The following is a 55742-nucleotide window of genomic DNA, read 5'->3' as shown; positions in this document are numbered from 1 at the left end:
GCCTTCAAGACCTACATCGAGGTGGGGGGGAAAATCCAGCTGACGAATATACGTTTTCGCGACAACGCGCAGTTGATGAACATTTGCCAGAGAATCGTCTCGCAGGTCGGTCGTCGCGTCGATGACGCGTCCCCCATCTGCGATGCGCGCCTGCTCGATGGTTCACGCGTCAATGTCATCGCGCCTCCGCTCGCAATTGACGGCCCCGCGCTGACGATCCGCAAGTTCAAAAAAGACAAGCTTACGCTGGATCAGCTCATTCGCTTCGGCGCCATCTCGCCGGAGGGCGGCGAAGTGTTGAAGATCATCGGGCGCGTGCGGTGCAATGTGTTGATCTCCGGGGGCACGGGGTCGGGCAAGACGACGCTGCTGAATTGCCTGACAAACTACATCGATGGAGACGAGCGCGTCATCACCTGCGAAGACGCTGCAGAGCTTCAGCTTCAGCAGCCGCATGTCGTGCGGCTGGAGACTCGCCCGCCCAATCTTGAAGGGCAGGGCGCCGTATCGATGCGGGAACTCGTCAAGAACTGTCTGCGCATGCGTCCCGAGCGCATCATCGTCGGCGAGGTGCGCGGCCCGGAGGCGTTCGATCTTCTCCAGGCCATGAACACTGGCCATGACGGATCCATGGGAACGCTGCACGCGAATTCGCCGCGCGAAGCGCTCGGTCGCCTCGAGGCGATGATCACAATGGGCGGCTTTTCGTTGCCGTCGAAAACCATACGCGACATGATCGTGTCGTCCGTCGATATCGTGATCCAGGCCACGCGCCTGCGCGACGGTTCCCGTCGGGTGACGCACATCACCGAGATTCTGGGCGCCGAAGGCGACGTCGTAACGATGCAGGATCTGTTCGTTTATGAGAGTCTCGGCGAGAACGCCAATGGCAAGCTTATCGGTCGACATCGATCGACGGGGATCAGCAGGCCGAAATTTATCGAACGCGCGCGCTATTATGGCGAGGAACAGCGGCTGGTTGCAGCCCTCGACGCGGCGCGCCAGCCCGAAGACGTGTAGGACGCCATGTTGGACCGAAAGCTCGTAATCGCCGTCCTTTTCTTGGTCGCGGTTGGCGCCGCGCTGTACGGCCTTCTCTATCCCTACATCTCCGGCGGATTGAAAGCGCAGAAGCGGCAAGCCGCGCTGATCAGCGGCGGGGCCCGCGCGGAAAGTGGAAGCTCGGATTGATCCGGCGAAGCGCCGCAAGGCCATCAGTGAAAGCTTGAAGGAGATCGAGGATAAGAAGCGGAACAAGTCAGTTACCCTCGAGCAGAAGATCGAGCAGGCGGGATTGGGTTGGTCCGTGCAGGTCTTTTATCTAGGATCGGCGGTTGCTGGCCTCTTCTTCTGTTTGGTTGTCTACGTGGGCGGCGGCAACGAGATTTTTACTGTCGTATCGCTTCTTGCCGGCGGATTAGCGCTTCCCCGCTGGCTCCTTTCGTTCCTGGCCAAGCGGAGAACCGGGAAATTCATTGAGCTGTTCCCGGACGCGCTCGACGTGATCATTCGCGGAGTCAAAGCCGGATTGCCGGTCGCCGATTGTCTGCGTGTGATTGCGACGGAAGCACAGGAGCCGGTGCGCAGTGAATTCAGGCGAATTGTCGATGCGCAGACGATCGGCATGACGGTGAGCGAGGCCGTCGAGCGCTTGGCTGAGAGCGTCCCAGTATCAGAGACGGCCTTTTTCGCGGTCGTCATCAATATCCAGCAGAAGGCTGGCGGCAATCTTTCGGAAGCGCTTGGAAACCTGGCGCGGGTTCTGCGCGAGCGGAAAAAGATGAAAGGGAAGGTGAAAGCGATGTCTGCCGAAGCCAAGTCCTCCGCAGGCATCATTGGATCGCTGCCGTTTCTCGTCGGCGCCGCCGTAACTTTTACCAATCCCAGTTACATGGCTTTGCTCTACACGACGACGCTGGGCCAGATATGCCTCGCCGGCGGTTTGGTGTGGATGGGGATCGGCGTGGCGATCATGCATAAAATGATCAATTTCGACTTCTGACGGGCGAGCGCGGAGGGCGCCATGCGCTATGAACTATTCGACCCGTCGTTCTTGAAAAGCGTGCTGGCGGCGGTCGCGGTAAGCGCAATGTTTGCAATGGTAGGATTGTTTTTCGCGTCCAATGACGACTACGCCAAGCGTAGGAAAAGCGTCCTGAGCGAGCGCGAGAAGTTTCGCCAGGGCGGGCGAATGCAGAACGGGTCGCAGAAGGCGCTGCGTCAGGAGGCCAACGCCTATATGAAGGATGTGGTGGAGCGCTTTTCGCTTTCAACGTGGCTGAACACGGAGGACGCCAGAGACAGATTGGCCATGGCCGGCTATCGTGGGCCGCAAGCCGAAATCGCCTTCCTGTTTTTCAGAGCCGTTTCGCCAATCGCCTTTTTGATCGCTGCGATCCTGTACTTCTATGTTTTAGGCGATCCTGACACGGAGTTCATGACTGAGGCGGGGGCCTGCGTGGCGGCGTTATATGCCGGGATCAAGGCGCCCGAGCTCTTTTTGAGCAATGTGACCGCCAAGCGGCAACAATCGATGCGGAGAGCGTTTCCCGACGCCCTCGACCTGATGCTGATCTGCGTGGAAGCCGGGATGTCGATTGAAGCCGCCTTTCGAAAAGTCGGGCAGGAAGTTGGCTCTCAGTCCATTGAGCTCGCGCAGGAGTTTGCGCTGGCCACGGCGGAGTTGAGTTATTTGCCGGACCGGCGGACGGCTTACAATAATTTTGCGGCGCGAACCGGCCTTGCCGCGGCCAAGCAGGTCGTGACCGTGCTGATCCAGGCGGAAAAGTATGGAACGCCGCTCGGGCAGGCGCTCCGCGTAACCGCTCAGGAAAGCCGCGACGCCCGCTTGATGGAAGCCGAAAAGGCGGCGGCCGCTCTGCCGCCAAAACTGACGGTGCCGATGATCATCTTCTTTCTTCCCGTTCTGATGCTCGTGGTGCTGGCTCCCGCCGCCATTCAGATCGTTCACATGAATTGAGGCGCTGGCGCTCGACAATTTTACCGCCTTCGGCCATGAAAGGGCATGACCCCCACGATTGGCGATGACATACGCGCGTGCCTGCGATTTTATTCCCGTCTGCCTGTGAGCGCGGGAAAGGAAGGGCATGTCATGCCCGATTTCTCGCGCGTGAGCTGGGCCACGCCCTTGGCCGGCGCAGCGATCGGCGGGGTTGGCTCAGTCGTCGTTATTTCTGCGGCGCTCTTACATCTGCCGGCGACGGTTGCGGGGGTCGGCGCCGTCGGCGCTCTAGCTCTGGCGACGGGCGCGCTGCACGAAGACGGTCTGGCGGATGTCGCCGACGGCTTCGGCGGCGGCGCAACGCGGGATCAAAAGCTTGCGATCATGCGCGACAGCCGGCTGGGCTCATTTGGCGGCTTGGCCCTTTGCCTGGCGACCTTCGCCCGCGTCGCCGCGATTGGCGCGCTGTTCGAGCGGGGCGCCGTTCTCGCGGCGGTCTCGATCATTGCGGCGTCGGCGCTGTCGCGCGCCGTCGGTCTCATACCGCTCGTGACGATGCGCCCGGCCCGCGGAGACGGCGCCGGGGCTTCTGCGGCGACGCCGTCCCCCGCGGCGACGCGCGTCGCCCTTTATCTGGGCGCCGCGATCGCTGTGACGCCCGCGCTCGCCGGCGCGTCGCTCGCGCAGACCGTCGTGGCGATCATGGGCGCCTTCGGCGCCGCCGTCGTCGTGTCGAAACTCGCGCAGCGGCAGATTGGCGGTTATACGGGCGACGTTCTCGGCGCCGCGCAGCAGGTCGCGGAGATCGCCGTGCTAACGGCGCTGTCGGCCCGGTGAGCGTCACGCCGCATGAACGTCGCGAAGCCGGGCCATGGCGCGCGTCACTTCGCTGACCGCCCCAATGAGAACCTCCACGCCCGCGCCAGGCCGGACCGCGTCGAGGGCCAGCCGCCGACGGAAGCTGCGGGCGCCTGGCAGGCCCGCGAAGAGGCCAAGCATGTGGCGCGTGATATTGGAGAGTTTCTCGCCCTTGCCGAGTTCGCGCTCGACGTAGGGCAGAAAGGCGTCGACGGCGGCGAAGCCGTCCTTGACCGGTGCCGGCGCGCCAAAGAGCGCCTGGTCGATCTCGAGCAGGAGAGCGGGATCGTGATACGCGGCGCGTCCGACCATGACGCCATCCATCACTCGAAGCTGCTCCTGCATTTGTGCAATCGTCGCAATGCCGCCGTTGATGGCGATCGGCGTCGCCGGGAAGGCGGCCTTGAGGCGATGCACGAGCGGATAATCGAGGGGCGGAACGTCGCGGTTTTCCTTAGGTGACAGACCCTGCAGCCACGCCTTGCGCGCATGAACGACGAGGGCGTCGGCGCCGGCGGCCACGCAACGCGCCGCCATTTCAAATAGTGCTTGCTCGGGGTCCTGATCGTCGACGCCGATGCGGCACTTGACGGTGACTGGAAGAGCGACCGCGTCTTTCATCGCCTTCACACAATCGGCGACGAGGGTGGGACGCTGCATGAGGCAGGCGCCGAAGGCGCCGTTCTGGACCCGGTCCGAGGGACAGCCAACGTTGAGATTGACCTCGCAATAGCCGAAGGCTTCCACGACTTTCGCGGCGCGCGCGAGTTCGCCCGGATCCGAGCCGCCGAGTTGAAAGGCGACCGGCTGCTCGAACGCGTCGAAGCCCAGGAGCCTGTCGCGCTGGCCATGAATCACGGCCCCGGTCGTCAACATTTCCGTATAGAGACGCGCACGCCGGGTAAGGGTGCGATGGAAGAAGCGACAATGACGATCCGTCCACTCCATCATGGGGGCGACGGAGAAACGGATGTCGGCGGCTGTTAGAAGGCTAGCCATTTTTCGTCTCCGCCAGCGCCAGCGACTCATCGCGCAGCGTCAGCTCGGGCGGATAATACGGATCGTCGATGAGGGCGCGGCCCCAGCGTCGCACGAAGAGGCTGCGATCGAGAACCTCCCGCTCCCGTAGCGGGCGCGCCTGCCGCGTCGAGCCCTCCTTGTGCATGAGGGCCGGCTCTGCGGCGTAAACGACCGCGTAACCCGCCGCGCCGGCGCGCAGGCAATAATCGACATCGTTGAACTCGACGACAAAGGCCTCGTCGAAGCCTCCCAGCGCGTCGAAGACGTCGCGGCGGGTGAAAAGGCAAGCGCCTGTGACGGCCGAGACCCGCCGCGTCGTGGTCAACATGGCGTAGGGGCCCGGGTCGTCAGGGCCGCGCCCGCATCCGGCGTGGGCGACGAGCCCGCGGATGCCCAGCACAATGCCGGCGTGCTGGACGGTTCCGTCTTCATACAGCAATTTCGCGCCAACGACGCCGACGCGCGGGTCGATTGCGAGCCGAACGAGCGGCCCCAGCCAGTCGGGGTTGTCGGTTTCGACGTCATTGTTGAGCACGGCCAGCACGTCGCCACGCGCCGCACGCGCGCCTTCATTGACGAGGCGGGCAAAATTGAAGGGTTCGTCACGGCGCAGGATGGTGACGTTCGGCCGCGCGCGAAGCCGATCGAAAAGCGCCAGGGCGTCGGGCTCGACGGAGCCATTGTCGACGATGATGAGCTCCTTGTTCGGCCAGCGCGCATTCTCGAACAGCGTCTCTACGGCGCGGGCCAGAAGGGCCGCGCGATCGCGTGTCGGAATGACGATGCTGACGAGCGGCGTTTCCGACGACGTCGCCGTTCCCTCGGCCACGAACGGAGCGATGCGCGTGGGATCGGGCCTGGGCGGAGCGGGCTTTGTGCGGAAGTTGCCCAGGAAATGGGAAAGCTTGCGCCGAAACTGATAATAACTGTCGCAAGGCCGCACGCGCACCGAAATCCGCGCGTCGGCCTCGCCAGCGTCGACCTGCACGGACAGGCGCGGATCCATCATCACTTCGTTGAAATGAGTGACGCGGTCTTGCAGGCGATAGGGGAAGGCCAGGACGCACTCGCCCTCAGAATTGAAGAACCGAAAAAACGCCGTCATCGGCCGCTTCGGCGCGTGGCGGATCATCTCGATCTGGCAGGGTCTTTCGTTCGCCATTCAGCTGCGTCTTGAGGGTCCGGGTGGAGAGTTGACCGCTCTGCTGGCGGCTTGCCTAAGGCTGCGTTCATGCCTGCGCCCGGGCAAGATAATCCGTTTAGGCGCCGAGCGGCAAGCCACGTTCAGCAGGCGGGGGAGGGCGGCTTTTTGCTTCCCTTCGCAGTCGGCGTCGACTACTCATGCCGCCGCAACCTTGTGCGCTAGGAAAGATGTCGTACCTTGGCCGAAGAGCGCCGATCCAATGATGCGGAAAGGATTCGCGCCTACCTCGACGCTGTGGCGCAGCGAGAGGCGGCCGCGGTCGAGACCAAAGGTCTCGAAAGGTTTGTCCGGCTGAAGATCCAGGAGCTTTACTGGACCGCCTCCCGCCTGCTCGGTACGCTTCACGCCAAGCTGTTCCCGAACGCCAATGCGCCCGGCGGCCCGCCAAACTGGGCGCGCGCCGAAGCCGACGTTTTTCCCGAGACGTTGTTGACGAAGCGACCGCGGATGCTCTTCGACATGACGAGCGCCCTGCGCTCCGGCAAGAACACCGGCATTCAGCGCGTCGTCCGCGAGGTCGCGCGCCATGGCTTCGAGTTGGGGCTTTGCATTCCCGTCGCGATCCACGAGGGCGCGCTCCATGCCTATTACAGCCATCCGCGGGCGCCGGAAAAAGTCGCGATCGAAGACGGCGACGTCTTTGTCATGCTCGATGCGAGCTGGAACCACCTCGATGAATATCCGCCGATCGTCGAGCAGATAAAGGCGAAGGGCGGCGCGGCGATCGTCTGCCTTCATGACATTCTGCCGATCGTCTATCCTGCGGCTTTCAGCCCGCCCATCGCGCAGCGTTTCGAGGCGTGGATGCAGCAGATCGTGCTGCAAAGCGACGGCGTCATCGCGAATTCCCGCGCCACAGCCGAAAGCCTGCGCGACTATCTCGTTGCGAGCGGCCAGGGGCGAAAAGGATATCCCATCGGCTGGTGGCGTCTCGGCGATGACTTCTCCAGCTCGCAGACCGGCGAGGCCTCGCGGCTCGCACAACGGCTCGCGCACGGCCGGCCTTATTTCCTCAGCGTCGGCACCATCGAGCCGCGCAAAGGCCATCCCGTCGCGCTCGACGCCATGGAAAAGCTCTGGGCGCGCGGGCTCGACGCCGCTCTTGTCATCGTCGGCGCCAGGGGCTGGGGGATGCGGCATTTCGAGCGGCGCATGGTCCGGCATCCGGAATTTGGCAAGCGGCTGTTCTGGCTCACCGACGCCAGCGACGCCGATCTCGCCTTGCTCTACCGCCATGCGCGCGCCACGGTCCTTGCTTCGGCGGCGGAAGGGTTCGGTCTCCCGATCGTCGAAGCGGCGCGCTACGCTACGCCTGTGATCGCCAGCGATATCCCTGTTTTTCGTGAGACGGCTGGCGACAGCCCGACCTATTTCCGGCTTCTGGACAGCGACGCCCTCGCCCAAGCCCTCGACCAAGCCCTCGACCAGGCGCTCACCGAGAGGCCGCGACCGTCGACGCTCGCGCCGATGAGTTGGCGCGACTCGGCCGCGCAGCTGCTGACCATGGCGCGCGACGGCTCCTATCAGACGAAGCTCGATTGAAGCGTCGGCTCAGAACGGGTGATACTGGTAAAGCCAGTTCTCGGTCAGAATCGTGTCGCCGTTCTTGAGATAAACACGCATCTCGACCGGCTCTTTCCCCTCGACCGTGAGATCGAACTGGGCGCGCCAATGGCCCGGCACGCCGTCGAAGACCGCCTCCGTGAAGATATAGGAGAAGCTCCCGCGGGAGGCCCAGAGGACGGGCTCGGGCTTCACGCCGAAGGGGAGCTTGGCGAGCGGCTCGCCGAGGAATTCGACCATGAATTTGCGCACGCCCTTGGGACGCGGCCTGCCGGGCTGGCCGCCATTGCCGAGGCGCGTCGCCACGCAGCGCGCGAGCGGAGTCGGGTAGGGCTCGTCGGCGAGCCAGTGCAGGCGATAGGAGAAGTTGAAATTCGCGCCGGGAAGCGCCGGCTTTTCCGGCACCCACATGGCGACAATGTTGTCATGAATTTCGTCGTCGGTCGGGATTTCGATGAGATGGATCGATCCCGAGCCCCAATCGCCCTTGGGTTCGATCCACACGCTCGGGCGCCGGTCGTAAAACACGCCGTCGAGATAATGGTCGAAATTGCGGTCCCGCTGCATCAGGCCGAAGCCCTTCGGATTCGTGTCGCTGAACGCCGAAGCCATGACGCGGGGGGGATTGTTCAGCGGCCGCCAAAGCCGCTCGCCCGAGCCTGTCCACATGCTGAGCCCGTCTGAATCATGGACCTCGGGGCGCCAGTCGATGCCGGTCGGCTTCACCGTCTCTGAGAACCAATACATGGAGGTCAGCGGCGCGATGCCGAAACGGGTGAATTTGCCGCGCAGATAAAGCGAGCAGTCGATATCCATCACGACGCCCTTGCCGCGCGCCATCAAGAACTTGTAGGCGCCGACGATGGACGGGCCCTCGAGCAGCGCGTGCAGCACGACGCCGTCCTGAGTCTCGGGGCCGATATAGATGTGCGTGAAGTCGGGGAATTCCTCGGGCGCGCCGGCCTGCCAGGTGTCGAGCGCCACGCCGCGCGCCGAGAGCCCGTATTGACGGAGCTCGCCAATCGCCCGGAAATAGGAGGCCCCGAGAAAGGCGACCCAGTCGTTTTTCTTCCAGTCGAGCGCGCCGTCCTTCGCCTCCTGGATGCGGAAGCCGGCAAAGCCGGCCCCCGGCGGCAACTGCCGGGCGACGGAATCCTCCGGCATGTTGAAATAGCTGGTGTCGTACAGCACCTCGCGCGCCTCGCCGTTCTCGACGACATGCACGCGCACGGCCTTTCGGAAGAACATGCCGAGATGGAAGAACTCGACCGGAAAGCGCTCCTTCGTATCGGCGAAAAGCGCGTGGTCGGTGTTGTAGGTGATGTGGCCCCACTTCTCGTAGTCGATCTGCGAAGTGATCTCGGGCGAGGGGATGTTCGGATTGCGATAGGGCTCCTTCACGAGCCGCTGCGCTTCCTGCTTCAGCGCCTCGAAGGAGAAGGGCGCGGCCTCGCCCAGCTTGACGTTAGTGATCCGCGACGCGGCCGCTCCCGCCGGCGGCGCGCCGACGGCGCCGAGCGCGCCGGTCGCCGCAGCAGTCTTGAGGAAGGAACGGCGGTCCTGCTTATCCATCATCCCTGAATCACCCTTGAAAGCGACTGCTATGGCCACGCAATGAGGCGTCCTCTGGGCGAGGGCCTGAAAGATCAGCAATCAGGATTGGGCTTTCAGCCGTCAACCGCGGATGGGCTCATTGCGAATGGCGGTCTTCATGAAGAAGTAGAGACCGACGAAACCCAGCAGCGAGAAGGCGACTTCGATCGCTCGGCTGATTGTCGGGTCGAGCTGAAACAGGCCGCCGAGCGCCCAACCGGCCGCCCAGGACGCGCCGACAAGCTCCGTGCCCACCAGGATCGCGACCGCGACCAACGTGGAGAGGTGGGTGACGTTAATCGGCTTCTGACTCATGGCGCTTGCTCGCGCTTTCCTCTTCGTCGCGCGGATCGGGCCGCGCCTCGCTCAGGTTTTGCTATATCAACCGGCCCCACAAGGCAATACCGGCGCGGCGCCGCTGCGCTGCAAGGCGCATACGGCCCAAAGCGTAGCCGCTGGCGATCGCCTCACTTTAGAAGGGGATATCGTCGTCGAGCTGGTCCGAGAGCCGCCCGCCGCCCGCCGCCGGCGCCGGGCGCCGCTCCGCCGGGGCGCGCTCCATGGGGGAGCTTCGGCCAAAGGAGCCGCCGCCGCTCTGGCCATAGCCGCCGCCCTCGAAATCGCCTTCGCCGCGCCCGCCGCCCTTACTGTCGAGCAGGGTCATCTCGCCGCGGAAGCGCGGAACGACAACCTCCGTCACCTTGCGCTGATTGCCGTCCTTGTCGGTATATTCGCGCGTCTGAAGCTGGCCCTCGAGATAAATCTTCGAGCCCTTGCGGCAATATTGCTCGGCGATGCGGCCCAGGTTCTCGTTGAAAATCTGGATATTGTGCCACTCGGTGCGATCTTTCCGCTCGCCGGTGTTCTTGTCGCGCCACGACTCGGTCGTGGCCAGCGAAAAGGACACGACGCGGTCGCCGTTGGAAAAGGTTCGCACTTCCGGATCGCGCCCGAGATTGCCGACCAGAATGACCTTGTTGACGCTCCCCGCCATGTCTCTCTCCACATGCTAAACGCGCCGCACTTTAGTGCAATGTGGCTCCCATCTGGCGCACCCCGCCAGCTTGTCCACAGATCATCGCGGTCAGCGGGCTTCTGTTCGATATTTGTTCTATCACTCCAGGCGAACCTCGACAAGGGCGGCAAATCGTCGAATCGGCGCCGGCTTGCGCCCGCGCCTGACGCTTTGCATCCCAGATCGTCTCCCGGCGGAAGGCTCGTCGCGGTGACGGGCCCTCGTCTATCCGCCTTGCAGCGGTCCGCCCGCGCCCAACATAAAGGCAAGTATCGTTGGACGATTTCCAACGGAGCGCTCTGCAAGAGGCGACACGCCGTTGGAGCCATGCGCGTGACCTTTATGTTCGATGAAGACATGATGACCGATGCGCTCGAGGCGAACGGATGGCTCAATGTCTGGGATATTTATTGGGTGCAGGACGCGGGCGGATGGATCGGCCTGACCACCGAGGACGCCTTTGTTGTTCTGCTGCGGGAGAAGAACCTTCTGCCGCCCCGCGCCAGCACGCTGGACATGGGCGCGGATCACAAGGGGCGTTGATCTCGGCAGCGGGCGCGCAAGGGGATCATCGCAGGCTTCAGATCGTGACGCGTCTCGGCTCTCGGCAGGAGGTGCAACACGCGCGCAAAGTAGTATTCGGTCACGAAGGCCAGGCTGAAAAGCTGGAGGATGTTGGTCGCTTCGACGTTTTCGAGACCGAATTTTTCTGGCGCAAGCTCCTTGCGCGTGCCGAAGATCATGTCCCAGATCGCGAGGACGATCCCGTAATTGCTGTCATGCTCGATGCGCCGCGTCGAATGATGCACGCGGTGCAGACTGGGCGTGATCACCAGATAGGAGAGCCAGCGCTCGCCCGGCACGGCGACATTGGCGTGGTGGAAGAAGACGAAAAACATCCTGATAATCTCGCACACGACCACGACGTTCGCGGTTACGCCGATCGCCAGGACGCCGATGCACTTCACGCCCACTTCCAAAAGTTGGTCCAGCACGTGGAAGCGCAGGCCGGTCGAGACATGGATGTTCTTGTCGCTGTGATGCACCTTGTGGAGACGCCAAAGCCGCTCCGACTTGTGCCCCAGAAAGTGCCAGCAGTAGACGGCGAAGTCGAAGAATACGAAGGAAAGCGCCCATTTCAGCGGGCCATCCTCCAATCCATGCAGCAGGCCATGGGCGCCGTAGCGTTGGGCGACGACAAACAGGCTCGAAAGGGAGAGCGCGTTCAAGACGAGATTGTTGAAAAGAAAAGCCGAGGCGTTCGTCGTAAATGACTCGCGCAAACTTGACGTTGGAACGGGCTTGTAAGGGCGCATCTTTTCGGCAAGCAGCAGGATCACGAACAACCCCACCGCCATTACGAGAAGTCCGCCTTCGACGCCGGCGCTCATTTCTTTGCACTCCATCTGGCCTCGAAGCGAAACGTTGTTCGTTTTTCCGGGGAATCAAGTCGTACCCCTACTTAGGAGCAACAAAGCGAAATCCGCGCAGATCTTCGAAAGCGCCGGAAATAGGACTTGGGCTCGACAAGCGTCGTGTCGCCTGAAGCGTTGAATGTTGGGTTGCCGGTGACCAACTCATCTCTCAGATGAGCAGTCTTTCCGGAGTCGTTGCAATGCTAACCTCCAAGTCGGCGAGCGTGATCAGCGGAGCCGCCACGACCGTGGTCAAGCGCCCGCTCTGCGCGGTGTTCGATTTCGCGGGCCATGGGTTCTTCAGGAATTACACGCGCTGGTGCCCGCAGGTTGTGGAGTTCGAGCCTCTCGCCCAGGGCGCGGCAAAAGCCGGCATGAGGGCCCGGCAAACAACGCTCGATCGCGGCATTCGCACCGTGTCCACCTTCGAAATCCAATCTTTCGCCCCGCCGCGGGCGATCTCCCTCAAAGGGGTGACGGAGCCGTTCATCGCGCATTACGCGTTCGAAAAGCAGAACGACGAGTCGACGCTTGTCTCATTCAGCATTGAAGTGCAGGAGCGGCGGCTGTTCATGCGCCCGTTTCAGCAATTCCTGCGCAGGTCCCTCGAGGATGGCGCGCGGCGGACGGTTGAAAATCTCAAACAGGCGCTGGAGAGCGACCATGCCGCCGCGACGACGTCGGAGCCGCTGGCCCGCTTCATCTACGTCACGTCGCTCGATCTTCAGGAGCCGCTGCGCAGAATCGAGGCGTTTTCGGACTTGCTGGAGAACGCCTTGGCGTCCTCCAACAAGGCGGACATGCTATATGCGCAGGAAGCCATGCGCAGCTACGCGGCGACCGCGCGCAAGCTCGTCGACGATCTGCTGACCTATTCCAGCGCCGTCATGGGAGGACAACGTCTCGAGATGCTGGACATGCGCGAAGAAATAGATGCGCTCCTCCGCGACCTCGGCGGCGTCATCGCCGATGCGGGCGCGCATGTCTCGATCAAGCTTCCAGCGTTGCGGTTTGAAGCGGATCGGTCCCAGTTCGCCTGCTTGATGCGAAACATTTTGATGAACGCGATCAAATATCGAAAGGCCGGAGAGGCCCCCGAAATCCGAATTGAGGGCTCCGCAGAATGCGACGTCATTCGGCTGGAGATCGCCGACAGCGGCGTCGGGTTCGACGAGGAATTCGCGCAGGCTGTGTTCGAACCGTTTCGAACGATTTCCGCCAAGACGGAGTATCCCGGAACCGGCATCGAATTGGCGATCTGCAAATCGATCGCCGACCGCCACGGCTGGGGCATCGGCGTGAAAGCGAAGCCGGGGGAGGGCGCGGCCTTCTACTTCACAATTCCCGCGGTCGTGGAAAGCGCCGCGAACGAGCGTCAGCCCTGGCTGGCCGACTGAATGACGCGCGCGTCGCCGTCACGCGCCGTTGAACATTACGTTCCCCAACCCGGCGCAGTCATAGCCGCCGAAAGCCCTGGCGCGATCCTTGAAGGCGTCGCTTGAACAAAACAGCAGGAATTTTTGAAATGGCGGATCGAAATATGCTTTGCGCCAAACCAGGAGATCGAAGCGCTCCACCACGAGCGGCGTGAACTCGAGCTGAAACTGCCGCGCGACAGCCTCGATTCCCAGTCCGACATCCGCGCGCCCGGCCGCCACCGCCATGGCGAGATCGGTTTCGGAGCGCTCGATGGCGTTGCTGATCTTCAAGCTCGATCTATCCAATCCCTCCTTTGCGAGCAGCGCTGAGAGGATCAACTCGCTGCCCGCCTCCGGTTGGCGTGGCTGGAACCGCAGGGCGCCGAGGTCGGCGAGCTTGGCGATCGGGCGTTTGATGGACGCGCCGTACATCAACCCGCGGGTTCGCTTCGCCCACTCGATGAGGACGACAGGTTCCTGCGCGAACATGTCCCGGGCAGCGTCGACATTCCACTCCCCGTCGTTATGTCCCGGAATGTGGAGCCCGGCCGCCAGGCAGTTGCGCCCTTTCATGCGCTCCAAACCGTCGAGCGCGCCATCGAGCAGGGCTGCGATTCCGGAACGCGACTCTCGCAACGCCCACTCCAGAAGCGGGTCATGGCCGCCAGCCATGATCAAGGGCTGGTCCGGCGCCGCTTTCTCTTTGATCCATGCCCCGTCCTGATTGCCGCCGCTCGCAATCCAGGCCTCGATCTCTTTCTTTGGAAACAATAGCTTACCGGTAACGCGGCGAACGGGCACCGCCTTTCCGGAGACGAGGTCATAGACCTTGCGCTCCTTGATCCGCAGGAGGGCGGCGAGCTCCCGGGTGGTGAAATATTCAGACATCGCAGAATGACTCTCTTCCGGATATTCCGTAAAGTTTGCATATTCGCGCTTGGTTGGAAAGCCGGCGAGCGCCCAAATGCCCCCGAATGGCAATATTCTGCTCCCCGGATGGCGTCAGAACAGGCATCAATTGCGATAATTTTACGCGTGACTCCGGCGCTTCCGTTGCTTACGCATATTCCTGCATATTCAACCGCGCCGATGGTCGTCCGTTGTCCGAGGGGTTGTCCGATGAAACTTTCATGCATCGCTTTGGCGCTTACGCTCGCTCTTGGGACCTTGCAGGCTCAGGCTGAGTCTACGGCTCCGTCGGCGCCGCCGAGCGCGCCGGCGGGCGCCTCGACTGTCACCGTCTTCGCGGCGGCGAGCCTCAAAAATGCGCTCGACGCCGTATCGAGCGCCTTCAAGGCCAAGTCGGGCGTCGAGTTGAAGGTCAGCTACGCCGGCTCCATGACGCTCGCCAAGCAGATCGAGTCCGGCGCGCCGGCGGATGTTTTCATCTCCGCGGACGAAGCGTCGATGGACTATCTCTCCGGGAAGAGTCTCATCCTGGCAGGGACGCGCACGAACCTTCTGGGCAACGTCCTGGTCGTGGTCGCCCCGAAAACATCGAAGCTGGAGAAACTGCCCTTCACCAAGGAAGCCTTTTCCGCCGCCATCGGCTCCGGCAAGATTGCGACAGGCGATCCGGCTTCGGTCCCGGTCGGAAAATATGCAAAGGCGGCGTTGGAGAAATACGGTCTGTGGTCCCTCGCGGAGCCGAATTTCGCCTTTACCGACAATGTCCGCGCCGCATTGATGTTCGTCGCGCGCGAAGAAGCGGCTCTCGGGATCGTTTATGTTACGGACGCAAAATCAGAGCCGAAGGTGAAGATCGTTGCGACCTTCCCCGCTGAGTCGCATCCGCCAATCGCCTATCCGGTCGCCCTTACCTCGTCGGCGCAGGGAGAGGGGCCGAAGAGACTGCTTTCCTTCTTGAAAAGCAAAGCGGCGAAAGACATCTTCGCCGAACAAGGATTTAGCGTCGTCCACTGAGCGCGCGGCAGTCAATCGTTTATAGTAACGATATATACGAGTCCGACTGAAGGGTTCCCGGCTGATGACTTCCCGTAACAGCAATCACTGGAAAGCGACGGTCGCCTGGGGCGCTTTGCTTGCTTCTCTCACGACCACTCCTGTTGCGGCTATCGCCGAAGACAATCCTGCGTCGCCCTCTGTCGCGACGAAGACGGAGTCCGCCGCCGGGAAAGGCAAGCAGTCGGACGCGACGCGCGGCGAGGCGAAAGCGGATCAAAAAGGCGTGGCCGCCAAGGGCGACGGGGCCAACAAGGGCGACGGGGCCAAGGGCGACGGGGCCAACAAGGGCGACGCCGCCAAGCGCGACGCGGCGAAGGGCGACGCGGCGAAGGGCGACGCGGTCAAGGGCGCGGCGGCGAAGCCGGGCGACGCCAAGCCAGAAGAGAAGAAGAGCTATTACGTGCCGACGCGCGGCTATCGCCTCGAGCCGCAGCCCGACATTCCGCCTTACGTGCGCAATCTCGGCAAGACCTATCCGCAGTTCGAGGGCGTCGACTGGCTCAACGTCGGCCTCGATTCGCGCGTGCGGTTCGAATATCGCCAGAACGACTATCGGCCCTGGACCGACACGACCACTTTTCCGCCGACCTCGCAGCGGCGCTATTTCCCCAATTCGCTGTGGCTGTCGCGCACCCGCGTTTATCTCGGCATCCAGAATATCCTCGATCCGTTCCGCGCCGTGGTCGAGTTTCAGGATTCGCGCGCCTTCAACAGCATCTATCAGCTGCAGGGCCAGGAGATTAACCAGACTGATCTGATTTCGGCCTATGGCGAACTCTATTTCAAGGACGCCTTCGGCAAGGATCCGCGCGGCAACGATCGTCCGCTCACGGTGCGCGCCGGCCGCTTCCACTTCGAACTTCTCGACCGCCGCCTCATCGCCGAAAACGAGTTCCGCAACACGACGAATAATTTCGAAGGCTTCCGCGTCAAGGTCGGCAAGAAGGACAACGACTGGGACCTCGACAGCTTCTTCATGCGGCCGGTGGTTCGGCTGCCCTATCAGTTCGACCGGCCCGACTGGCAGAACTGGGTCTATGGCAGCGTGTTCAGCTTCCGTCGCTTCTCGGAATACGTCACCGTCCAGCCGTATTTCCTCGGCCGCACCCAATATGGCGACCCGTCCAATCCGTCGAATGCGCTCAAGACCCATCGCGAGACCTATGCGCCGGGCGTGCGCATGTATGGCGTCATCGGCAATTTCGATTACGACTTCGACATCAACAAGCAGTTCGGCTCCTTCGGACGCCTGCAGACGGCGGCGCCTTATCTCGGCACGAACACCTCGATCCAGATCACGCCGACCTTCATCAACCAGGTCACTTCGCAAAACAGCGTCGAAGTGACGGTTCCGCACAACGCCTTGGCCTGGGGGCTGGAGCTCGGCTACACTTTCTCCGACCATCCCTGGAAGCCGCGCATCAGCACGGTCTATGTCTATGGCTCGGGCAACGGCAGCCCGTTCAATTACTCGAATAGCAATTTCGATATTTTCTACGGCTTCAACCAGCCGTTCTCGCGCAACGACTATTTCGCCTGGAACAACATCAAGGACCCGAAGGTCCGATTGGAGTTCACGCCGGCGAAGAACCTGCAGATCGACACGGCGTTCAGCGCCTATTGGCTGGCGAGCCCGGCCAACGCCTGGGACCGCGCCAATCTGTTCGCGCCGCTCGGCAACAGGGGCAATTTCCTCGGCACGGAATTCGACATCCGCGCCCGCTACAAGCTGTCGCAGTTCATCAACATCACGGCGAGCTATGCGCGCTTCTGGCCGGGGTCGTTCACATCGAGCTTCGCGCCGCCGGTGGCGTTCCAGCAATGGCCGGCGCCTTATTCCAACGCGGCCTTCGGCGTCACCCAGACCGGCACGACCTGGGGCCTGACCTCGAAGCCGACGGACTTCTTCTATCTGGAGGCGACGGCCAACGCTTTCGGCGACGGCCAGCCGATCACCAAGGATCCGGTGACGCAGCTTTGGGGCGCGGTGGGCCCGGGCGGCAAGCCGTTGGCGCCGAGCTGGCGCGACGTCTATGTGGGCCTGAACGGCGGCGGCGCCTGGTCGAACCCGACGACGCGGACGGTGACGGGCGCGACCTCGCAGGCCGTCGCCAGCAATCCGGTCGCGGCGGCGTCGCGGCTGATGGATGGCGACAACCAGCTGGCCGGCTTCATCGGCGGCCTGCAGCTCGGCGCCAATTGGCGCTTCGATCCGGGCGTCGTGGCGGGCGTCGAGGCCGATCTGCATGGCGTGTCGGGCAACACCGACACGACGATGCAGGGCTCGGTGATCGCCGTCGGCAGGCCGACTTATGTGAACTACGGCCAGCGCACCGCGACGCTGAACTATCTCGGCACCATCCGCGGGCGCCTCGGCTTTTTGCCGACGCCGACGCTGCAGCTCTATGGGACCGGCGGTCTGGCCTATGGCGGGGTGATTTCCAATACGGCGCTGTTTACCGCGCCGAACGGCAATCCCGCGGTCTCCAACTGGACGCTGTCCAGCGCGCAATTCACCGACTCGCTTCTCGGCTGGACGGCGGGCGGCGGCGTCGAATGGATGTTCATGCCGAACTGGAGCGTGAAGGCGGAATATCTCTATTACAATCTCGGCGACGCGACCGCGACCGGCTATAACGCCTTGCGCTACACCGGCTCCAATGTCGGCCTGCCGAACGTCGCCTATAATTACGGCCTGACCACCCGCACCAAATTCGACGGCAATCTCGTCCAGGCCGGAATCAACCGACACTTCGATCTGTTCGCCGAGCAGTGAGCCGCGCGCGAGGGCCTGCGCGCATGAGCGCCGGGTCAAACCTGACCTCTCGTCAACGAAACAGTAACCGGCGGAAGTTTTCAATCACCCGCGCGCAGCGGAAGGCCGCACAGCTCCGCCTCCCGTCTTTGAGGCGGCTGATGCCGCTAAACCGCGTTCGTGCAATGCGCCGACGCACGGACCGGCGCGGTTCTTTTTGTTACCGGCTCTGTTCCGCGCCCAAAAGCAGGCGGCAAACGCCCCGTGTTTGAAGCTCCGCAAGCTCGGGCGCCACATCGCCACTGGTCAGTCCATGTCTTTCGTCCAGATCGCCCCCGCCGCCAGCACGTTCTGGGCGCGCGCCATCTCCGTGTTGCTGCTTTTTGGCGCGACAGCATTCGCCGTCTCCGGCCTGCTGCTGGCCATTTCGGCCTATAAGGCCGCGAAAGATCGGGACTGGTCCGCCGCAACGATCGGCGTCGCCCTAACCGCCATTTGCGCCATCTGTGCGGCCGGGCTTGTTTTTCTGAGCTGAGCGCGGCTGTTGTGGCGAGCTTCGCCCGAGCGGCGATTCCGCTCCAGCTTGTCACGACTGGTGCCGGTTGAGGGATTCGAACCCCCGACCTACTGATTACAAATCAGTTGCTCTACCAGCTGAGCTAAACCGGCAGTTCCCTGCTTTAATCGTCCAAGCGCGGCGTAAGGTCAATCCTGCGGCTTCCGAAGGCGCAGGTGAATCGCGGTGAGGGTCGCGGCGCAGGCGTTGGAGACGTTGAGGCTCTTGATGGGGCCCGGCAAGTCGAGCCTTGCGACGACGTCGCAACGTTCGCGGGTCAGGCGACGCAGGCCCTTGCCCTCGGCGCCGAGGACGAGAGCCAGCGGCGCCGACAATGGCACCGTTTCGATCGGCTCCGCTCCTTCCGAATCGAGGCCGATGACGCCGTAACCGCGGTTGCGCAGATCGTCGAGGGCGCGGGCGAGATTGACGACCGAGACGATCGTCACATGCTCCAGCGCGCCAGACGCCGCCTTGGCCAGCACGCCCGCGAATTCCGGGCTGTGGCGCTCCGTGACGATCAGCGCGTCGACGCCGAAGGCGCAGGCGGTGCGCAGGATCGCGCCGACGTTGTGCGGGTCCGTAATCTGGTCGAGCGCCACTACGACGCCGCTCTTGCTGACGATGTCCGAGAGATCGGCCTCGGGCAGCGGGCGGGCCTCCAAGAGCAGGCCCTGATGCACGGCCTCGTCGCCCAGATGGCGTGAGAGCGCATGCGAATCGGTTACGCGCGGCTCAAGCCCCGCAGCCTTGGCGAGATCGGCGATGCGGGGCAGGGCGGTCTCGGTCGCATAGAGCGCGAGCAGCTTGCGCCGACCGCTTTTCAGCGCCTCGCGGACGGCGTGGGCGCCATAAAGCGTCACCACCTCCGGCGAGGCGGCGCGAAACGGGCCGCGCCTCACATCGCCGGCGGGCGGCTCGCCCCTCTGCGGGGGCCGGGCGCTTGCCGCGCGCGCCTCCCTGGCGCGCTCGGGGCGATCGTTCCGAGGACCGCGGCCGGGCCGCTCCTTCTGGGGCGGACGGCGGCTCATCGCAGCGCCGCCGTCTTCACCCACCACTCCGGATGTTGCCGCCTGATGGCCCGGGCCGCGGTGGCTGCGGCCTGCGGCGCGCCGAAAATCGCGAAGCAGGTCGCGCCCGAACCCGACATGCGCGCGAGCTTGCAGCCGCGCGCCGCGCGCAGCACGGCCAAAACGTCGACGATCACAGGCGCCTGCAGGCAGGCCGGGTCCTCAAGGTCGTTGCGGCCTCTCGAGAGGAGCGCGAGAAGCTCCGCCGCCGTGGCGTCGGAGCCGATCTCCGGATGGGCCGCGCCCGCCACCCGCTGGCCAGGCTGCAGGCCGAGTCGCGCGAACACCGGGCGCGTCTCGACCGGCACGCCGGGATTGATCAGCACCGCCGGCAGCAGCGGCAAGCGCAGGAGCGGCCCCAGCGATTCGCCCGCGCCGCGCATCATGCGGGCGCGGCCGGCGAGGCAGACCGGGACGTCGGCGCCGGTGTCGCGCGCGGCCTCGCGCAATCGGGGGTCCTGGGCGTCGACGCCGTTCGCGTGGGCCAGGAGGCGAAGCGCCGCCGCCGCGTCGGAGGAGCCGCCGCCGATTCCCGCCGCGACGGGCAGGCGCTTGTCGAGGCGAAAGGCGCCAAGTTTGAGCCCCTTGATTCGCTCGGCGAGATTGCGCGCAGCCTTTAGGACGAGATTGTCGTCGCCCGCGCCTGCGGCGGCGCCGGTCGGGCCAGCGATCTCGAGCGAGAGGGAGGAGGCGGGCGAAAGCGTGAGCGTGTCGCCCGCGCCGCTGAAGGCGACGAGGCTCTCGAGATCGTGATAGCCGTCGGCGCGGCGGCCCAAAATGTGAAGCGTGAGATTGATTTTCGCGGGGGCGCGCGTTGAGAGCATCTACCCCGACCTCCGCTTTAGGGTTTTCGCGGAGCTTCTTTGGAGCGGGCGAAGGGATTCGAACCCTCGACCCCAACCTTGGCAAGGTTGTGCTCTACCCCTGAGCTACACCCGCATCCGTTGCGCCGTTTTGGCTGGCCGCCAGCCGGCGCGGGGGTCTTATGCATCAATCGATCCGGCATTGCAACAGGCTTGAGCAAGGATTTTCACAAGTCTGCCGGATCGCGGCGTTCCGGGCGGACGGGGCCCGAAACGCCGCTTTTTTCGCGCTTACTGGATCATGCGCGCGGTCGAGCCGGTGTTGCCGGTGATGTTGGCGCTGTCCGGAGAAATGAGCTCCGGAACCCAGGTCAGAGCCACGACGACGAAGGCGACGAAGCCAGCGATGTAAAGCAGAATCTTGCCGACCTCGGCGCCGCCGTGAACGTTAACAGACATGTTTTCCCTCCCATTGTTTTCGTTGAGACGAGGCCTCGTTATTAGCCCATCACAGCAAGTAAAGCAAATATAAAATGCGACATATGGACGCAATGTGTGACATTATACTAAGTATAAATAAGTATAGACGTGATAGATTACAGAACGGCTTCATAAAGCCAGTTCTGTTCCTTCGTGTCGTCGGCCATGTCGAAGCGATGCCCGACCGCCGCGCAGGCGGCCGGGTTGGCTGCATCGACAAGAGAGAGCGACGGCTGAAAACGCCTATGGCCTCTAGGCGGTCCGGCCATCGCTCGCCAACAAGGCAACAGGGGGAAGCCGTCGTTGACCGGATCAAAATGACGTGGGAGGGGCCGCCGCAAAAGGACCACAGGCCCGCGAGTCCTTGGTAAATATACTTGGAACTACGACAATTGTTGTCGTTGGTCTGAAATCTTTACTGCCAAGGCGGCGGCGTTTGGGGGAAACGCGCAGCGAAATCGGCGAATAACTCTCGCGGCCGCGCCGGGCCAAGGTGATTCGAAGGAAAAGCAGGGCGCAAGGGAGGGGCTCAAGCCGAGGTGGCCGCCCACGGCCCGATGCGCCAAGTTGCCCGCGGGCGATGGCGGCGGCTTGCTCGAGGGGCCGCACGCTGCGGCCGCCCCTTATCCCGTCTCATGCAGGCGCTGGCGTTCAGAGCCCTCGGCGGCGTGCGGCTGGGGCTATTTGCACTCCTGCGCCACGCGGGCGAGGGCGTCGGAGAGGCCCTTCAGCGCATAGGTGTCGATGGTCGACGTGCCCTTGGACGAGGCGGCCTTGACGATAAGCTTCGCGCCGCCGCGAAGGGCGCCGACGAACTCCTTCTCTTTCCCCTGGTCCTTCACCCAGGCGTTCGTGCCCTTGGTGATCAGCTCCCAGTCGTCGCCGTCGATCTCGGCGGTGGCGGCGGAGCCGTCCTTGGTCGCATAGCCGAGATTGATCGCCACCTCGTTGCGCACGCCTTCGCCAGGGCGGGAAGAGATGAAAATATAGCCGGGCGTGTCCTTGAGCTTTGCCTTGGGCTGGCGGTCCTTCGGCTGGCCGAGCGCGTAGCAGGTCTTGTCCTTGCCGCTCAGCGCCAGATAGGCGCCCCATTCGCCGTAGGAACCGAGTTGCTCTGGCTTCCCCGAGCCGCCGGCGTCGCTCTTTTCGGCTTTATCGGTCTTGTCGGCCTTGCCGAGTTTTTCCGCCTTATCGTTCTTGCCGGCCTTCTTGTCCTTGGCGCCGTCCTTCGAAGCGTCGTCGGCGGGCTTCTGGTCCTTCTTGTCCTTGGCGGCGTCTTTGGCGGCCGCCGGCTTGTCCTTTGCGGGCGCCGAAGCTGGCGCGAGGGCGAAGGCCGCCGCGAGGGCGGCCGCGAGCGACAATCCGAAAAGGCGACTGGCGCGCCGGGCGGAGGATGGGAACGTCGATTCGTTCAGCATTGGCAAAAGTCTACTTTCGGCTTCCTGTCCGAACAAGACGGCATCACGCCTCCTTTTTGGCCGCCATCAGGTAATTGACGTCGGTATCGTGGCTCTTGCGCCAGGTGCGGGTGAAAGGCTGGAAGGTCATCCCGGCGCGGTCGATCTCGCGCAGGCCGGCGCGGCGCAGCCAGGCCGACAATTCGTCCGGGCGGATGAATTTGTCGTGATCATGCGTGCCCTTGGGCACCCAGCCGAGGACATATTCGGCGCCGACGATCGCGAAGAGATAGCTCTTCATCGTGCGGTCGATCGTCGCCATGAAGATGAGCCCGCCCGGCTTTACGAGCCGCGACAGCATGGCGATGAACTCGCGCGGACCCTCGACATGCTCGATGACTTCCAGCGCCGCGACGGCGTCGAACTGCTCGCCGGTCTCCGCGAGGGCTTCGGCCGTGATGTTCCGGTAGTCGATGTCGAGCCCCATTTTCTCCGCGTGGCGGCTGGCCACGGCGATATTGTTGGTCGCCGGGTCGATCCCCGTCACCCTGGCCCCCAGTTCGGCGAGCGACTCGCTCAGAATGCCGCCGCCGCAGCCGATGTCGGCGATGCGCACCCCCTCCAGCGGCCGCTCGGGCGCCTCGTTCAGCGCGCTCGAGTCGCCGAGGAGGAAGCGGCGGACGTGGTCGCGGATATAAGTGACGCGGATGGGGTTGATTTCGTGCAGGATCCCCATCTTGCCCTTTTTGTCCCACCACAGATCGCCGAGGCGGTTGAAACGCGCGACATCTTCGGGGTTCACGCTGGCGGAATGGGGCGAATTGGACACAAGGAACCTCTATAGACTTTGCGTTTAGTGGTCAGTGCGCGGGGTTGAGCGCCTGTATCAGTGTCTTGGCGACATTTTCCATCGGCTTCTTGGACGCCTGGAAAATCGCGAAATCAGCAACCGAGGACGCGGTTTCCCTACCCTGAGCGTCGGGCATCACCGCGACGACCGATTTGTCTAGCGCCTTCGCAGCGCCGGCTTCGAACCAGACATTGTTCGCCTGGCTGGCGCCGGTTTGCGGCACGATCTGGATGAGTGCGTCTGAGTCGCTGAGCGCTTGGCGGAAATAATCGAGCATATTCGCGCCCGGAACCAAATCCTGCATTGGATCGATGACAAAGAGCCCTTGCTTTTCGAGCTCGCGCCGAAGGGAGGCCGCAAATTCCGCGTCACTATGTGCGTAGGAAAGGAACGCCTTCACGCGCGCGTCTCCGATTTAGCCCGGTCAGACATCTCGCTTATGTAATCGTCGAAGTCGTCCAGGGCAACGAGGTTCGTCGGGCCGAGACAGGCCAGTCCGCCGTGGTTTTTCTCGATTTCCTCGATCGTTACTCCATACGTGACGCCGACGAAGCGCTTGCCCAAGGCCCAGGCTGCTGCGATTTCCGTCCAGACCCAGTTGCGGTCCACCGACCAAGGCGTCAGGAGCGCCACCAGCTCCCGGCTGTTCCGGGTTCCTTCGAGAACGCGTTCGGCGATGCGGTCGCCCCTTTTTGGTGTCGAAAATATCGATGAACGGCGTTGCGCCCGCGTCAGTGTTCGATCGCGCCATCTGCTTGGCGATCCAGCGGTCGCGCCAGCCATGAGAAATGAAAATAAGGTAGCTCAAAACGGCCCTCGTGAGCGCTGGCTCGTCCCGCCGTTGACAGGGGGGCGGGGGCGGTCACATATACGCCCGCTTTGCCGGATTGGCGAATGGGAGCGCATCAGCCGCTCCCCGCCCGCGGCGCCTGGTTTCTAACGCGGTTCCATGTCACGTCTTGTCATGAAATTCGGCGGCACCTCGGTCGCCACTGTCGAGCGCATCCGCAATGTTGCGCGCCATGTGAAGCGCGAGGTCGACGCCGGCCGCGAGGTCGCGGTGGTGGTCTCCGCCATGGCGGGCAAGACCAATGAGCTCGTCGCCTGGTGCAAAGAGGCTGCGCCGCTTTACGACATGAAGGAATATGACGCCGTCGTCGCCTCTGGCGAGCAGGTCACCGCCGGCCTCCTCGCGATCGCGCTGCAGGAAATTGGCGTCAACGCCCGGTCCTGGCTCGGCTGGCAGGCGCCGATCTGCACCAGCGACGCGCATGGCGCCGCTCGCATCGAGTCGATCGACGGCGAGGGGTTGATCGCCGGGTTCGGGCGCGGAGAAGTGGCGGTCGTGGCCGGCTTCCAGGGCGTCCACAAGGAGACGGGCCGCATCACGACGCTCGGCCGCGGCGGCTCCGACACCAGCGCCGTGGCGCTCGCGGCGGCGATCCACGCCGACCGTTGCGACATTTATACGGACGTCGACGGGGTCTATACGACCGATCCGCGCGTCGTGCCCAAGGCGCGCCGCATGCCGCGCGTCGCCTTCGAGGAAATGCTCGAGATGGCGTCGCTCGGCGCCAAGGTCTTGCAGGTCCGTTCGGTCGAAGTGGCGATGGTGCACAAGGTGCCGACCTATGTGCGCTCCTCCTTCGACGATCCGGCCAATCCCGGCGAGGGGACGCTCATCTGCAACGAGGAGGATATTGTGGAAGCCCAGGTCGTCACAGGCATCGCCTTCTCGCGCGATGAAGCGCAGATCACGCTTCGCCGCGTCGCGGACAAGCCGGGCGTCGCCGCGGCCGTCTTCATGCCGCTGGCCGAAGCGGGCGTCAATGTCGACATGATCGTGCAGGTCGTCTCGGAGGACGGCATGACAGACATGACCTTCACTGTGGGTTCGGCCGATTATGAGCGGGCCTATGCGCTGCTGACGAAGATCAAGGACGAAATCGGCTTCGCCAGCATGGCGGGCGAAAAGGACGTCGCCAAGGTCTCGGCGATTGGCATCGGCATGAGAAGCCACGCCGGCGTCGCGGCGCGCGCCTTCCGCGCCTTGTCCGAGCGCGGCGTCAACATTCGCGCCATCACCACGTCGGAAATCAAATTCTCGGTGCTGATCGACGAGGCCTATACGGAGCTCGCGGTTCGCACCCTGCATTCGCTCTACGGACTCGACGCCGCCTGAGACGGGTTGACAGCCGCCGAAGCCGCGACATTTCGCTTCCTGTAATCCCCAAGGGAGGTATGTCATGGAAGAGCTGACCAGACGCGTCGTCGAGTCGACGACGCTCGATCCCACGATCGCCAAGGCCGCCATCGGCCATGTCCTCATGTTCCTGCGGGACGAGGTTCCCGAAGGACATGTCGGAGAGTTGATCGACAAGATGACGGGCGCCCGAGAGGCCGTCGCCGCCGCGCAGGCGAAAAGCGACGGGGGCGTGACGCAGGCGATTGAAGGCATGACCAGCTTCATGGGGCATGGCCGCGCCGACCTCAACATTCTCATCGGCAAGCTCGCCAATCTCGGTTTGAGCGCGGAACAGAGCCGGCGCCTGCTGGAAGAGACATTGGCGCGCGCCGAAGTTTTGATCGGCGCCGAAGGCGTCGCCAAAATTCGGGCGATGCTGCCGGCGATGGCCGAGCGTTCCGGAATGGCCTCGCCGCCTGGCGAGGAAGGCGAGATGCGCCCGCGCGCATGAAGAACCACAGTGGCGCGGCGTGGCCGCGCCACTATTCGATCTGCCGGACGCGCATTTGGGCGTTTCTCCCGTTCCGTTTGATCGACGCGCGTCGCGGCGAACGCTTGCAATTCCGGTTGCTGGCGGCGAGACTTCCGAAAAATGCGGGGAATCGATATGGATGAATTGATTGCGCGCGTCTCTACGGCGATCGGGGTTGAGGCTGGCGTAGCGAAGACCGCAATTGGTCAGGTGCTCGCGTTCCTGAACAAGGAACTGCCGGACGGCGCCGTTGGCGAGTTCTTCGACAAGGTTCCGGGATCGCGCGAGGCGGCCGATGAAGCCGCCGCGGGAGGAGAGGCGAGCGGCATGGGCGGCATGCTCGGCGGGCTTTTTGGCTCTGGCCTGATGGGCCTCGCCGGCAAGCTCAACGGCCTCGGCCTCGACATGGGCCAAATTCACAAGCTCGGCCATGAAATCTTCGGCTATGCGGAGACAATCATCGGCAAGGAGAAGGTGCAGCAGATCGCCAATGGGATCCCGGGGCTGTCGCAATTCATGTGACGTTAGGGCGGCGCTGTTCCTCTCTCCGCCTAACGGGGAGAGGAAGCGTCATGCTTTCCCGCGGCCGCGCAGCGTGGCGATCCCGACGCCTGCGGCTCGCATCACCCCGGCGAGCACAGCGCCGTAAACAACGGCCCCCACGGCGCCGAGAGTTAGTAAGGCCACGAGATTGGCAAGGGCGCTGAAATGAAGCCCGAAGGCGAGGGCGGGCGCTCGGCCGAAGATGGCGATGAGGGCGAGAACCGCGGTGGCGATAAAAGTCGCGCCGAGCGTCTTGGCGAAGACGCCGTCGAACTCCATGAAGCCTTCGGCGATGGCGAGGGCGACCAGCGCGGCGAGATTGATCCACAGCCCGACCGATGTGGCCGTCGCGAGGCCCACGGCGCCGAGCGAGCGGAACAAAGCGACTTTGAGCGCTACATTCACGGCAAGCGCGGCGAGCGCGATTTTCATGGGCGTCGAGGTGTCGCCGCGCGACTGGAAGCTTGCACGCGCCGAGGCGATCAGCACCAGCGCCATCAGCCCCGCGCCATAGGCCGCGAGCACGTCCCCGGCGGCAATGGCGTCGCCGGCGGTGAATTTGCCGCGCATGAACAGGCCTGCGACGATCAGCTCCGGCATGGTGTCGAAGGCGACGAAGAAAGGCGCCGTCAGCGCGATGGTGAGCGCCATGGTGCGGCTCTGCGCCTGATGCGCGCCCGCGACGTCGCCGGAGGCGATGCGGCGGCTCATCTCCGGCAGCAGCACCGTGCCGGCGGCGATGCCGATGACGCCGACGGGGAGCTGATAGAGTCGCTCGGCGTAGGAGATCGACGACACGCCGCCATCGGCGAGCATCGAAGACAAAATCGTATCGGCGAAGACGGCGATCTGCGGGCTCGCGGAGCCGATGACGGCCGGGCCAAGCTTGATGAAGAATTCGCGCACACGGGACCAATGCGGCTTGCGCAGGCCCCGCAAGACGCCGATCTGCCGCGCGCCCCACATCAGCAGGCCGAGTTCGAGCGCCCCGGAAATGGTGATGCCCCAACTCGCCGCATAGCCGGGGTTGGGGAAAAGCTTCGGCGCGACGACGGTCAGGGCCAAAGCCGCCATCACCGTGAGATTCATCAGATTTGGCGCGAAGGCGGGCAGGGCGAAGCGGCCATGGGCGTTGAGCGTGCCCATGTGCTGCGCGAAGAGGGTCATGAACAGGAGATAGGGAAAGGTGATGCGCGTCAGGCTGACGGCGAGGGCGAATTTCTCCGGCCGATCGTCGAGCCCCGGCGCCAGCAGACCGACGAATTGCGCCGCAAAGAGCCAGACGAGCAGCAAAATCACGAGCTGCGAGGCGAGGAGCAGCGTATAGACCTCCCCGGCGAATTCCTCGGCCGACTCGTCGCCTTCCTGCTCCAGCGCCTTGGCGTAGGAGGGGATATAAGCGGCGTTGAACGCGCCTTCGCCGAAAATGGCGCGAAAGCTATTGGGCAGGCGCTGCGCGATGAAAAAAGCGTCGGAGACCGCGCCGGCCCCCATGATCGCCGACTGCATCGCCAGCGACAGAAACCCCGTCACGCGCGAGAGCAGGGTGAAACCGCCGACGGAAAGAAGACTGCGAATCATAAATCCGCTTTTACCAAGATATTTTGCAAATTCTCCCTCTTTTCCGACTGGCGCTCGGGGACCGGCGCCGGGACGCGGGGCTACGGTCAGACGCAAAACTCTGCTAGAAGGCTGTCGGCGCGGCTCCGTAGCTCAGCTGGATAGAGCAACTGCCTTCGAAGCAGTGGGTCGCAGGTTCGAGTCCTGCCGGGGTCGCCAACCGGAAAATCGCCGAAAGTGAATTCCCGACTGAGGTCGAAATGTCCCCCAGACACGTTCAACCGTCTATCGCTCTTAAGTCCTTTAACTGCCCGGTCTGTGGCGCTCTCGCTGATCAGGCGTGGTTCAGCGTTTACGCTGATCCCAGCCCAGACAATAAGATGCCCTTTTTAATAACGCCCAGTTGGTTGGACAAAGTCACGGATACGGCAGGATTTAGAGAAAGCCCAGGCAAGGGCGAGTTACTAAAGATCTGGAAGCGTGAATTGACGGGAGTTCCCTTCTTGAAGGAGGTTAAGTCGACGAATTACGTTCGAATACAACTTTCCAACATTCACATCAGTCAATGCTATTCGTGTGATGAAGTTTCTATATGGCGGTATGATGCCTTGCTCTATCCGCCGACAAAATATGAAATAGAGCCAAACTCCGATATGAATGAGGATATTCGTGCTGATTTCGAAGAGGCGCGGGCTATTCTCTCTCATTCGCCACGAGGCGCCGCTGCACTGCTCCGATTGTGCATTCAAAAGCTATGCAAACAACTTGGGAAGTTAGGCGAGAATATAAACGCAGACATTGCCGCACTCGTTAAGGATGGCTTGGACTCACATATCCAACAGGCGCTCGACATCGTTCGAGTAGTTGGCAACGAAGCAGTTCACCCTGGCGAACTTGACCTGAGGGACGACCGAGAAACTGCGGCAAAGCTCTTCGAGCTTGTAAATCTCATAGCCGAGGATTGCATCACTAGGCCCAAGAGGGTGCAGGCGCTCTTCGAGAGGTTACCGCGTGAAAAATTAGAAGCAATCAAGAGGCGTGACCGGTCGTAGCCCGGGGGCCTGGGCACCTGGGCCCTTAGAGTCACTCCTCCTTCTCCCGCTTATACTTCTTCACCTCCCGCGAAATCTCCGCGCCGGTCCGGGCGTCGTATTCGATCTCGACCTTCCGGTTGTCGGGGGTCAGGATGTCGACCTCATAGATCAGCCGGCCGTGTTCCTGCTCCAGTTCGATCTCCTTGATCGTTCCGGCGACGGCGGCGCGGGCCTGATCCAGAATGCGCTCCATCGGAAGGACGCCGTTGGCGTCGGCCGGGTAGAAGATGTCCGCGAGCGGGTCGGCGGAAACGGGGCTCGCCGCGAGAAGGGCGAGAGACGCCGCAGCGAGAAGCGGGTTCAGGCTTTTCATTTTTCCTCCTTGCGAGGCTCAAACGTTTTGAAAGGAACGCAGCTCGCGAGGATAGGCGGCGAATGGCGAACGCTCAAGCCGCCGCGTCGTCTCGCTTTCCGCCCTCGATCCGCTCGGCCACGAGATAAAGCGGCCGGCCTTTCACCTCGTTGAAAATGCGGGCGATATATTCGCCGAGGACGCCGAGCGAGATGAGTTGCACGCCCGAGAAGAAGGCGATCGACACGACGAGCGTCGGGAAGCCCGGCGTATCGACGCCGAAGAGCATAGTCCGGACCCAGTAATAGGCGGCCATGCCGAGCCCGAAACAGGAGATGGCGAGGCCGACATAGGTCCAAACCTTCAAGGGAATCGACGAGAAGGACATGATGCCGTCGAGCGCGAAGCTCATGAGGCGCGGCAGATTGAATTTCGAGGCGCCGCTCGCCCGGTTCTCGACCTCGAAGGGCACGCCGATGGATTTGAAGCCGATCCAGGCGAAGAGGCCCTTGTTGAAGCGCGCCCGCTCGCGCATCGACAAGAGCGCGTCGACCGCCTGCCGGTCGAGAAGCCGGAAGTCGCCCGCGCCCGGCGGCAGCGACACGTCGCCGAAGCGGTCGATGATTCTGTAGAAGAGCCGCGTCAGGATGGCGCGGAGTTTCGGATCGGCGGCGCGGTCGACGCGCTGGCCATAGACGTTCTTGTAGCCTTCGCGCCAGCGGGCGATGAACTGCGGGATGACCTCCGGCGGGTGTTGGAGATCGGAATCCATGATGACCACGGCGCGCCCGCGCGCGTCGTCGAGGCCCGCGGCGATCGCGACCTCCTTGCCGAAATTGCGCGAAAAGGAGAGAGCGCGAAACCGCGGCTCCGCCGCGCAGAGCGCGCGCAATTCGCTCAAGCTCTCGTCCTGCGAGCCGTCGTCGACGAAAATGGCCTCGAAAGCGATTCGCGCGCCTTCCAGCGCCGGGACAAGCCGGGCCGCGAGCGGCTGCAGATTCGCGCGCTCGTTGAACACGGGGATGACGACCGATATATCGGGGGGCTGAGTTCTGTCGTTCATGTCGCCGTTTCAAGCAGAAAATCGGGGCGCGGCATAGGCTGCAAACAGGAGGTTGGGGCAATGGCGAAAGACCGGATCATCGCCCTTTGCGCGGATGATTACGGGCTGTCCCATGGGGTCAGCGTCGGCATTCTGGAGGCGCTCGACGCCGGGCGCCTGACGGCGGTCTCCGCGCTCGTCAACGGACCGCGCTGGCCGGCGATGGGCCGCGAACTGCTCCGCCATTCGCGAAACGCCGATGTCGGCCTCCACTTCAACCTCACCCTCGGCCGCCCGCTCGGGCCCATGCCGGCCTTCGCGCCCACGGGGACGTTCCCGCCGATCGCGAAAGTGGTCCGCCTGGCGATGCGCGGCAAGCTGCCCATCGAGGAGATACGCGCCGAAATCGACCGGCAGTTCGACCGCTTCGAGGCGGTCATGGAACGTCGGCCGGATTTCGTGGACGGCCACCAGCATGTGCATGGCCTCCCGGGCATACGCGACCCGCTGATCGAGGCCATGGCCGCCCGCAAACTCGCCGGTCGCGCCTGGCTCAGAAACCCCGGCGACGGGCTGCACCGCATCCTGCTGCGCGGCGCTCAGGCGCGCAAGGCGCTCGCCGTGCGGGGCCTCTCCGCGGGGCTCAAGCGCGCAGCGCAGCATCACGGCTTCGCCACCAACGACGGCTTCTCCGGCTTCTCCGATTTCCATCCTGGCAGGGATTACGCCAAGACCTTCGAAACCTATCTGCGCGCGCCGGGTCGCCGCCACTTGGTCATGTGCCATCCCGGCCATGTCGACGAAGAGCTCAAGGCGCAGGACTCGGTGACGATCACGCGCGAGCAGGAGCTCGCCTTCCTGCTCTCGCCGCGTTTGCCCGAGATGCTCGAAAAGCGCGGGCTCAAGCTCGCGCGCCTCAGTGAGGCCGTAGCTTAAGCGATCTCGATATCCAGCCCGAGGTCGAGGACGCGGGCCGAATGCGTGAGCGCGCCGACGGAAATCAGGTCGACGCCGGTTTCGGCGACGGCCGCGACCGTCTCGAGCGTAACGCCGCCAGACGCTTCGCAGATCATGCGCCCGTCGACTAGCGCCACGGCCTCGCGCAGAAGGTCCGGGGCCATATTGTCGAGCAGAACGACGTCGGCGCCTTCGGCGAGAACCTCGCGCAATTGATCGAGCGTATCGACCTCGATCTCGATCTTGGTGAGGTGGCCGACGAAAGCTTTTGCGGCGCGCAGGGCAGGGGCCACGCCGCCGGCGACGGCGATGTGATTGTCCTTGATGAGCACGGCGTCGTCGAGGCCGAAGCGGTGATTGGCGCCGCCGCCGCAGCGCACCGCGTATTTTTCAAAGGCGCGCATCAGCGGCGTGGTCTTGCGGGTGTCACAGACGCGCGCCTTGGCGTGGGCGACGCGCTGCGCGTAAAGCGCGGTGAGCGAGGCGATTCCCGAGAGGCGGCCGAGATAGTTCAGCGCGACGCGCTCGGCCGAGAGAATGGCGCGCGCCGATCCCTCGATGCGCGCGACAACCGCGCCGGGCTCGGCGGCGTCGCCATCGGCAAGCCAGGCTTCGAAGCTTAGGCCGGGATCAACCTGCGCGAAGGCGGCGCAAGCAAGCGGCAGGCCGGCGACGACGCCCGTCTCGCGCGCGGCGATGACGGCGCGGGCGGTCGCGCTCTCGGGAATGATCGCCTGGGTCGTGATGTCCCCGGCGCGGCCGAGGTCTTCGCTGAGCGCCGCGCGCACGGCGTCCTCGACGAGAAAGGGGGGAAGATCGAAACTCATCAGTCTGCGCCCTCGCAACGATGACCGTATAATACCCCTCCCCCTTGCGGGGAGGGGTTAGGGGTGGGGGTCGACAATCTTTGTTTGCCCATGCGGCCTTTCCCCACCCGACCCTGCTTCGCGGGGCCACCCTCCCCGTGAAGGGAGGGATTTGGATTGCACCCAGATGGCGCTCTGTCCCCCTCCCGCCTTGCGGGGAGGGGTTAGGGGTGGGGGCCGCCAATCTTTGTTTGCCCATGCGGCCTTTCCCCACCCGACCCCGCTTCGCGGGGCCACCCTCCCCGTGAAGGGGAGGGATTTGGATTGCACCCAGATGGCGCTCTGTCCCGCCCCCTTGCGGGGAAGGGCTAGGGGTGGGGGTCGACAATCTTTGTTTGCCCATGCAGCCTTACCCCACCCGACCCCGCTTCGCGGGCCCACCCTCCCCGTGAAGGGGAGGGAATTGGTTCGCGCCGCCGGCTTTTCACGCGCCTGCCTCGTCCGCGATGCGCAAGGCGTCCGCCAGCGTCAGCCGCGAGCGATGCGCCAGGGCGGGATTGGCGTGCGGGAAGTCGGTGCGAAACTGCGCGCCTCTGCTCTCGGGCCGCGCGAAGGCGGAGGCTGCGATCAGCAGCGCGGTCGTCAGCATGTTGGAAATTTCGATGTCGCTGGTGCGCCCGGAGAGACGCCTTATCGCTTTCAGCGCGCCGGCGAGACCGGCGGCGTCGCGGATGACGCCGACATTTGCGGACATCAGGTCGCGCAGTTCCTCCACCACGGCGAAGTCCCGGTCGTGAATGGGCGACTCGGATCGATCCGCGGCGATGCGCAAATCGACGTCGGGCAGCGGCGCTGCGGCGATGTCGGCCGCGGCGCGCGCGCCGAAGACAATCGCCTCCAGCAATGAATTGGAGGCGAGGCGGTTCGCGCCATGCACGCCCGTCGAGGCGACTTCGCCGATCGCCCAGAGGCCGTCGAGACTCGTGCGCCCGCGCCGGTCCGTCCAGACGCCGCCCATGTGATAATGCGCCGCCGGCGCGATGGGGATGGGCTCAGTCACGGGGTCGATGCCCGCCGCCCTGCAGCTTCCGTAAACCGTCGGAAAGCGGCTGGGGAATTCAGCGCCTACGGCGGCGCGCGCATCGAGGAAAGCGCCATGCCCGGCCTTGATGCTCGCAAAGACGCCGCGGGCGACAATGTCGCGCGGCGCCAACTCCCCCGCGGGATCGACGTCGAGCAGGAAACGCCGCCCGTCGCGATCCACGATGGTCGCGCCTTCGCCGCGCAGCGCCTCGGTCGCGAGCGGCGCCGGGTCGGCGTCGATGTCGATGGCGGTCGGGTGAAACTGCACGAACTCCGCGTCGGCGATAATCGCGCCGGCGCGCGCCGCCATGGCGACGCCGACGCCGCGCGCCTCGACCGGATTGGTGGTGAGCCGATACAAGTGGCCGACGCCGCCGGTCGCCAGCACCAGCGCCGAGCAGGGGATATCACAGAGGCGGCCGGAGGCGTGGCGAGCGCGTACGCCGACGACGCGCTGGCCGCGCATGATGATCTGCTGCGCCGAGTAGCCGTCGACCACAGTGACGGAACGGGTCCGCGCGACCTCCCGCTCCAGCGTCTCCATGATGGCGCGGCCGGCGGCGTCGCCCATGACCCGCACGATGCGCCGGTGCGAATGCGCGGCCTCGCGCGAGGGCGCGAAGGCGCCGCCGTCGCGCCGGTCGAAGGGCGCGCCCATCGCGGCGAGATCCTCGACGCGGTCGCGCGCCTCTCGCGCCATGCCGAGCGCGACCTCCCGATCGACGATCCCCGCGCCCGCCGCGACGGTGTCGTCGGCGTGCCGCTCCGGCGTATCGCCTTCCTCCACCGCCGCCGCAATGCCGCCCTGCGCCCAATAGGAGGAGCCGCTCGAACCGACGGGCGTTGGCGCCAGAATGGCCACCGGGCGCGGCGCCAGCTTCAGCGCGCAGAAGACGCCCGCGAGGCCGCCGCCGACAATGACGATAGGAGGAAGCGTTCCCGGCATCGGCTAATCGAGCGAGACGGCGGCGAGTCGCTCGAGCGCCGCCGACTCCCGCGCCACGGCGGCCGAGACGAGCGCGCGGGCGCGGTCGGGCAGGGGCAAAGCGAGCGCCGCCGCATGACCCTTGGGCGACATTTTGCACAGGGTCTTGCCGAGAATGTCGACGATCTTCTCGTCGTCATAGCCGTCGTATTTGGCGAGAAAGTCCTCGAAGTAATGTTCCAGGAAGACCACCGCGGCGACATTCTCCAAGGCCTGCGACTCCTTGTCTTTCTTCAGCTGCTCCTTGCGGATCAGCGCGCCGACATGGGCGATCGCCGCCTCGTCGTAGCCATGGGCGCGCATGATGTCCCCGGCGAGACGGGCGTGATGAGCGCGGCAGGCGCGCCGCCAGTCGTTGTAGCCTTTGCGTCCCTCGGGATAGTCGGCGCGTGGGATCTCCCAACGGCGCAGATGCTGCGCCCGGGCGGCGATCTTCAAAAGATCGGAGGCCTCGGGATAGATCGCCGCGAGACGCGCGCTCATGCGCTCGGCGTAGAGGGTCTCGAAGGCTTCGCCATCGACCTTGCGGAGATCCTCGGCGTTGGCGGCGTCGATTTCGGCGAGGGTGGCTACGAGAGATGGCATGTCTTTAGATGGCATGTCTTTTTTATCCCCTCCCCAACCCTCCCCCCGCTTTCGCGGGAAGAGGCGTCTGCCTGGATCACTTCGGCCTCATCTGAGGAGCGCGCGACGCGCGCGTCTAGAAGGACGAGGCCGCCTCGCAGGTTTGTCAACAAACTGAGGCGTCTTTGTAGACGTCCTCTGGCGGGGGAGGGACGAAAGGGGCATTCACCCCAGATCGATCATCCGCTGCACGCTCCGCCTTGCGCGCGCCGCCGTCGCCGGATCGACGATCACTTCCTCGCGAATCTGCAGCAAGGCGTCCAGGATCTTCGGCAGAGTGATAAGCTTCATATGCGGGCAGAAATTGCAGGGCCGCACGAATTGCGTGCCCGTCGTCTCCGCCGCGATATTGTCCGCCATGGAGCATTCGGTGACGAGCATCACGCGCGCAGGCTTGGTGTTGCGCACATAGTCGATCATCGCCGCGGTCGAGCCGGAGAAGTCCGAAACCTCCACGACCTCGCGCGGGCATTCAGGATGGGCGATCACCTTCAACCCGGGGTGATCCGCCTTGAAACCGAGAATTTCCTCCGCCGTGAAAAGTTCGTGAACCTCGCAGGCCCCATGCCAGGCGATCACCTTCACCTTGGTCTGCGCGGCGACGTTCTGCGCCAGGAAGCGGTCGGGAACCATGATGACGCGGTCGACGCCGAGGCTCTCGACGACCTTCACCGCATTGGACGACGTGCAGCAGATGTCGACCTCCGCCTTCACCTCGGCGGAAGTATTCACGTAAGCCACGATCGGCACGCCGGGATATTCGCGGCGCAACGCGCGAATGTCGGCGGCCGTAATCGACGCGGCGAGCGAGCAGCCGGCTTCCGCGTCGGGAATCAGGACGGTCTTCTCTGGATTGAGGATCTTCGACGTCTCGGCCATGAAGTAGACGCCGCCCTGCACGATGACGTCGGCGTCGGACTGAGACGCGAGCTTGGCGAGCTGGAGGCTGTCGCCGATATAGTCCGAAACGCAGTGATAGATTTCCGGCGTCTGGTAATTATGCGCGAGGATCACAGCGTTGCGCGCCTTTTTGAGGTCGTTGATCGCCTTCACATAAGGGGCGTGGAACGGCCACTCGACCGGCGGGATGACCTTGGCGACGCGCTCATAAAGATGTGCGGTCGCGGCCTCGACTTCCGGCGTCCAGTCGAGATTCGGGCGGGGCAGCGTGGGAAAGCGGCGCTGTGGCGCACATTCCCGCGCGCGCGGAAGTTCGAGTTCGGCGGTAGGGAAGGTCATGGCTCCCGTGCCCTTCTTGTCCTTCTCGGTCTCTTATGCTCATTCTGAGTATAAGAGGGTCCTACAAAAACCCCGAGGCGGCGGCCGCCCGGAGCTCCCATTAGCCGAAGCTTAATGACAGGCGACGGCGCCTGCAACCCCGGCTTCACGCCCAGATATGCTCGGATAGAGTATAAATCAAGGCGCGGGTCGCGGGTCGCGACGATGCAACCGTCGTGCCCGGCCTCGCGCGCGAGGTCTGGCGCGGCGAAGCGGAGATTTCTTCCCCCCGCAGGTCGCGGCCCATGACAAAACTGCTATAGACGTCGCCATGCAGGCCGACGCCAGAACCTTTCCGCACCGCCATCTCCTCGGCATCGAAGGGCTCAAGCGCCCGGACATAGAGACGCTGCTCGACATGGCCGAGCAGGCGGTCGAGGTCTCGCGGCAGGTTGAGAAGAAGCGCTCGAATCTGCGCGGGCGCACGCAAATCAATCTGTTCTACGAGCCCTCGACCCGCACCCAGGCCTCCTTCGAGATCGCGGGCAAGCGGCTCGGCGCCGACGTCATGAACATGTCGGTGGCGCGCTCCTCCGAATCCAAGGGCGAGACGCTGCTCGATACGGCGATGACGCTCAACGCCATGCGGCCGGACATCATCGTCGTCCGCCATGCTCAGGCGGGGGCCGCCCACCTTCTGGCGCGCAAGGTCGATTGCTCGGTGGTGAACGCCGGCGACGGCGCCCATGAGCATCCGACCCAGGCGCTGCTCGACGCTTTGACGATCCGCCGCAACATGGGGCGCATCGAGGGGCTCGTTGTCGCAATCTGCGGCGACATTCTGCACTCCCGCGTCGCGCGCTCGAATATTCTGCTGCTGTCGGCGCTGGGCGCACGGCTGCGCGTCGTGGGCCCGTCGACGCTGGCGCCGGACAGCCTCGGCCGGCTCGGGGTCGAGGTGCATCATGATATGCGCAGCGGCCTCGCCGGCGCCGACATCGTCATGATGCTGCGCTTGCAGCGCGAGCGCATGTCGGGCGCGCTCACGCCGAGCGCGCGGGAATATTTCCACTTCTATGGGCTCGACGAGGAAAAGCTCTCCTATGCGGCGCCGGGCGCCCTGGTGATGCATCCCGGTCCGATGAACCGAGGCGTCGAAATCGATTCCGCCGTGGCGGACAGCTCGCGCTCGCTGATCCGCGAGCAGGTGGAGATGGGCGTGGCCGTCCGCATGGCCGTTCTGGAGGCTCTCGCGCAGCACCTCCCGAATGTGTAAGATCGCGCCAAAACCGGTCTAAGGACCTCAAAAGGGGTGCGAAATGCTCAAACTGCTCCGTTTCATCGGGCTCGTGTCGCAGTCAATCTTTCTCCAGTTTGTCCAACTTTTCGGCCTCGTCGCCTTCGCGGCGGCGGTGGCGCTCGGATGGTTCAGGCTGCCGTCCTGGTGGGTGCCGTTGCTGGCGGTGGGCTGCGGCGTCGTCTCGGACAAGTTTATGGATCAAAGCGCGCTGACCAGCCTGCTGGAGAAGGCCCACAACGCCAATCAGCGCGGCGGCTTTCTGATCGTCGTCTATTTCGTGATCTGCGCGGTCGGCTATGTCGCCGGCGCCTATGGCCGCCATTATCTGCGCGACAAGGGCTTCGCTGCGGCGGAATCCAAGAAGTAATCCGAGGCGGCCTCTTCCTTCAAGGACGCACGCTGGTGCAAAAGCCCCTCATGCCGAGGCGCCGCCGAAGGCGGCGTCTCGCAGCACGAGGGGCGTGAGCGCGCGGGTCCCAGGCGGCCTTTATCAAAGCCCTTCGAACAGCGCGGTCGACAGATAGCGCTCGGCGAAGGACGGAATGATCAGCACGATGTTCTTGCCTTCGGCCTCGGGCCGGTTGGCGATTTCCAGCGCGGCGGCCACGGCGGCGCCGGAGGAAATGCCGACCGGAATGCCTTCGACGCGGGCGAGGAGCCGCGCCGCTTCGAAAGCCGTCTGATTGCCGATCGTCACGATCTCGTCGATGACGCCGCGATCGAGGATCGGCGGCACGAAGCCGGCGCCGATGCCCTGAATCTTGTGCGGTCCCGGCGGCCGCCCGGACAGCACGGCCGAATCCTCGGGCTCCACCGCCACGACGCGCAGCGACGGGTTACGCTGTTTCAGCACCTGACCGACGCCGGTGATGGTGCCGCCCGTGCCGACTCCCGAAACGAAATAATCGACATGGCCGTTGGCGTCGTTCCAGATTTCCTCGGCCGTGGTGACGCGGTGGATTTCGGGATTGGCGGGATTTTCGAACTGCTGCGGAATTACCGCGCCGGGCGTCTCGGCGAGGAGTTCGGAGGCCTTGGCGAGCGCGCCCTTCATGCCCTGCGCCGCCGGCGTCAGCACGAGTTCGGCGCCCAGAAGCGCCAGCATCTTGCGCCGCTCGATCGACATCGACTCGGGCATGACGAGGATGAGCCGGTAGCCGCGCGCCGCCGCCACGAAAGCGAGCGCAATGCCGGTGTTGCCGGAGGTCGGTTCGATCAGCACGGACTGGCCGGGGGTGATCTTGCCGGCCTTCTCCAGCGCGTCGATCATGGCGACGCCGATGCGGTCCTTGACGCTGGCGATCGGGTTGAAAAACTCGAGCTTGGCGAGGAGATTGGCTTTGACGCCCTTTTGCTTGGCCAGGCGGTCGAGCCGCACAAGCGGCGTATCGCCAATGGTTTGGGTAATCGAATCATAGATGCGGCCGCGGCCCGGCTTGGCGGGCGGCGTGAAAGGCTTGTCGTTCGACATGTCCTGCTCCGAGAAAAACTAGATCGACAGCTTGACGCCGACCGCCGCCATCATCGTCGCCAGCACCGGCCTCAGATAATGGTCCGGCACGCGGGCGGCGAGATGACTCCCGATGGCGATGCCGGGCAGGGAGCCGACGAGCAGCGAGAAAAGCAACAGCCAGTCCACGCCGCCAAGAAGCCAATGCCCGAAGCCGGCGACGAAGGTCAATGGCACGGCGTGCGCAATGTCCGATCCGACGAGACGCACCGTCGGCGTGCGCGGATAGAGCGCAAGAAGGACGGTCATGCCGAGCGCGCCGGCGCCCACGGAGGAGACCGACACGAGCACGCCCAGAAACGCGCCGAGCGCCATCGTCAGCCCGGCGACGCGGCGGTCGGTGAGATTGTCGAGGTGGTGGGCGATGTAGTCTAAAATCCAGCGGCGGAAGAGGATGGCTCCGGCGGTGAGCAGCAGCGCAAAGCCGAGCGCCGAGGTGATGAGCCCATTCGCCGCATGCCCCGCGGTCTTGCCGAGCCAGGCGAGGGTAATGAGCGTGACGATCGTTGCGGGCAGCGAGCCGCAGGCCAGGCGCCGGGTGATCCGCCAGTCGACGGTCCCGTTCAATCCGTGGACGAGCGTGCCATTGCTCTTGGTGATGGCGGCGTAGAGCAGATCAGTGCCCACCGCCGTCGTCGGCGCGACGCCGAACAGCAACACCAGGATCGGCGTCATCAGCGATCCGCCGCCGACCCCCGTGAAGCCAACCAGGGTTCCAACCACGAAGCCCGACACCGAATAGAGGGGATTGAACGCGTGGAGCGCATCGGCGAAGGCGAACATGGAACGGGCTCCTGCTTATTCACGCTCTCTATATGTGCATTAGTACGAGGCACATATCAGCACTGTCGAATAAGTGGCGCAAAAGCGGGAGCCAGTCAATCCCTCAATCTACTAAACTAATAAGCTACCGGAAAACCAGGCCGTCAAGGGCGTGGCCATATATTAAAAAGATCGAATGTGTGATTAAGTCACGACAGCAGGGTCCCGACCTGAGTAACGTCCAACTCGTCCGGCTGTTCGCGCACGGCGGCCGAATCTGTGGTAAGCTGTCGAATGCTCACGAAAAAAGCCAAATACGGGCTCAAGGCGATGGTCTATCTCGCCGGCGTCGAGCCCGGCCAGACCGCGCTCGTCGCCGACATTGCGTCGGAAAACCAGATCCCCAAGAAATTTCTCGACGCGATTCTGAGCGAATTGCGCAACGCTGGCTTCGTTCACTCCAAGAAAGGCAAGGGCGGCGGCTACATGCTGGCCAGGGCGCCGGGGGAGATCGCCGTCGGCAATCTCGTGCGCGCGCTCGACGGTCCACTGGCCCCAATTCAGTGCGCGAGCCGCAGGCTATATCGCCGATGCGACGACTGCGTCGACGAGACGCACTGCGCGGTGCGCCTCGTGATGCTGGAGGCGCGCGACGCCATCGCCCGCGTGCTCGACAACACGACTCTCGACCAGATGCGGGCGCTCGGCGAGGCTGGTCTGACCCTCCTTGAACGGAAGCGTAAGAAGGCCGCCGGTTCAGCGGCCATGGACATGGCCTGAGCCTGAACCTATAAAGCCATCGCCGGCGGCGAGCCGGCGAATCTGCGGTAAAAGAGGCCGGCGAACGCCGGGAAGCGAATGTCGGAAGCAGCGGTGGCGACGGTTCGTCGCAATGCGGAGCAGGGGCTTGCGGCGGCCGAGTTGCGACGCACCATGGTCGAACGCCAGCTGCGTCCCTTCGACCTGACGGACGTGCCGCTGCTCGAACGGTTTCTCAACGTGCCGCGCGAGTTGTTTCTGCCGTCGAGCCAGTCCTCGGTCGCCTATTCGGACCTCGCCGTGACAGTGACGGGCGCAGCCGGCCGTCGCCGCACGTTGTTGCCGCCGCTGGTGCTGGCGCGCATGCTCCAGGGCGGCGCCCCGCGTCCGGGCGAGAAGGTCCTCGCAATTGGCGGCGGCGGCTATTCCGCGGCGATTCTCTCTGGCCTCGTCGGCGAAGTCGTGTCGCTGGACAGCGATCCGGAACTTGCTGAGCGCGCCGCTCACGGGCTTGCGGCGATCGGCGTCGCCAACGTCCGGGTCGAGGCCGGACCGATGGAGCAGGGCTTTCCCGCGGCGGCGCCCTTCGACCTGATCTATGTCGAGGGCGGTGTCGAGGCCGGGCTCGAGACGCTCTTTGCGCAACTCACCCCGAACGGCCGACTGTTGGCGATCGTAACGCCCGAGGCTGGCGCGGGTCAGCATGTCGTGCGCTTCGAGCGCCAGGGCGGCCAGGCCGCCGGTCGCGTGTCGCTGCTGAGCGTCAACGCGCCAACCCTGGAAGGTTTCGCGAAAGCGCCCGGCTTCAGCTTCTGACGCCGCTGTTTCGCCCCATCGCGTTTTTAGCGTTTCCCGTGCCGCGTATCGTCGCGAATCGTCGTTCGCGCGGCGGTCGGCTTGTCGTGTCTTCGGCGTTCCGCCGAACAGTTTGAGGGGAAGGCAGGAATGGACAGCGCGGCGATGAGCCAGCCGCAGGCGGCCCGCCTCAGATCCATTGCGCGCAGGGCAATCGCTATGGCGGCGCTGCTGTCCGCCCTCTCGAGCCCGGCGCGCGCAGAAACGCTTCTCTCCGCCTTGGCGCGGGCCTACGCCGGCAATCCCGACCTCAACCAGAGCCGCGCCGCGGTCCGCGTTCGCGACGAGGACATGCCCAAGGCGCTCTCCGGCATGCGTCCAAAGGCGAATATCCAGGCCCAGGCTGGCCCGCTGCACGGCAACCTGCGCTTCCCCTCTTTTGGCGGCGGGCAAAGCGCCGGCGGCGCCGGACAGCGGCAGTTTTTCAGTCAGGAATATACTGGCTATCCGCGCGGCGCGACGCTGAACATGTCGCAAAATGTCTTCGACGCCGGCCGCACGACGAACTCCGTCAGACAGGCGGAGTCGAGCGTTTTCGCGGCGCGCGCGACCATGCGGCTGACTGAGCAGGCGATCCTGCAAAACGGCGCGACCGCCTATATGAACGTGCTGCGCGACACGGCGGTCGTTAATCTGCGCAAGAACAACATTTCCGTCCTCGAGCAGCAGCTCAAGCAGACGCAGGACCGGTTTCAGGTGGGCGAGGTGACTCGCACCGACGTGGCGCAGGCGGAGGCCTCCGTCGCGCAGGCGCGCTCCGATCTTTACGCCGCGCAGGCGCAGCTCAAGAACAGCATCGCCAATTACCGCCAAATCATCGGCGACGAGCCCAGAAATCTGGAGCCCGGCCGCTCTCTCGAGCCTCTGCTGCCGAGGTCTCTCAACGAGATGATCGAGGTCGCGCTCGTCGAGCATCCGGGCGTCGTGTCGGCGTTGCATCAGGTCGACGCCGCCGAGCTCGCCGTCAAGGTTCAAGAGAGCGCTTTGGCGCCGACGGTGGCGGTCAACGCCCAGGTTTCTCAGCAATGGGACTCCTTCCTCGGTCTTCCGGGAACGCGCCAGTTCACCGCGCAGGCTTATGGCCAGCTCAATGTGCCGCTTTACCAGGGCGGCGCCGAATACGCTTCAATTCGCCAGGCGAAGGAGCAATTGGGGCAGGCCCGGCTCAACGCCGATCTGCAGCGCGACAGCGTGCGGGCGAGCGTCGTGTCGAGCTACGGACTGCTCGAAACCGCAAAAGCCTCGATCATTTCCGGACAGGCGGCGGTGAAGGCGGCGGAGACCGCGCTCGCCGGCGTCCGCGAAGAGGCGAAGGTCGGTCAGCGCACGACGCTCGACGTGCTCAACGCGCAACAGGCGCTGCTCAATGCGCGCGTCAGCCTGGTGATCTCGCAGCGCGACCGGGTCGTCGCCTCCTACGCCGTGCTGGGCTCCATTGGCCGCCTCTCGGCGCAGGAACTGCAACTCGATGTGGCGCTCTACGACCCGAGCATCCATTACGAGCAGGTCAAGACCAAATGGATCGGCGTCGATACGCCGGACGGGCGATAACGCGTTCCAAGGGTGACAGCGCGCCGCGAAAGGTGTGGAATTCCTTAGCAACGAGTTGATTCGCATCGGCTGCGCCGTCACACATCGTCAAGGCCTGTCGCGTCGCAGCGAGACGCGAAGCATTTTGGAAAGCACGCCATGAGCGCAGCGAACGCGTCCGCACCGTCGCCTTCTCTCCAGGACGAGATGCGCGCGCACGAGCCGTCGATGGAGGAAATTCTCGCCTCGATCCGGCGCATCATCTCCGACGATCAGGTCGCGCCGCTCGGTCGCCGCGAACGTGAGACGCGCCAGCGTCTCGCAACCGAGGCTGAAGCCGAAGCGTCTGGGCCCGCCGTGCAGAACGCCTATCCCGCGCCCGCGCTCGACGCCGCGCCGGCAGTCGACGCTGAGAACGCCGCCTCGGCGGCTGCTGCGGAGGAACCCGCGCCGCCGCCCGCGGCCGTCGTCGAAATACGACAGCTCCGCCTGCATCGCGCCGCGCCGCCGCCTGCCTTGGACGCCGACGAGGCGCAGGCGCCGGAAGAGACCGACGAGCCGGACATTGATCTGGATACGCTCGAGACGGCGCACGAGACGGCGGACGAGGCGGCTGACGACGAGCCCGCGCAGGATACGCTGGTTTCGGACGACACGGCGTCATCGGTCGCCTCGCACTTCCAGGCGCTCACGGCGAGCATGTTTCTCAACGACAGCGGCCTGTTGCAGCAATATGCGCAGGAGATGATGCGTCCCATGCTCAAGCAATGGCTCGACGATAACCTGCCCGTGATTGTCGAGCGGCTGGTGCGCGCGGAAATCGAGCGCGTCGCGCGGGGCGGCAGGCGGTAAGGTCGTTAACGCTCGCTATACAAGTTGGCGTTAACGTAATTCTCATGTTGAGATTCCGTCTCTTCCTTCGCTCGCTGGTGCTCCCCGTCCTGCTCTATTGCGTGGCGGGGACGGTGGCCTCTTATTTCGTCTGGCACGGCGTCAACGGGCAGCGCGGGCTCAAGACCGGCGAGGAATATGAGCAGAAGCTTGCGCAACTCCGGCAGGAGCGCGACCTCTTACGGTTCGAGCGCATGCAGTGGGAAGCGCGCATTGCTTTGATCAAGGGCGAGAAGATCGACGCCGACGTCCTCGAAGAAGAGACGCGCAAGCGTCTCGGCCGCGTGCACAAGAATGACGTGGTGATCCTGCTGCCGCAGGATGGCGAGCGCTAAGGCCCGTCACTTCCGCGCATAGCGCGCTGCGAGAGAGGGCGGGCCGTCGCTCTCCACGAGGCCGCGCAGGACGAGGTCTTCCAAATGGGCGAAGACCGTCATGGCCGCAGCGCCGTGCAGCCGCTTGTCCACGCTTTCGTAAATACGCGCCACCATCGCGGGGACCGTGTCGTCGCCGGCGTCGAGGCGCTGAAGAATGGCCGCCTCGCGGGCGCGGCGATGATGCTGCAGGGCGCGCAGATAGCGCTGCGGCTCCGGCACCGGATCGCCATGGCCGGGCCAATAGATCGCGTCGTCGCGCTGGCGCATTCGTTCAACTGACGCCATGTAGTCCGTCATCGAGCCGTCCGGCGGCGCGATCACCGTGGTCGACCATCCCATGACGTGATCGCCCGTGAATAGCGCCTTCTCGTCGCGCAGGGCGAAACAGAGATGGTTCGTCGTGTGGCCAGGCGTCTCGAGAGCTTCGACCGTCGCCCCGCCGAGATCCAGACGATGGCCTTCCTTCAAAGTCACGTCGGGCGCATAGGCCGTGTCGTGCGAGGCGTCGAGACCGGGACCAGTCACGCCGATGTCGGGAGGCGGCGCATAGGGGGCGCAACCTGCGATGATGGCGCCGGTCGCCTCCTTCAGAGGTCGCGCGGCGGGCGAGTGGTCGCGATGCGTATGGGTCACGAGGATGTAGCGCAGCCGCTCGCCTCGTAAGGCGTCGAGCAGCGCCGCAACGTGACGCGGATCATTGGGACCGGGATCAATGAGGGCGACGTCGCCCGCGCCGACAATGTAGCTGCAGGTGCCCGTATAGGTGAAAGGCCCGGCGTTGGGCGCGGTCACGCGGCGCACCAGGGGGGAGACGCGCTCTGCGGCGTGCATAAACGGCGCGTTCATTCCTGTCCTCCGCCCAACGGAAAGGCGAAGATAGAAACTTCGCGCCGCATTTCAAAGGAGGCGCGGGCGAGGGCCGCCCGCGCCGCGTGGCTTACATGGGGAAGAGGGCGCCTTGGCGCTCGAGAAGGTTCTCCATCATATAGCCGACCTGGCCGTTGTAATTCACGATGCACCAGCGAGCCTGCCAACCGGGGACGCAGGCGCCCTTGTTCACCGTGGAGCCGCCCGGCACAGGGCCGATCACGGCCCATTTGACGCCCGGTCCCTTGTAAAGATTCGCGAGCTCAGTGGTCACCACCGGCGCGACGACGACGTCATTGCCCGAGGGCGCGAGCACGCCGGCGGCGACATAGCCTTTCACCTTACCATAGGCGACCTTGCACCAGTCGCGCCGCCAGCCGCCGCCGCAATCCAGCACCTGCACATCGGCGCCGGCTGGAATGGTCGCGATGACCGGCAATTTCGGGCTGGGGCCCAAGCGCACATTCGCGGGGCTAGTGACGGGCGCGGCCAGCGCCGCAGCGGCGGCAAGAGCGGCCGACAGAAAAGCCAGACCGAAAACAGATTTGCGCATGTATTTGCTCCCCTTAATTTTTTCTCATTGGCGATGAGCCGCAGGTAAACGGCGCGGGACAGCAATGGTTCCGCCCGAGCGGCCCGCGCCCACCTTCGTGGTAAATTCACGGCAACGCAATCCCTAGTGAAAGTTGCGGGCCTTCGGCATCGCTTCGCCCTTCGCGACGCGCATGCTTTCCAGCAGGCGCAGATCGGCGGAGAGATCGTCGACGCGCTCGGCGACGACATGGATGACCCCTGATTCCTTCTGCAGCCTGCCCGCGATGGCGACGAAGCGGGCGCCGATGATCTCAGCGCGCTGGCGTTCGAGGAGTTTCGGCCAGACGATGATATTGGCCTGTCCCGTCTCGTCCTCGATCGTCATGAAGACAACGCCCTTGGCCGTGCCCGGTCTTTGCCGCAGCAGGACGATCCCGGCGACCGTCACGCGCCGTCCCGCGCCGTCTGGAAAGCGGTCCAGCGCTGCGCAGGGCAGGGCGCCGCGCGCCTCGAGCCGGGACCGCAGAAAAGCGACCGGATGACCTTTGAGCGAGAGGGAGAGGAAGCGGTAATCCTCGACGATTTCTTCGCCGGGCGGCATGGGCGGCAAATGAGCGTCGGGCTCCAGCGGCGCGAAGGAGAGGCTGCGCAGCAGCGGCAGATCGTCTCTGTCGCCGGCGCGGTTCAGCCCGGCCGCCGCCCACAGCGCATCGCGACGGGAGAGGCCGAGCGAGGCGAAGACGTCCGCCTCGGCGAGTCGCATCAGCGTCGCCGGCGACAGTTCGGCGCGCAGCCAGACGTCGCGCACGGAATCATAGCCCTTGCCCCGCCGCGCGACGAGGCGGCGCATGTCTTCCTCCGAGACGCCCTTGATCTGACTGAAGCCCAGGCGGATGGCGTGGTCGCCGAGGATGTCGCCCGCCATGTCGGCGTGACGCGGGTGGAGAGGCAGAGGTTCCGGGGCGGTTGGACGGGGGCTCTGGCAAGAAGAACGCTCTGATCCCCCTCCCCCTTGCGGGGAGGGGCTAGGGGTGGGGGTCGACGCTCTCGCCTGTTGATCTGGGGCGCCCCACCCGACCCCGCTTCGCGGGGCCACCCTCCCCGTAAAGGGGAGGGATGGGGATCGCGCCCATGTGTGTGAGATTGAACCCTTGCAATAATGGCCATCCGATCCCCCTCCCCCTTGCGGGGAGGGGTTAGGGGTGGGGGTCGCCTCCAGCGTCGCCTCCCAGTCGGAGGCGTTGATGTCTGTCGCGCGCGCCTCGATCCCGTGCTCGCGGGCGTCGCGCACGATCTGGGCGGGCGCGTAAAAGCCCATGGGCTGGGAGTTCAAAAGCGCGCAGGCGAAGACGTCCGGATAGCGGCATTTCAGCCAGGCGGAGGCGTAGACGAGAAGCGCGAAAGACGCCGCATGGCTTTCTGGAAAGCCATAAGTGCCGAAGCCTTCGATCTGGCTGAAGCAGCGCTCGGCAAAGTCGCGATCATAGCCCTTGCGCGCCATGCCCGAAATCATCTTGTCGCGAAAGCCGCCGATGAGGCCCGCGCGCTTGAAGGTCGCCATGGCGCGGCGAAGCTGGTCCGCCTCGGTAGGGGTGAAGTCCGCCGCGACGATGGCGATGCGCATGGCCTGCTCCTGAAACAGCGGCACGCCATAGGTTCGACCCAGCACCTGCTCGAGCTCCTTGGAAGGATAGGATACGGCCTCCTTGCCCATGCGGCGGCGCAGATAGGGATGCACCATGTCGCCCTGGATGGGGCCGGGCCGCACGATCGCCACTTCGATGACGAGGTCGTAGAAGCATTTCGGCTTCAAGCGCGGCAGCATCGACATTTGCGCGCGGCTCTCGATCTGGAAGACGCCGATCGTGTCGGCGCGCGAGATCATCGCGTAGACGCGGGGATCTTCCGCCGGGATCGTCGAGAGGCGATGCGCGACGCCATAGTGCGCCTGCAGAAGGTCGAGGCCCTTGCGCAGGCAGGTGAGCATGCCGAGCGCCAGCACGTCGATCTTGAGCAGGCCGAGCGCGTCGAGATCGTCCTTGTCCCATTCGATCGTGCTGCGGCCCTCCATCGCGGCCGGCGCGACGGGGACGACTTCGTCGAGCCTGTCGCGGGTAATGACGAAGCCGCCGGAATGCTGAGTGAGATGGCGGGGAAAGCCCTCGATCTCCTCGGCCAGCGCCAGCGCCTTGGCGAAGCGCGGCTCCGTGACGTCGAGGCCGAGACGGGCAATGTCATGGGCGCGCACGCCGCCTTCGGCTCCGCGCCCGAAGGCGGCGGACGACAGGCGTCCGACGAGATCGGTCGAGAGGCCGAACGCCTTGCCGATTTCGCGGATCGCGCTCTTGCCGCGATAGGTCGTGACAGCGGCGGCGAGCCCCGCACGCTCGCGGCCGAAACGCGCGTAAATATACTGGATCACTTCCTCGCGCCGCTCGTGCTCGAAATCGACGTCGATGTCCGGCGGCTCGTTGCGCGCGGCGGAAACGAAGCGTTCGAACAGCAGATCATGCTTCGTCGGATCGACTTCGGTGACGCCGAGACAAAAACAGACGACGGAATTGGCCGCCGAACCGCGCCCCTGGGCGAGAATGCCCTTGCTGCGCGCGAAACGCATGATGTCGTGCACGGTGAGGAAATAAGCCGCGTATCGAAGTTCTGCGACAAGCGCGAGCTCGCGCTCGAGCAGCGCGGAGACCGTGTCGGGAACGCCCTGCGGATAACGCTGTTTCGCGCCCTCGCGCGAGAGCGCCTCCAGCGCCTCCTGTTCGCTCGCGAAGCCTTCGCGCAATTCGCTCGGATATTCGTAAGCGAGATCGGTCAGGCGGAAATCGAGCGCCGAGACGAAGCGCGCGCTTTCCTCGACGGCCTGCGGCGCATCCTGGAAAAGCCTCGCCATCTCCGTCGCGCTTTTGAGATGACGCTCGGCGTTGGCGGCGAGCAGAAAGCCCGCGTCGGTCAGCGTCGTCTTCTCGCGGATGCAGGTCAAAGCGTCGGCGAGCGGGCGGCGCTCGGGGAGATGCATATGCGCGTCATTGACCGCGACGAGCGGCAGGCCGAGCGTCTCCGACAGGGCGATGCGGCCCAGGAGGCGGGCGCGCGGGCGTGGGCCGTAAAGCGCCGTCGCCGCGAGCCAGACGCGGCCCTTCAGCGCCTCGAGAAGGGCAGGGGGCGGCGCGCCATTCTCCGCGCCATTCTCCATGACGACGACATGCTGGCCCGCGCCAAATTCGATGAGATCCTCGAGGTAGAGCGCGCAGTCGCCCTTCTGCGTGCGCAGATTGCCGCGCGTCAGCAGCCGGCACAGGCGGCCATAGGCGGCGCGATCTGTCGGATAGCAGAGGATGTCGGGCGTTTCGTCGCGAAAGACGAGGCGCGCGCCCACCGCGAGACGGAAGTCCCCGGCGCGCTCCCGATGCGCGCGCAAATAGGAGAAGGCGCGCACCACCCCCGCGAGCGAATTGCGATCGGCGATCCCGACGCCGCAATGGCCGAGGTCGAGCGCCGCCGCGGTCATTTCCTCCGGATGCGACGCGCCGCGGAGAAAGGAAAAATTGGTAGTCGCCGCAAGCTCGGCGTAGCGGGGCGATGGCGTCACGGTCAGCTGCGAGAAGAGAATTGTTCTTCTAATGTTCTCATATTCGCCAGCCGGTCAAGCAGGGCCGCCGAGATAAAAAACGCCCCGCTTGTGGCGGGGCGTTGAGAGTGCGGCGCCTCAGGGGCGCCAAAGGTTGTTAGCTAAAACGCGTCCTTGAATGCTTACGCTCTCAAAACTTCGACCATTACTCAGTCGAAGACCGCGCCCAGCGCCGCGCCGAGCAGGCCGACGACGATCGCCGCCGGCAGAATGGCGTAGTCGCCGATCAGGAGGGCGCCGATGACGGCGCCGATCACCGCGGCGATTCCGCCGCCCACGAGCTTGCCCGTGTTGCTGTCTTTCTTTTCCGCCGCATCCCCGGCGGCATGGGTGGTCTCTTTCGACATGACATCCCCCTAGATGCGCCGATCGACCCATCGGCGCGCCGTTCCTAGCAGCCTCATGTGAGGGGGAGATGAGGGTTCTGTGATGCTGCGATGAGGTTTCGATGACCGCGGCCGTCGCCGATCGGCAATCAAAAAGACACAGGAGCCCCTCGTCCTCCGAGACGCCTGCTGCGCAGGCTCTCAGGATGAGGGGCTTCGTCTTCGGGCTTAAAAACAAAACGGCCGGCGTCTTTCAAACGCCGGCCGCAAATTTGTCTAGTCCCGTTATTGGCCCGCGGGCTCTTCGGCGGGGGCCGCCTCGGCCGGCGCAGCCTTGGGCTTCGGCTTCGGCTTCGGTTTGGCCTTCGGCTTCGGCTTCGGCTTGGGCGCTTCGGCGGCGGCCGGCTCGGGCGCGGGAGCGGGCGTCTCCGAAGCGGCGGGCGCAGCCGTCGCCGGCAAGGGCTCGGCCGCAGGCGCGGGGGCTTCGGCGGCAGGGGCCGGCGCGGGTTCGGACGCCGCAGGGGCGGGAGTCTCGGCGGCGGCCGGCGTTTCAGCGGCAGGCGCCTCGGCGGCGGGCGCCGACTCGGCCGGCGGCGTGGCGGAGACGTCCGGCTCCTTCGGCGCTTCGGATTCAGCCGGCGCGGCGGACTCGGCAGGCGTGGCCGGCTCCTCGGTCTTCGGCGCCGTCAGCTTGTCGATCGCCGCCCGGAGGGAGGCGACGCCCTCGCTCGGCGCGACATAGACGCCGACGCCAAAGCCAATCGCGCCGGCGACGAGCGCCGTCACTATTATCGAAACAATACGCGCCATCCGATGCGTTCCTCCAGAATGTTTCTGTTCATGCCCCGGCTTTTCAGCCTGCAATCCAAATACGGATATTATTGGATCGTAGCAATTCTGAGACGGAATTGATTTGAGGCGGGCGTATCTAACCGGTCAGGCGCCATCAGCGCAAGGCGCCGGGGACGCATGGTTTTTTGAAATGTTTACAACTGCGGGCGCGTGTCCCCCCGCATCGCGTCCTCGCGCCGCCAGGGCCAGCGTCCCTCGATTTCCACCTCGAGCGAGAAGCTCAGGAATGTCCGAATCACGACGATCAGGCCAAGCACGGCGAGATTTTCGAGCGAGGGCGTCACGGCCACTGTGCCGATGATGTCCGCCGCGACGAGAAGCTCCAGGCCCAGCAGAATGCCCCGGCCGAGATTGGCGCGATAGCGGCGTAGCGCGCTCTGCCAGTCGCCCGATGTCAGTCCGCCTTGCAGAAAGGCGATTGTCGAAACGATGGCGGCGACGACGATCGCCATCACGCCGGAGGCCTCGATGAGCGTCGAGATTTGCGTCAGCGCCGGATTGATCTCGGCGCGGCTCGGCAGATGAAAAGCGGCAAGATCCACGAGGTAAAAACCCGTCCCTTTGACGCGTGAGCCAGTTTGCGCAACAGTGCGAAGGTCAACCTTAAAGTGTAAGCCCGGGCGATCTTACAGCAATCCGTCGCGGGCGCTAACAATCAAGGACAAGGGAATGAAACAAGTGATCAGCGCCGCGGCGCTTGTGACTGCGATGACCCTATTGTGCGCCGGCGCGGCGCAGGCCCAATCCGTCGCCCAGATGGAGAGCCGTTTCGCCGCCGCCGACAAGGACGGCGACGGCAAGCTCACAAAGGACGAAGCCAAGGCCGGCATGCCGCGCGTCTACGCCAATTTCGCCAAGATCGATCGCGCCGGCAAGGGCTATGTCACGATAGACGACATCAAGACCGCCATGGCGTCCATGATGTAACGAACTGGCGCGCGGCGTCGTGACGCTGCGCGCCAGCCCATCGCGCGGCGCTAGGTTCCCTCGAACTCCAAGAGCGCATGCTGCACGATGTCCTTCCATTGGAACCGCGCGACCGCCGCTTCATAGCCGTTCGAGGCGATGCTGCTGAGTGAGGTCGCGTCCATTCGGGCGATGGCGTCGAGCTCGGAGGGAAAATCCTCGATATTCGCCACGAAGCATTGGCCGCGGCCGAATTCATAGCCTCTGTTGCCCATCGGCGTCGTCAACGTCGGTAAGCGGCTTTTCATATAGGTCAGCATTTTCAGGTTGGAGCCCGATCCGCTGACGATCGGATTGAGCCCGAGATCGGCGGCGCACAGCAGTCGGTCGAGTTCCTGTTCCGACAGGCATCCCAGCATCAGCGTGTTTTGCGGTTGCGCCGCTTGCCGCACGCGCGGCGAGTCGCACATCGAGCCGACAAAGACGATGAGCCAGTTCGGGCATTTGCGCGCAATGTCGAGGAGGGCGAGCGCGCCTTCCACATTCGGCGGATGCATGCTGCCGACATAGACGGCGACTCTGCCGCTCAATCCCAGCGCCCGCTTGTTCTGCTCGCGCTCGACATGCGACAGGTCGCGCGCGTCGGACACCGTCATGCCATTGGGCACGACGAACATCCGCTCCTTGGGCGCGCCGTAGAGTTCGTTCAGCGCGTCGACGTCCGACTTGCTGACGGCAAAGATTCGATCGGCGGCGGCGCAACATTCCTTTTCGACGGAAGCGACGGCGGCCAAGGCTCGGTCGCCCGCCTCGGTCTTGGGGAGAATGGCGCTCTTCAAGACATATTCGACATTATGCGCGTGATAGATCACGCGGCCTTTCCACACCTGCCGCAGCGTGCGGAAACAATAGGGATGCTCGGCCACCGCAATGTCGGCGTCGTGGAGCGCCAGACGCAACACGGTTGCGAAATCCGGCGTGAGTGAAAGATTGTCGATCGCGGCGATGTCGGTTGCGTAGACGCCGAGCGCTTCCTGGAGTTTCGCTTCCCAGGAATATTGCTTGCGCGTCGCGGGAATGACGAATTCGCGGAAGTTCTCGTTGAAGACGAGCGTTCTGTAAGCGCAGCTCGACGGCGCGAGGGAAACGAGCGTGATGTCGGCGCGCTCGCTCAGCGTCTTGTAGAAATTGAGAATGCGGATTTGTCCGCCGCCATGCGGCGGCCAGCAGTTGAATGTATTCACCACGACGAGTCGCGGCAGGCGGGGCTCCTGCTTGCGACCGACCATGGATCGCAGGACCTTCTTCGCGAGCGTCAGCGCGATGAACGGCCGTCCCTTGATCGTCAAGGCAGGACCGCGCGCGCCGCGATCGCCACGACGAACGGCGCGTTCGAGCTGCCCCCGCACCTCGTCGGCGAAGGCACCTTTCATCTCTCGAGCGATTTTCCCAAAGCGACGATGCATTGCCAGACACGAAAGGTCGATTGCTGCTGCAAGCCAATCAGGCGCTGCCCATCAAGGCGCGCGGCGACCGCAAGATCGTTTTATACGGCTTAGCTTTAGCTTGTCAATTTGAGGAGTGGGCGTTGTTGCATCGCGCTTGTGAGTTCACTCGCGTTTGTGCCCTGGAAGCGAAATCAATGCGTTTGCATTCGGACGGGTTGCTGCAGAAGCCGCTTGTCACCCTCATCAAATGAAAAAAAGCGCCCATCTACCCAAGGTCGCCAAAGCGAGGGTGACTCACTTCTTGAGCGCAAAACGGGGCCCCGAGGGGCCCCGTTCAATGTCGTTCCTGAAATCAGGTTCGGTCCCCGAGTCGGGTTACGCGACGAGCAGAACGTTATTCACGCCGAAGTTCGCGTAATCGGCCGCGGTCATGTTGATCGAGCCGACGATCGTCACGGCGTCCGCCGCCTCGATCGCAGTGGCTGTGCCATTCGAATCGTCGACAATGGCGATCACAGCCTTGGAGTTCGTCGTGTCGTAGAACGACACGAAGTAACTGTTGCTGTTAGCCGCGCCGGTGATCGAGCCGGAACCGATCGCCGCGTCGAACGCCTGCTGCAAGGTGAGCCCCGCAGTCGCGACGCCGGTCGTCAACTTCACGACGTCGAGACCCGCCGCCATCGTCGCAGTCGAGTTTTGAGCAAGGTTCTGCACCGTCACCGAACCGAGAGCAGCCGCAGCGACCGACGCGCCAAAGGCCGTACCGGAGCCGTAGTTACCCTGGGTCGCGGAAAGCTGCAGGATGTCGCCGCTCGTCGTCGTGGTCCCGACCGTGAAGTCGAGGATCGTCGCCGCGCCGGATTCGGCGGTCGCAATGGCCGCGCTGGCGTTGCTGCCGTAGAGCGCGAAGGTGTCATTGCCTGCGCCGCCGGTGAGCAAGTCTCCCTTCGTCGCCGTGACGCCCGTGCCTTCGTTGGACAGCGTGTCGTTGCCGGCGCCGCCCTTGATGACATCGGCCTGCGAGCTGCCGGTGATGGTTGTCGCCTTGGTCGAGGAACCGATCAGGCTCAAGCCATTGGTTGTTGCGGCCGACGCGTTGATGACGTTGGCGGCGCCCGTCACGGCGCTCAGGTCGATCGACTCATTGGAGTTGGCGGCGACGCCACCGGTCGTGATGCTGACAGTGCCAGCGCCCGTCGCCGTGATGCTCGTCAGAGCCGTTGCGTTCGTGAGTGAGTTGATAGTGATGTTGTCGGTCGCCGTGAGCTTGAGAGTCTCAATGCCAGCCAAAGTGGGATTCGTGAGCGTAATCGTGTTCACGGCCGTCAAAGTATCATTGGCTTCGATGGCGACCGTGTCGAGCTGACCCACTGTGGTCGCGCCCTTGACGCCAATCGTCGGCGTATCAGAAGCGACGATCTGCACATTGCCCGCGGTGGCGGCGTTCAGGTTGGACAGAATTTGCGCGCCACCGCCGGCAAGGACGAGTTTACCAAACGTGTTCGTCCCCGCGAGATTGTCCGCGTCGACAGTCACAGCGCCCGAAAGGCTGAGAACCTCGAAGCCCTTGTAGAAAGCCCCCGTTGTCGCGGTGATGTGGTTAGTATTCGCCACGACAAGAGCGTCGGCATTCCCCGCGCCCGCATCGACTGAGGCGCCCGAAACAAGGACCGCGCCAGTGGTGATGATGTCGTTGCCGGCGCCGCCCGTGAACTTGATGCCTGTATTATTGTTCAGAGTGGCGGTGACGCCACCGGCCGTGAGGCCGGACGCATCGATCGTCTTTACAGTGGTGTTCTCGATCGTGGCCAGGTCGACGGTCGTCGCCGCGCCTGAGACGGTGATCGTAGACGTCGTGCCGGTAAAACCGGTGATGTTGCCGGTCTTGAGGTTCGTGGTCGCGTTCACGGTCAAGCCGGTCGCCGCGCCACCCAGCGCGACAGTGCCGATCTCGTTCGCGGCGCCGGTCGACGTGAGGGTGACGGCCGTCGGGGCGGAGGAGATGGTGACGTTACCAGCCGTCGTGCCGCCATTCACATTGAGCGTCGCGGCGTCGGCGGCGGTCTTGTAGCCAAACCAGAAGTTGCCGTTCGTCACAGCGCCGTTGCCGTTGATCTGCGCGGTAGCGCCCGTGGCGAGTTTCGTAACCGTGACGCCTTGGGTAGAGAGATCGGAGATGACCTTGGTCAGGCCAGGCGTGTTAGTGGCGTCCAAGGTAACGCCGGCCGTGCCAACGGCGCGGACGCTGACCGTCTGAATATTTGAGACGAGCGCGCCGTTGATGACGTCGAGGGCGCCGCCTTGCGCGGTGATGTTGAGGGTGTTGGAGCCCAGACCGCCGTTGATCGAATCCGCAGCCGTGAGAGTAGAATTGGCCGCGGTCGTGCCGTCGACCAGACCGTTGACCGTATCATTGCCAGCGGTGCCGGTGATGGTGTCGGCGCTGGTCGTGAGCGTATAGGTCGTGCCCGAACCCGGCAGCGAGGGCGGGGTCTGGCCGACGATCGGCGTCACATTGCCCGCCGCAACGGCGGCGTTGATCTGGCCCTGCGCGTTCTGCACCGAGGCGAGGTCGGCGCCCACGCCCTGAATGGCGTTGGTCGCAGCCTTGTAGCCGGGGTCATTGGCGTCGGCCGCGCCCGGGATCAGGAACTTGCTGGTCGAAGAGGCCGAGGCGTAGGACTGCGAGACGAGGATCTTGTTGTTGAACGTCTGCTGACGGATGAGCGCGTTGGCGTAATCCGCCGCATTCAGGCCGGAGGCCGCCTGGCTCGACAGATCATAGGTCTGGAAGGCCTGGACGAATTGCGCGAGCACATCGGCGCGCGACTGGCCGGCGTTGAGCAGGCCCGACCAGTAGAGAACGCCCGCCGACTCGCCCGGCAGACCACCGAGGTTCTGATAGAGCGCCTGGATGAACTGGATGTTGTTCAGGCTGCCGTAAGTCTGATTGTAATAAGCGGCGACATTGGCGGCGCCGGCGGAACCCGCGGGCGGATTGATGAAGGCGTTGGCGAGCGCCTTATACTGCGCCGACGTCGCGATCTGGCCCGCAACCTGCGTCGGCGTCAGACCGAGAAAACCGCCCCACCCCGGATAGCTCGTGCTATCGGCCGCGCGATTGTAAAGCGTAATGTAGAGACCATCGATCGCCTGTTGCACCGTGGTAGTAGCGGTAGCCATGCTCGGTTCCTTACAAATGGGTTCTGCTTTTTCAAACTGATGTCTCGTCAGCCGGCAGACGTGCGGTCCTCTGCGTCTCTCTGACGCCAAACCTTACTGTCAAGACCAAGCTTCATTCGCACGCGTCCCGGCGTGTGTCAAGAATGCTGTATGCTGTATG

General features: G+C 64.3%; 57 protein-coding genes and 3 tRNA genes (2 of these 60 cut by a window edge). 27 read left to right on the top strand and 33 right to left on the bottom strand.

The window, feature by feature from the left end:
* From ACETII_RS19505 to cobS, 5 genes are all read left to right on the top strand, one after another.
* Positions 1-1020: the 3' portion of a CpaF family protein gene (locus ACETII_RS19505; protein WP_472786640.1), read on the top strand. It extends 417 nt beyond the left edge of the window; 1020 of the gene's 1437 nt are visible here — the last part of the coding sequence; its start codon lies beyond the left edge, outside the window; its stop codon occupies positions 1018-1020.
* Between the two features lie 6 nt (positions 1021-1026).
* Positions 1027-1191 carry a hypothetical protein gene (locus ACETII_RS19500; protein ID WP_472786639.1) on the top strand — a complete coding sequence of 55 codons (165 nt, stop codon included), beginning with the start codon at positions 1027-1029 and terminating at the stop codon, positions 1189-1191.
* Positions 1175-2002 carry a type II secretion system F family protein gene (locus ACETII_RS19495; protein WP_472786638.1) on the top strand — a complete coding sequence of 276 codons (828 nt, stop codon included), beginning with the start codon at positions 1175-1177 and terminating at the stop codon, positions 2000-2002. Before ACETII_RS19500 ends, ACETII_RS19495 begins: the two co-directional genes overlap by 17 nt.
* A 309-nt stretch (positions 2003-2311) precedes the next feature.
* Entirely contained in the window at positions 2312-2980 is a 669-nt protein-coding gene (locus ACETII_RS19490) for a type II secretion system F family protein (protein ID WP_405044887.1), read from the top strand.
* A 45-nt stretch (positions 2981-3025) separates the two neighbouring features.
* Entirely contained in the window at positions 3026-3799 is a 774-nt protein-coding gene (cobS, locus tag ACETII_RS19485) for an adenosylcobinamide-GDP ribazoletransferase (RefSeq protein ID WP_472786637.1), read from the top strand.
* 3 nt (positions 3800-3802) lie between these two features.
* On the opposite strand, the gene dusA is transcribed toward cobS, so the two are convergent.
* Both dusA and ACETII_RS19475 read right to left on the bottom strand, forming a co-directional pair.
* The gene (gene dusA, locus ACETII_RS19480) at positions 3803-4819 is read right to left on the bottom strand and encodes a tRNA dihydrouridine(20/20a) synthase DusA (protein ID WP_472786636.1); all 1017 of its coding nucleotides are present in this window, start codon (positions 4817-4819) and stop codon (positions 3803-3805) included.
* A complete protein-coding gene (locus ACETII_RS19475; protein ID WP_472786635.1) occupies positions 4812-6002 on the bottom strand; it encodes a glycosyltransferase family 2 protein in 1191 nt (396 codons plus the stop codon). The genes dusA and ACETII_RS19475 overlap by 8 nt, the downstream gene beginning before the upstream one ends.
* A gap of 219 nt (positions 6003-6221) precedes the next feature.
* Between ACETII_RS19475 and ACETII_RS19470 the strand changes: the two genes are divergently transcribed.
* Positions 6222-7586: a glycosyltransferase family 4 protein gene (locus tag ACETII_RS19470; protein WP_472786634.1), complete on the top strand. Its 1365-nt coding sequence runs from the start codon at positions 6222-6224 to the stop codon at positions 7584-7586.
* Between the two features lie 9 nt (positions 7587-7595).
* On the opposite strand, the gene ACETII_RS19465 is transcribed toward ACETII_RS19470, so the two are convergent.
* The 3 genes from ACETII_RS19465 to ssb form a co-directional block, all read right to left on the bottom strand.
* Entirely contained in the window at positions 7596-9182 is a 1587-nt protein-coding gene (locus tag ACETII_RS19465; RefSeq protein ID WP_363348787.1) for an OpgD/OpgG family glucan biosynthesis protein, read from the bottom strand.
* A 99-nt stretch (positions 9183-9281) separates the two neighbouring features.
* The gene (locus ACETII_RS19460; protein WP_363348785.1) at positions 9282-9515 is read right to left on the bottom strand and encodes a hypothetical protein; all 234 of its coding nucleotides are present in this window, start codon (positions 9513-9515) and stop codon (positions 9282-9284) included.
* 157 nt (positions 9516-9672) lie between these two features.
* On the bottom strand, positions 9673-10194 hold the full coding sequence (gene ssb, locus ACETII_RS19455; RefSeq protein ID WP_363348783.1) for a single-stranded DNA-binding protein: 522 nt from the start codon (positions 10192-10194) through the stop codon (positions 9673-9675).
* A gap of 354 nt (positions 10195-10548) precedes the next feature.
* On the opposite strand from ssb, the gene ACETII_RS19450 reads away from it, so the two are divergent.
* Positions 10549-10758, top strand: coding sequence for a hypothetical protein (locus ACETII_RS19450; protein ID WP_472786633.1), 210 nt, complete (start codon positions 10549-10551; stop codon positions 10756-10758).
* Here ACETII_RS19450 and ACETII_RS19445 read toward each other — a convergent pair.
* Positions 10743-11606 (bottom strand): sterol desaturase family protein, encoded by an 864-nt coding sequence (locus tag ACETII_RS19445; protein WP_472786632.1) that lies wholly within the window; start codon positions 11604-11606, stop codon positions 10743-10745. The genes ACETII_RS19450 and ACETII_RS19445 overlap by 16 nt on opposite strands.
* 224 nt (positions 11607-11830) lie before the next feature.
* Between ACETII_RS19445 and ACETII_RS19440 the strand changes: the two genes are divergently transcribed.
* The gene (locus ACETII_RS19440; protein ID WP_472786631.1) at positions 11831-13027 is read left to right on the top strand and encodes an ATP-binding protein; all 1197 of its coding nucleotides are present in this window, start codon (positions 11831-11833) and stop codon (positions 13025-13027) included.
* An 18-nt stretch (positions 13028-13045) separates the two neighbouring features.
* On the opposite strand, the gene ACETII_RS19435 is transcribed toward ACETII_RS19440, so the two are convergent.
* Positions 13046-13936, bottom strand: coding sequence for a substrate-binding domain-containing protein (locus ACETII_RS19435; RefSeq protein ID WP_472786630.1), 891 nt, complete (start codon positions 13934-13936; stop codon positions 13046-13048).
* Positions 13937-14167: 231 nt separating this feature from the next.
* On the opposite strand from ACETII_RS19435, the gene modA reads away from it, so the two are divergent.
* From modA to ACETII_RS19420, 3 genes are all read left to right on the top strand, one after another.
* A complete protein-coding gene (gene modA, locus ACETII_RS19430) occupies positions 14168-14971 on the top strand; it encodes a molybdate ABC transporter substrate-binding protein (protein ID WP_472786629.1) in 804 nt (267 codons plus the stop codon).
* Positions 14972-15035: 64 nt separating this feature from the next.
* Positions 15036-17789, top strand: coding sequence for an alginate export family protein (locus ACETII_RS19425; protein WP_472786628.1), 2754 nt, complete (start codon positions 15036-15038; stop codon positions 17787-17789).
* A gap of 247 nt (positions 17790-18036) precedes the next feature.
* Positions 18037-18303 (top strand): hypothetical protein, encoded by a 267-nt coding sequence (locus tag ACETII_RS19420; RefSeq protein WP_472786627.1) that lies wholly within the window; start codon positions 18037-18039, stop codon positions 18301-18303.
* Between the two features lie 58 nt (positions 18304-18361).
* Here ACETII_RS19420 and ACETII_RS19415 read toward each other — a convergent pair.
* The 9 genes from ACETII_RS19415 to ACETII_RS19375 all read right to left on the bottom strand — a co-directional run bounded on the left by ACETII_RS19415 (position 18362) and on the right by ACETII_RS19375 (position 23707).
* Positions 18362-18437 (bottom strand) — tRNA-Thr (locus ACETII_RS19415).
* Between the two features lie 36 nt (positions 18438-18473).
* On the bottom strand, positions 18474-19355 hold the full coding sequence (rlmB, locus tag ACETII_RS19410) for a 23S rRNA (guanosine(2251)-2'-O)-methyltransferase RlmB (protein WP_472786626.1): 882 nt from the start codon (positions 19353-19355) through the stop codon (positions 18474-18476).
* Entirely contained in the window at positions 19352-20218 is an 867-nt protein-coding gene (locus ACETII_RS19405) for a 4-(cytidine 5'-diphospho)-2-C-methyl-D-erythritol kinase (protein WP_363348731.1), read from the bottom strand. The genes rlmB and ACETII_RS19405 overlap by 4 nt, the downstream gene beginning before the upstream one ends.
* A 40-nt stretch (positions 20219-20258) precedes the next feature.
* Positions 20259-20333: transfer RNA gene (locus ACETII_RS19400), tRNA-Gly, on the bottom strand.
* A gap of 155 nt (positions 20334-20488) precedes the next feature.
* Positions 20489-20656: a hypothetical protein gene (locus tag ACETII_RS19395; protein ID WP_363348729.1), complete on the bottom strand. Its 168-nt coding sequence runs from the start codon at positions 20654-20656 to the stop codon at positions 20489-20491.
* 701 nt (positions 20657-21357) lie between these two features.
* On the bottom strand, positions 21358-22095 hold the full coding sequence (locus tag ACETII_RS19390; protein WP_363348727.1) for an invasion associated locus B family protein: 738 nt from the start codon (positions 22093-22095) through the stop codon (positions 21358-21360).
* 43 nt (positions 22096-22138) lie between these two features.
* Positions 22139-22903, bottom strand: a complete 765-nt coding sequence (gene ubiG, locus ACETII_RS19385; RefSeq protein ID WP_472786625.1) for a bifunctional 2-polyprenyl-6-hydroxyphenol methylase/3-demethylubiquinol 3-O-methyltransferase UbiG — start codon at positions 22901-22903, stop codon at positions 22139-22141.
* A 31-nt stretch (positions 22904-22934) separates the two neighbouring features.
* Positions 22935-23324: a toll/interleukin-1 receptor domain-containing protein gene (locus ACETII_RS19380; protein WP_472786624.1), complete on the bottom strand. Its 390-nt coding sequence runs from the start codon at positions 23322-23324 to the stop codon at positions 22935-22937.
* Positions 23321-23707 (bottom strand): TIR domain-containing protein, encoded by a 387-nt coding sequence (locus ACETII_RS19375; RefSeq protein ID WP_472786623.1) that lies wholly within the window; start codon positions 23705-23707, stop codon positions 23321-23323. The genes ACETII_RS19380 and ACETII_RS19375 overlap by 4 nt, the downstream gene beginning before the upstream one ends.
* A 166-nt stretch (positions 23708-23873) precedes the next feature.
* Between ACETII_RS19375 and ACETII_RS19370 the strand changes: the two genes are divergently transcribed.
* From ACETII_RS19370 to ACETII_RS19360, 3 genes are all read left to right on the top strand, one after another.
* Entirely contained in the window at positions 23874-25106 is a 1233-nt protein-coding gene (locus tag ACETII_RS19370; RefSeq protein WP_472786622.1) for an aspartate kinase, read from the top strand.
* A 64-nt stretch (positions 25107-25170) separates the two neighbouring features.
* Complete coding sequence (locus ACETII_RS19365) at positions 25171-25620, top strand: hypothetical protein (protein WP_363348718.1); 450 nt, start codon at positions 25171-25173, stop codon at positions 25618-25620.
* Positions 25621-25776: 156 nt separating this feature from the next.
* Positions 25777-26163 carry a DUF2267 domain-containing protein gene (locus ACETII_RS19360; RefSeq protein ID WP_363348716.1) on the top strand — a complete coding sequence of 129 codons (387 nt, stop codon included), beginning with the start codon at positions 25777-25779 and terminating at the stop codon, positions 26161-26163.
* Between the two features lie 48 nt (positions 26164-26211).
* Here ACETII_RS19360 and murJ read toward each other — a convergent pair whose 3' ends face one another.
* The gene (murJ, locus tag ACETII_RS19355; protein ID WP_472786621.1) at positions 26212-27765 is read right to left on the bottom strand and encodes a murein biosynthesis integral membrane protein MurJ; all 1554 of its coding nucleotides are present in this window, start codon (positions 27763-27765) and stop codon (positions 26212-26214) included.
* A gap of 121 nt (positions 27766-27886) precedes the next feature.
* Here murJ and ACETII_RS19350 point away from each other — a divergent pair.
* Positions 27887-27963 (top strand) — tRNA-Arg (locus tag ACETII_RS19350).
* Between the two features lie 41 nt (positions 27964-28004).
* Positions 28005-28796, top strand: coding sequence for a DUF4145 domain-containing protein (locus ACETII_RS19345; protein WP_472786620.1), 792 nt, complete (start codon positions 28005-28007; stop codon positions 28794-28796).
* Between the two features lie 31 nt (positions 28797-28827).
* On the opposite strand, the gene ACETII_RS19340 is transcribed toward ACETII_RS19345, so the two are convergent.
* Positions 28828-29151: a PepSY domain-containing protein gene (locus ACETII_RS19340; protein WP_472786619.1), complete on the bottom strand. Its 324-nt coding sequence runs from the start codon at positions 29149-29151 to the stop codon at positions 28828-28830.
* A 73-nt stretch (positions 29152-29224) separates the two neighbouring features.
* Positions 29225-30193 (bottom strand): glycosyltransferase family 2 protein, encoded by a 969-nt coding sequence (locus ACETII_RS19335; protein WP_472786618.1) that lies wholly within the window; start codon positions 30191-30193, stop codon positions 29225-29227.
* A 60-nt stretch (positions 30194-30253) separates the two neighbouring features.
* Here ACETII_RS19335 and ACETII_RS19330 point away from each other — a divergent pair, with 60 nt between their 5' ends.
* Positions 30254-31108, top strand: a complete 855-nt coding sequence (locus tag ACETII_RS19330; RefSeq protein ID WP_472786617.1) for a ChbG/HpnK family deacetylase — start codon at positions 30254-30256, stop codon at positions 31106-31108.
* Here ACETII_RS19330 and nadC read toward each other — a convergent pair.
* The 4 genes from nadC to nadA form a co-directional block, all read right to left on the bottom strand.
* Positions 31105-31956, bottom strand: coding sequence for a carboxylating nicotinate-nucleotide diphosphorylase (gene nadC, locus ACETII_RS19325; RefSeq protein ID WP_472786616.1), 852 nt, complete (start codon positions 31954-31956; stop codon positions 31105-31107). The two genes, ACETII_RS19330 and nadC, sit on opposite strands and share 4 nt — an antisense overlap.
* 463 nt (positions 31957-32419) lie before the next feature.
* Positions 32420-33964, bottom strand: a complete 1545-nt coding sequence (locus tag ACETII_RS19320) for an L-aspartate oxidase (protein ID WP_472786615.1) — start codon at positions 33962-33964, stop codon at positions 32420-32422.
* A gap of 3 nt (positions 33965-33967) precedes the next feature.
* Positions 33968-34588 (bottom strand): DUF4202 domain-containing protein, encoded by a 621-nt coding sequence (locus ACETII_RS19315; protein ID WP_472786614.1) that lies wholly within the window; start codon positions 34586-34588, stop codon positions 33968-33970.
* A gap of 204 nt (positions 34589-34792) precedes the next feature.
* Positions 34793-35866 carry a quinolinate synthase NadA gene (gene nadA, locus ACETII_RS19310; protein WP_472786613.1) on the bottom strand — a complete coding sequence of 358 codons (1074 nt, stop codon included), beginning with the start codon at positions 35864-35866 and terminating at the stop codon, positions 34793-34795.
* 310 nt (positions 35867-36176) lie between these two features.
* On the opposite strand from nadA, the gene ACETII_RS19305 reads away from it, so the two are divergent.
* Together ACETII_RS19305 and ACETII_RS19300 are read left to right on the top strand one after the other, a co-directional pair.
* Entirely contained in the window at positions 36177-37121 is a 945-nt protein-coding gene (locus tag ACETII_RS19305) for an aspartate carbamoyltransferase catalytic subunit (protein WP_363348697.1), read from the top strand.
* 43 nt (positions 37122-37164) lie between these two features.
* Positions 37165-37512, top strand: coding sequence for a hypothetical protein (locus ACETII_RS19300; RefSeq protein ID WP_363348695.1), 348 nt, complete (start codon positions 37165-37167; stop codon positions 37510-37512).
* 123 nt (positions 37513-37635) lie between these two features.
* On the opposite strand, the gene cysK is transcribed toward ACETII_RS19300, so the two are convergent.
* Together cysK and ACETII_RS19290 are read right to left on the bottom strand one after the other, a co-directional pair.
* Entirely contained in the window at positions 37636-38616 is a 981-nt protein-coding gene (gene cysK / locus ACETII_RS19295; RefSeq protein WP_363348693.1) for a cysteine synthase A, read from the bottom strand.
* 18 nt (positions 38617-38634) lie between these two features.
* Positions 38635-39438 carry a sulfite exporter TauE/SafE family protein gene (locus ACETII_RS19290; RefSeq protein ID WP_363348691.1) on the bottom strand — a complete coding sequence of 268 codons (804 nt, stop codon included), beginning with the start codon at positions 39436-39438 and terminating at the stop codon, positions 38635-38637.
* 273 nt (positions 39439-39711) lie between these two features.
* Between ACETII_RS19290 and ACETII_RS19285 the strand changes: the two genes are divergently transcribed.
* The 5 genes from ACETII_RS19285 (at position 39712) to ACETII_RS19265 (ending at position 43787) form a co-directional block, all read left to right on the top strand.
* Positions 39712-40197: an RrF2 family transcriptional regulator gene (locus tag ACETII_RS19285; RefSeq protein WP_363348689.1), complete on the top strand. Its 486-nt coding sequence runs from the start codon at positions 39712-39714 to the stop codon at positions 40195-40197.
* A gap of 78 nt (positions 40198-40275) precedes the next feature.
* Positions 40276-40992 (top strand): protein-L-isoaspartate O-methyltransferase family protein, encoded by a 717-nt coding sequence (locus ACETII_RS19280; RefSeq protein ID WP_472786612.1) that lies wholly within the window; start codon positions 40276-40278, stop codon positions 40990-40992.
* A gap of 129 nt (positions 40993-41121) precedes the next feature.
* Positions 41122-42582, top strand: coding sequence for a TolC family outer membrane protein (locus tag ACETII_RS19275; RefSeq protein WP_472786611.1), 1461 nt, complete (start codon positions 41122-41124; stop codon positions 42580-42582).
* A 138-nt stretch (positions 42583-42720) separates the two neighbouring features.
* Positions 42721-43413 (top strand): PopZ family protein, encoded by a 693-nt coding sequence (locus tag ACETII_RS19270; protein WP_363348683.1) that lies wholly within the window; start codon positions 42721-42723, stop codon positions 43411-43413.
* Positions 43414-43457: 44 nt separating this feature from the next.
* Positions 43458-43787, top strand: coding sequence for an FtsB family cell division protein (locus ACETII_RS19265; protein WP_363348681.1), 330 nt, complete (start codon positions 43458-43460; stop codon positions 43785-43787).
* 6 nt (positions 43788-43793) lie between these two features.
* Here ACETII_RS19265 and ACETII_RS19260 read toward each other — a convergent pair whose 3' ends face one another.
* The 6 genes from ACETII_RS19260 to ACETII_RS19235 all read right to left on the bottom strand — a co-directional run bounded on the left by ACETII_RS19260 (position 43794) and on the right by ACETII_RS19235 (position 50587).
* Complete coding sequence (locus ACETII_RS19260) at positions 43794-44675, bottom strand: MBL fold metallo-hydrolase (protein WP_363348679.1); 882 nt, start codon at positions 44673-44675, stop codon at positions 43794-43796.
* A gap of 91 nt (positions 44676-44766) precedes the next feature.
* Positions 44767-45249 carry an SH3 domain-containing protein gene (locus ACETII_RS19255; RefSeq protein ID WP_363348677.1) on the bottom strand — a complete coding sequence of 161 codons (483 nt, stop codon included), beginning with the start codon at positions 45247-45249 and terminating at the stop codon, positions 44767-44769.
* Positions 45250-45372: 123 nt separating this feature from the next.
* Positions 45373-48828 (bottom strand): error-prone DNA polymerase, encoded by a 3456-nt coding sequence (locus tag ACETII_RS19250; RefSeq protein WP_472786610.1) that lies wholly within the window; start codon positions 48826-48828, stop codon positions 45373-45375.
* A gap of 188 nt (positions 48829-49016) precedes the next feature.
* Positions 49017-49214 carry a hypothetical protein gene (locus ACETII_RS19245; protein ID WP_472786609.1) on the bottom strand — a complete coding sequence of 66 codons (198 nt, stop codon included), beginning with the start codon at positions 49212-49214 and terminating at the stop codon, positions 49017-49019.
* Between the two features lie 264 nt (positions 49215-49478).
* Positions 49479-50003 (bottom strand): hypothetical protein, encoded by a 525-nt coding sequence (locus ACETII_RS19240; protein ID WP_363348671.1) that lies wholly within the window; start codon positions 50001-50003, stop codon positions 49479-49481.
* Positions 50004-50179: 176 nt separating this feature from the next.
* Positions 50180-50587, bottom strand: coding sequence for a DUF1622 domain-containing protein (locus tag ACETII_RS19235; protein WP_363348669.1), 408 nt, complete (start codon positions 50585-50587; stop codon positions 50180-50182).
* 127 nt (positions 50588-50714) lie between these two features.
* Between ACETII_RS19235 and ACETII_RS19230 the strand changes: the two genes are divergently transcribed.
* Positions 50715-50972 carry an EF-hand domain-containing protein gene (locus ACETII_RS19230; RefSeq protein ID WP_472786608.1) on the top strand — a complete coding sequence of 86 codons (258 nt, stop codon included), beginning with the start codon at positions 50715-50717 and terminating at the stop codon, positions 50970-50972.
* A 50-nt stretch (positions 50973-51022) separates the two neighbouring features.
* On the opposite strand, the gene ACETII_RS19225 is transcribed toward ACETII_RS19230, so the two are convergent.
* Positions 51023-52384, bottom strand: coding sequence for a glycosyltransferase (locus ACETII_RS19225; RefSeq protein ID WP_472786607.1), 1362 nt, complete (start codon positions 52382-52384; stop codon positions 51023-51025).
* A gap of 32 nt (positions 52385-52416) precedes the next feature.
* Here ACETII_RS19225 and ACETII_RS19220 point away from each other — a divergent pair, with 32 nt between their 5' ends.
* Positions 52417-52650, top strand: a complete 234-nt coding sequence (locus ACETII_RS19220) for a hypothetical protein (RefSeq protein WP_472786606.1) — start codon at positions 52417-52419, stop codon at positions 52648-52650.
* Positions 52651-52774: 124 nt separating this feature from the next.
* Here ACETII_RS19220 and ACETII_RS19215 read toward each other — a convergent pair whose 3' ends face one another.
* Positions 52775-55582 carry a beta strand repeat-containing protein gene (locus ACETII_RS19215; RefSeq protein ID WP_472786605.1) on the bottom strand — a complete coding sequence of 936 codons (2808 nt, stop codon included), beginning with the start codon at positions 55580-55582 and terminating at the stop codon, positions 52775-52777.
* A gap of 150 nt (positions 55583-55732) precedes the next feature.
* Between ACETII_RS19215 and ACETII_RS19210 the strand changes: the two genes are divergently transcribed.
* Positions 55733-55742: the beginning of a hypothetical protein gene (locus tag ACETII_RS19210; protein ID WP_472786604.1), read on the top strand. 164 nt of this gene lie beyond the right edge of the window; the window shows 10 of its 174 coding nt (coding positions 1-10); the start codon lies at positions 55733-55735; its stop codon lies beyond the right edge, outside the window.

The organism is Methylocystis sp. NC52PC, assembly GCF_055698645.1.
Note: the sequence above shows the minus strand (reverse complement) of the source record. Positions and strands in the feature narration are given on the sequence as shown.

Coding starts and splice junctions, on each gene's coding strand:
- ACETII_RS19500 (WP_472786639.1), top strand. CDS start 1,027: ATGTTGGACCGAAAGCTCGTAATCGCCGTCCTTTTCTTGGTCGCGGTT.
- ACETII_RS19490 (WP_405044887.1), top strand. CDS start 2,312: ATGGCCGGCTATCGTGGGCCGCAAGCCGAAATCGCCTTCCTGTTTTTC.
- cobS (WP_472786637.1), top strand. CDS start 3,026: ATGACCCCCACGATTGGCGATGACATACGCGCGTGCCTGCGATTTTAT.
- dusA (WP_472786636.1), bottom strand. CDS start 4,819: ATGGCTAGCCTTCTAACAGCCGCCGACATCCGTTTCTCCGTCGCCCCC.
- ACETII_RS19475 (WP_472786635.1), bottom strand. CDS start 6,002: ATGGCGAACGAAAGACCCTGCCAGATCGAGATGATCCGCCACGCGCCG.
- ACETII_RS19465 (WP_363348787.1), bottom strand. CDS start 9,182: ATGATGGATAAGCAGGACCGCCGTTCCTTCCTCAAGACTGCTGCGGCG.
- ACETII_RS19460 (WP_363348785.1), bottom strand. CDS start 9,515: ATGAGTCAGAAGCCGATTAACGTCACCCACCTCTCCACGTTGGTCGCG.
- ssb (WP_363348783.1), bottom strand. CDS start 10,194: ATGGCGGGGAGCGTCAACAAGGTCATTCTGGTCGGCAATCTCGGGCGC.
- ACETII_RS19445 (WP_472786632.1), bottom strand. CDS start 11,606: ATGAGCGCCGGCGTCGAAGGCGGACTTCTCGTAATGGCGGTGGGGTTG.
- ACETII_RS19440 (WP_472786631.1), top strand. CDS start 11,831: ATGCTAACCTCCAAGTCGGCGAGCGTGATCAGCGGAGCCGCCACGACC.
- ACETII_RS19435 (WP_472786630.1), bottom strand. CDS start 13,936: ATGTCTGAATATTTCACCACCCGGGAGCTCGCCGCCCTCCTGCGGATC.
- modA (WP_472786629.1), top strand. CDS start 14,168: ATGAAACTTTCATGCATCGCTTTGGCGCTTACGCTCGCTCTTGGGACC.
- ACETII_RS19425 (WP_472786628.1), top strand. CDS start 15,036: ATGACTTCCCGTAACAGCAATCACTGGAAAGCGACGGTCGCCTGGGGC.
- rlmB (WP_472786626.1), bottom strand. CDS start 19,355: ATGAGCCGCCGTCCGCCCCAGAAGGAGCGGCCCGGCCGCGGTCCTCGG.
- ACETII_RS19405 (WP_363348731.1), bottom strand. CDS start 20,218: ATGCTCTCAACGCGCGCCCCCGCGAAAATCAATCTCACGCTTCACATT.
- ACETII_RS19395 (WP_363348729.1), bottom strand. CDS start 20,656: ATGTCTGTTAACGTTCACGGCGGCGCCGAGGTCGGCAAGATTCTGCTT.
- ACETII_RS19390 (WP_363348727.1), bottom strand. CDS start 22,095: ATGCTGAACGAATCGACGTTCCCATCCTCCGCCCGGCGCGCCAGTCGC.
- ACETII_RS19375 (WP_472786623.1), bottom strand. CDS start 23,707: ATGGCTGGCGCGACCGCTGGATCGCCAAGCAGATGGCGCGATCGAACA.
- ACETII_RS19370 (WP_472786622.1), top strand. CDS start 23,874: ATGTCACGTCTTGTCATGAAATTCGGCGGCACCTCGGTCGCCACTGTC.
- ACETII_RS19365 (WP_363348718.1), top strand. CDS start 25,171: ATGGAAGAGCTGACCAGACGCGTCGTCGAGTCGACGACGCTCGATCCC.
- ACETII_RS19360 (WP_363348716.1), top strand. CDS start 25,777: ATGGATGAATTGATTGCGCGCGTCTCTACGGCGATCGGGGTTGAGGCT.
- murJ (WP_472786621.1), bottom strand. CDS start 27,765: ATGATTCGCAGTCTTCTTTCCGTCGGCGGTTTCACCCTGCTCTCGCGC.
- ACETII_RS19345 (WP_472786620.1), top strand. CDS start 28,005: ATGTCCCCCAGACACGTTCAACCGTCTATCGCTCTTAAGTCCTTTAAC.
- ACETII_RS19340 (WP_472786619.1), bottom strand. CDS start 29,151: ATGAAAAGCCTGAACCCGCTTCTCGCTGCGGCGTCTCTCGCCCTTCTC.
- ACETII_RS19335 (WP_472786618.1), bottom strand. CDS start 30,193: ATGAACGACAGAACTCAGCCCCCCGATATATCGGTCGTCATCCCCGTG.
- ACETII_RS19330 (WP_472786617.1), top strand. CDS start 30,254: ATGGCGAAAGACCGGATCATCGCCCTTTGCGCGGATGATTACGGGCTG.
- nadC (WP_472786616.1), bottom strand. CDS start 31,956: ATGAGTTTCGATCTTCCCCCCTTTCTCGTCGAGGACGCCGTGCGCGCG.
- ACETII_RS19320 (WP_472786615.1), bottom strand. CDS start 33,964: ATGCCGGGAACGCTTCCTCCTATCGTCATTGTCGGCGGCGGCCTCGCG.
- ACETII_RS19315 (WP_472786614.1), bottom strand. CDS start 34,588: ATGCCATCTCTCGTAGCCACCCTCGCCGAAATCGACGCCGCCAACGCC.
- nadA (WP_472786613.1), bottom strand. CDS start 35,866: ATGACCTTCCCTACCGCCGAACTCGAACTTCCGCGCGCGCGGGAATGT.
- ACETII_RS19305 (WP_363348697.1), top strand. CDS start 36,177: ATGCAGGCCGACGCCAGAACCTTTCCGCACCGCCATCTCCTCGGCATC.
- ACETII_RS19300 (WP_363348695.1), top strand. CDS start 37,165: ATGCTCAAACTGCTCCGTTTCATCGGGCTCGTGTCGCAGTCAATCTTT.
- cysK (WP_363348693.1), bottom strand. CDS start 38,616: ATGTCGAACGACAAGCCTTTCACGCCGCCCGCCAAGCCGGGCCGCGGC.
- ACETII_RS19290 (WP_363348691.1), bottom strand. CDS start 39,438: ATGTTCGCCTTCGCCGATGCGCTCCACGCGTTCAATCCCCTCTATTCG.
- ACETII_RS19285 (WP_363348689.1), top strand. CDS start 39,712: ATGCTCACGAAAAAAGCCAAATACGGGCTCAAGGCGATGGTCTATCTC.
- ACETII_RS19280 (WP_472786612.1), top strand. CDS start 40,276: ATGTCGGAAGCAGCGGTGGCGACGGTTCGTCGCAATGCGGAGCAGGGG.
- ACETII_RS19275 (WP_472786611.1), top strand. CDS start 41,122: ATGGACAGCGCGGCGATGAGCCAGCCGCAGGCGGCCCGCCTCAGATCC.
- ACETII_RS19270 (WP_363348683.1), top strand. CDS start 42,721: ATGAGCGCAGCGAACGCGTCCGCACCGTCGCCTTCTCTCCAGGACGAG.
- ACETII_RS19265 (WP_363348681.1), top strand. CDS start 43,458: ATGTTGAGATTCCGTCTCTTCCTTCGCTCGCTGGTGCTCCCCGTCCTG.
- ACETII_RS19260 (WP_363348679.1), bottom strand. CDS start 44,675: ATGAACGCGCCGTTTATGCACGCCGCAGAGCGCGTCTCCCCCCTGGTG.
- ACETII_RS19255 (WP_363348677.1), bottom strand. CDS start 45,249: ATGCGCAAATCTGTTTTCGGTCTGGCTTTTCTGTCGGCCGCTCTTGCC.
- ACETII_RS19245 (WP_472786609.1), bottom strand. CDS start 49,214: ATGTCGAAAGAGACCACCCATGCCGCCGGGGATGCGGCGGAAAAGAAA.
- ACETII_RS19240 (WP_363348671.1), bottom strand. CDS start 50,003: ATGGCGCGTATTGTTTCGATAATAGTGACGGCGCTCGTCGCCGGCGCG.
- ACETII_RS19230 (WP_472786608.1), top strand. CDS start 50,715: ATGAAACAAGTGATCAGCGCCGCGGCGCTTGTGACTGCGATGACCCTA.
- ACETII_RS19225 (WP_472786607.1), bottom strand. CDS start 52,384: ATGAAAGGTGCCTTCGCCGACGAGGTGCGGGGGCAGCTCGAACGCGCC.
- ACETII_RS19215 (WP_472786605.1), bottom strand. CDS start 55,582: ATGGCTACCGCTACTACCACGGTGCAACAGGCGATCGATGGTCTCTAC.